42 protein-coding genes and 1 pseudogene are annotated in these 52,627 nt (G+C 49.6%); 27 read left to right on the top strand and 16 right to left on the bottom strand.

The window, feature by feature from the left end; all coding sequences use genetic code 11:
- Positions 1–692: 692 nt before the first annotated feature.
- The 14 genes from LLG96_15855 to cmoA all read right to left on the bottom strand — a co-directional run bounded on the left by LLG96_15855 (position 693) and on the right by cmoA (position 21,116).
- Entirely contained in the window at positions 693–2,081 is a 1,389-nt protein-coding gene (locus LLG96_15855; GenBank protein ID MCE5251682.1) for an ABC transporter permease subunit, read from the bottom strand.
- Between the two features lie 4 nt (positions 2,082–2,085).
- On the bottom strand, positions 2,086–3,414 hold the full coding sequence (locus LLG96_15850) for an ABC transporter permease subunit (protein MCE5251681.1): 1,329 nt from the start codon (positions 3,412–3,414) through the stop codon (positions 2,086–2,088).
- A 52-nt stretch (positions 3,415–3,466) separates the two neighbouring features.
- Positions 3,467–4,864 carry an ABC transporter permease gene (locus tag LLG96_15845; GenBank protein ID MCE5251680.1) on the bottom strand — a complete coding sequence of 466 codons (1,398 nt, stop codon included), beginning with the start codon at positions 4,862–4,864 and terminating at the stop codon, positions 3,467–3,469.
- A 2-nt stretch (positions 4,865–4,866) separates the two neighbouring features.
- On the bottom strand, positions 4,867–6,462 hold the full coding sequence (locus LLG96_15840) for an ABC transporter permease subunit (GenBank protein MCE5251679.1): 1,596 nt from the start codon (positions 6,460–6,462) through the stop codon (positions 4,867–4,869).
- A gap of 59 nt (positions 6,463–6,521) precedes the next feature.
- Entirely contained in the window at positions 6,522–7,238 is a 717-nt protein-coding gene (locus LLG96_15835; protein ID MCE5251678.1) for an ABC transporter ATP-binding protein, read from the bottom strand.
- A gap of 126 nt (positions 7,239–7,364) precedes the next feature.
- Positions 7,365–8,825, bottom strand: a complete 1,461-nt coding sequence (locus tag LLG96_15830) for an ABC transporter permease subunit (protein MCE5251677.1) — start codon at positions 8,823–8,825, stop codon at positions 7,365–7,367.
- A 76-nt stretch (positions 8,826–8,901) separates the two neighbouring features.
- A complete protein-coding gene (locus LLG96_15825) occupies positions 8,902–10,332 on the bottom strand; it encodes an ABC transporter permease (GenBank protein ID MCE5251676.1) in 1,431 nt (476 codons plus the stop codon).
- A 35-nt stretch (positions 10,333–10,367) separates the two neighbouring features.
- Positions 10,368–11,633, bottom strand: coding sequence for an ABC transporter permease (locus LLG96_15820; GenBank protein ID MCE5251675.1), 1,266 nt, complete (start codon positions 11,631–11,633; stop codon positions 10,368–10,370).
- Between the two features lie 192 nt (positions 11,634–11,825).
- Positions 11,826–13,322 carry an NEW3 domain-containing protein gene (locus LLG96_15815; GenBank protein MCE5251674.1) on the bottom strand — a complete coding sequence of 499 codons (1,497 nt, stop codon included), beginning with the start codon at positions 13,320–13,322 and terminating at the stop codon, positions 11,826–11,828.
- A gap of 2 nt (positions 13,323–13,324) precedes the next feature.
- Entirely contained in the window at positions 13,325–14,872 is a 1,548-nt protein-coding gene (locus LLG96_15810) for a TolC family protein (GenBank protein MCE5251673.1), read from the bottom strand.
- A gap of 432 nt (positions 14,873–15,304) precedes the next feature.
- Positions 15,305–16,630, bottom strand: coding sequence for a hypothetical protein (locus LLG96_15805; protein ID MCE5251672.1), 1,326 nt, complete (start codon positions 16,628–16,630; stop codon positions 15,305–15,307).
- A gap of 67 nt (positions 16,631–16,697) precedes the next feature.
- A complete protein-coding gene (locus LLG96_15800; protein MCE5251671.1) occupies positions 16,698–18,989 on the bottom strand; it encodes a carbohydrate binding family 9 domain-containing protein in 2,292 nt (763 codons plus the stop codon).
- Positions 18,990–19,692: 703 nt separating this feature from the next.
- Positions 19,693–20,394, bottom strand: a complete 702-nt coding sequence (locus tag LLG96_15795) for an isoprenylcysteine carboxylmethyltransferase family protein (GenBank protein ID MCE5251670.1) — start codon at positions 20,392–20,394, stop codon at positions 19,693–19,695.
- On the bottom strand, positions 20,391–21,116 hold the full coding sequence (gene cmoA, locus LLG96_15790) for a carboxy-S-adenosyl-L-methionine synthase CmoA (protein MCE5251669.1): 726 nt from the start codon (positions 21,114–21,116) through the stop codon (positions 20,391–20,393). Before cmoA ends, LLG96_15795 begins: the two co-directional genes overlap by 4 nt.
- Positions 21,117–21,774: 658 nt before the next feature.
- Between cmoA and LLG96_15785 the strand changes: the two genes are divergently transcribed.
- From LLG96_15785 to LLG96_15775, 3 genes and pseudogenes are all read left to right on the top strand, one after another.
- Positions 21,775–23,097 (top strand): histidine kinase, encoded by a 1,323-nt coding sequence (locus LLG96_15785; protein ID MCE5251668.1) that lies wholly within the window; start codon positions 21,775–21,777, stop codon positions 23,095–23,097.
- Positions 23,072–23,998: pseudogene (locus tag LLG96_15780) on the top strand (sigma-54 dependent transcriptional regulator). Before LLG96_15785 ends, LLG96_15780 begins: the two are co-directional and overlap by 26 nt.
- Before the next feature lie 183 nt (positions 23,999–24,181).
- Complete coding sequence (locus LLG96_15775; GenBank protein ID MCE5251667.1) at positions 24,182–24,442, top strand: hypothetical protein; 261 nt, start codon at positions 24,182–24,184, stop codon at positions 24,440–24,442.
- Between the two features lie 57 nt (positions 24,443–24,499).
- Here the strand turns inward: LLG96_15775 and LLG96_15770 are convergent, their stop codons facing one another.
- Together LLG96_15770 and LLG96_15765 are read right to left on the bottom strand one after the other, a co-directional pair.
- Positions 24,500–24,652, bottom strand: coding sequence for a hypothetical protein (locus tag LLG96_15770; protein MCE5251666.1), 153 nt, complete (start codon positions 24,650–24,652; stop codon positions 24,500–24,502).
- Between the two features lie 283 nt (positions 24,653–24,935).
- Positions 24,936–25,334, bottom strand: a complete 399-nt coding sequence (locus tag LLG96_15765; GenBank protein MCE5251665.1) for a hypothetical protein — start codon at positions 25,332–25,334, stop codon at positions 24,936–24,938.
- A 364-nt stretch (positions 25,335–25,698) separates the two neighbouring features.
- On the opposite strand from LLG96_15765, the gene LLG96_15760 reads away from it, so the two are divergent.
- From LLG96_15760 to LLG96_15645, 24 genes are all read left to right on the top strand, one after another.
- Positions 25,699–26,307, top strand: coding sequence for a flavodoxin family protein (locus LLG96_15760; protein ID MCE5251664.1), 609 nt, complete (start codon positions 25,699–25,701; stop codon positions 26,305–26,307).
- Between the two features lie 92 nt (positions 26,308–26,399).
- Positions 26,400–27,254 carry a HEAT repeat domain-containing protein gene (locus LLG96_15755; protein ID MCE5251663.1) on the top strand — a complete coding sequence of 285 codons (855 nt, stop codon included), beginning with the start codon at positions 26,400–26,402 and terminating at the stop codon, positions 27,252–27,254.
- 507 nt (positions 27,255–27,761) lie between these two features.
- Positions 27,762–28,835: an undecaprenyl/decaprenyl-phosphate alpha-N-acetylglucosaminyl 1-phosphate transferase gene (locus LLG96_15750; GenBank protein MCE5251662.1), complete on the top strand. Its 1,074-nt coding sequence runs from the start codon at positions 27,762–27,764 to the stop codon at positions 28,833–28,835.
- A 236-nt stretch (positions 28,836–29,071) separates the two neighbouring features.
- Positions 29,072–29,812 (top strand): AAA family ATPase, encoded by a 741-nt coding sequence (locus LLG96_15745; GenBank protein MCE5251661.1) that lies wholly within the window; start codon positions 29,072–29,074, stop codon positions 29,810–29,812.
- Position 29,813: 1 nt separating this feature from the next.
- Positions 29,814–31,139: an HD-GYP domain-containing protein gene (locus tag LLG96_15740; protein ID MCE5251660.1), complete on the top strand. Its 1,326-nt coding sequence runs from the start codon at positions 29,814–29,816 to the stop codon at positions 31,137–31,139.
- A 15-nt stretch (positions 31,140–31,154) separates the two neighbouring features.
- The gene (locus LLG96_15735) at positions 31,155–31,445 is read left to right on the top strand and encodes a PqqD family protein (GenBank protein MCE5251659.1); all 291 of its coding nucleotides are present in this window, start codon (positions 31,155–31,157) and stop codon (positions 31,443–31,445) included.
- Entirely contained in the window at positions 31,438–32,421 is a 984-nt protein-coding gene (locus LLG96_15730) for a radical SAM protein (GenBank protein MCE5251658.1), read from the top strand. Before LLG96_15735 ends, LLG96_15730 begins: the two co-directional genes overlap by 8 nt.
- Positions 32,418–33,374 carry a hypothetical protein gene (locus tag LLG96_15725; protein MCE5251657.1) on the top strand — a complete coding sequence of 319 codons (957 nt, stop codon included), beginning with the start codon at positions 32,418–32,420 and terminating at the stop codon, positions 33,372–33,374. The genes LLG96_15730 and LLG96_15725 overlap by 4 nt, the downstream gene beginning before the upstream one ends.
- Complete coding sequence (locus LLG96_15720; GenBank protein ID MCE5251656.1) at positions 33,358–34,395, top strand: nucleotidyltransferase family protein; 1,038 nt, start codon at positions 33,358–33,360, stop codon at positions 34,393–34,395. The genes LLG96_15725 and LLG96_15720 overlap by 17 nt, the downstream gene beginning before the upstream one ends.
- Positions 34,396–34,785: 390 nt before the next feature.
- Entirely contained in the window at positions 34,786–36,234 is a 1,449-nt protein-coding gene (locus LLG96_15715; protein MCE5251655.1) for a diguanylate cyclase, read from the top strand.
- 344 nt (positions 36,235–36,578) lie between these two features.
- Positions 36,579–37,538, top strand: a complete 960-nt coding sequence (ftsY, locus tag LLG96_15710; protein ID MCE5251654.1) for a signal recognition particle-docking protein FtsY — start codon at positions 36,579–36,581, stop codon at positions 37,536–37,538.
- 461 nt (positions 37,539–37,999) lie between these two features.
- Positions 38,000–38,500, top strand: coding sequence for an HNH endonuclease (locus LLG96_15705; GenBank protein ID MCE5251653.1), 501 nt, complete (start codon positions 38,000–38,002; stop codon positions 38,498–38,500).
- A complete protein-coding gene (locus LLG96_15700) occupies positions 38,497–39,333 on the top strand; it encodes a segregation/condensation protein A (GenBank protein ID MCE5251652.1) in 837 nt (278 codons plus the stop codon). The genes LLG96_15705 and LLG96_15700 overlap by 4 nt, the downstream gene beginning before the upstream one ends.
- Positions 39,299–39,940: an SMC-Scp complex subunit ScpB gene (scpB, locus tag LLG96_15695; GenBank protein ID MCE5251651.1), complete on the top strand. Its 642-nt coding sequence runs from the start codon at positions 39,299–39,301 to the stop codon at positions 39,938–39,940. The genes LLG96_15700 and scpB overlap by 35 nt, the downstream gene beginning before the upstream one ends.
- Before the next feature lie 6 nt (positions 39,941–39,946).
- A complete protein-coding gene (locus tag LLG96_15690; protein ID MCE5251650.1) occupies positions 39,947–40,699 on the top strand; it encodes an rRNA pseudouridine synthase in 753 nt (250 codons plus the stop codon).
- Positions 40,689–41,378 carry a (d)CMP kinase gene (cmk, locus tag LLG96_15685; GenBank protein MCE5251649.1) on the top strand — a complete coding sequence of 230 codons (690 nt, stop codon included), beginning with the start codon at positions 40,689–40,691 and terminating at the stop codon, positions 41,376–41,378. The genes LLG96_15690 and cmk overlap by 11 nt, the downstream gene beginning before the upstream one ends.
- A 58-nt stretch (positions 41,379–41,436) precedes the next feature.
- Positions 41,437–42,018 carry a 1-acyl-sn-glycerol-3-phosphate acyltransferase gene (locus LLG96_15680; protein MCE5251648.1) on the top strand — a complete coding sequence of 194 codons (582 nt, stop codon included), beginning with the start codon at positions 41,437–41,439 and terminating at the stop codon, positions 42,016–42,018.
- 14 nt (positions 42,019–42,032) lie between these two features.
- On the top strand, positions 42,033–44,030 hold the full coding sequence (rpsA, locus tag LLG96_15675; GenBank protein MCE5251647.1) for a 30S ribosomal protein S1: 1,998 nt from the start codon (positions 42,033–42,035) through the stop codon (positions 44,028–44,030).
- A gap of 396 nt (positions 44,031–44,426) precedes the next feature.
- Complete coding sequence (gene miaB, locus LLG96_15670) at positions 44,427–45,722, top strand: tRNA (N6-isopentenyl adenosine(37)-C2)-methylthiotransferase MiaB (GenBank protein MCE5251646.1); 1,296 nt, start codon at positions 44,427–44,429, stop codon at positions 45,720–45,722.
- Positions 45,719–46,837 carry a tetratricopeptide repeat protein gene (locus tag LLG96_15665; GenBank protein MCE5251645.1) on the top strand — a complete coding sequence of 373 codons (1,119 nt, stop codon included), beginning with the start codon at positions 45,719–45,721 and terminating at the stop codon, positions 46,835–46,837. Before miaB ends, LLG96_15665 begins: the two co-directional genes overlap by 4 nt.
- A 7-nt stretch (positions 46,838–46,844) precedes the next feature.
- Positions 46,845–49,469 carry a DNA mismatch repair protein MutS gene (gene mutS, locus LLG96_15660; GenBank protein ID MCE5251644.1) on the top strand — a complete coding sequence of 875 codons (2,625 nt, stop codon included), beginning with the start codon at positions 46,845–46,847 and terminating at the stop codon, positions 49,467–49,469.
- Positions 49,470–49,664: 195 nt separating this feature from the next.
- On the top strand, positions 49,665–51,425 hold the full coding sequence (gene mutL, locus LLG96_15655) for a DNA mismatch repair endonuclease MutL (protein MCE5251643.1): 1,761 nt from the start codon (positions 49,665–49,667) through the stop codon (positions 51,423–51,425).
- Positions 51,422–52,354, top strand: a complete 933-nt coding sequence (gene miaA / locus LLG96_15650; protein MCE5251642.1) for a tRNA (adenosine(37)-N6)-dimethylallyltransferase MiaA — start codon at positions 51,422–51,424, stop codon at positions 52,352–52,354. Before mutL ends, miaA begins: the two co-directional genes overlap by 4 nt.
- A 152-nt stretch (positions 52,355–52,506) precedes the next feature.
- The coding region (locus tag LLG96_15645) for a cytidine deaminase (GenBank protein MCE5251641.1) at positions 52,507–52,627 on the top strand (121 nt) is incomplete at its 3' end.

Here is a 52,627-nt window from a genome sequence, read left to right as displayed (position 1 = left end):
GAAATTCTTTTAACCCGATTTATTGAATAATAGAACGCGGATCGGGCGGATTAACGCGGATATATTTATTTATATATCTTTTTTGATATCGACGATTAAATTATACTAAAGACAATATTAATAATATATTATATCACTTGGTGCCTTTGTGTCCTTATGATGAAATATTTTTACGAATAATTCGGGTTTATAACCTGATATAAACTATACTATTTTTTCCCGCAATACAATAAGCAATCAGCGGAAAATATAATTTTCCGTTGAAAATATCGAGCGAAAAATCCGTTTTTCGTATTCGCTGTGTTGTGCAATCATGGGGAAACGGGTAGATTCAGACCGTGAACAATGGCTTCCCCTGTCTTCTTAAGGGGAGAGGAGAGTAAGGGACAGGGGATTCGCCATTTTTACCGAAGGAGTTTATGTTGCGATGTAACCCGGAAATATCTGAAAAATGTATCTGCAGTTCCCGGTTCTGAAGCCTCGGCCTGGCATCGGCAGTCGCCGTAACGACGTCATTCCCGAATCTTTAATCGGGAATCCAGATACAACTGCATACATTTTTCATCCTTCGTTGTGACTATTTATAGTCATGGAGGTTATTTATGAAAATATGTTTAACCACAAAGACACAAAGGCACAAAGATATATAATAAGATCGGAGTAATTGCCCGTATCAGACTTTCTTCCGTTATTCACCTGACATCGGCCCGCAGGAACGCGGTAAAAGCTCCCATTGCCAGAACGATATTCCACAAAAGGATGCCCGCCATGTCCATGAGCGCATCTCTCAGGCTTCGCACAATGTCAGGCCTGCTTTCCCGGAACATCGGGAAATCGGAATTGTCGCCCTGGTATTCCTCGGGCCGGGGTGACTGCACCAGGATATTTTTCCCGTCGACATTGATATCTGTCATAAATGACCACTGTGACGTGCTTACCAGTTTTCCTATCTTTTTCCGGATGTAATTGTCATAGAGCGCGGAATATACCTGAATATCCCGCATGAATCGCTCTTCGCTGTCGATGCCGGTTCCCGTAAGGTTTTCCGCTGCATACTGAAAGAGCGCTGTCGGCGATATCCGCGATAAATTCTGCGCGGTTGCCGCCCGTTGTTTCATGGAGTTGTCATAATTATTATAGTATTTGATATAGCTGTCCTGGCAATTTTCACAGATACGGTCAAATTCCTTTTTCGCCTCGTCTTCCGTTCTGATTTCACCCTTATGTGCCCGTTCACGTATTGTATCGATATCGATATCAAGCTGTTTTTGTATGACCGGCCCCAGTTGATTGGATGTCTGAAATTCACTCGGGACCCGGGAGATTTTTTCAGCGATGATTCCGGATGTATTCGGTATGATGATTCCCAGGAAAATCCAGAGAGCGAGCGATATCATAAGGACGAGCGAGGAATTACCGATCAGGGACGATAACATGAGGCTCAGAAAAGCGAAAATGGAAAGGTACGCCAGAGAAAGAACGATCATCAGTGCGATTCTCGCAAGATAACCGGTCGTGAACACCACGGGATTCGATAATCCTGTGATAATGAGACTTATAAGGACACCCGCCGACAGTATCGCGGTCACGGTTAAAAGGATGGTCGCATATTTGGAAACAACCAGCTTAATCCGGCCTATGGGATTGGAAAGAATGAGGCGCATCGTTCCCTGTTCACGCTCACCGGAGATTGCGTTATACCCCAGGAGAATGACATAGAGGCTGAAAATGATGGAAACGATGAATGTCCAGTCCGGTTCCGGAATATCGGGTAACATGTAGTTACTTTCATCGGACGTTTGTGCGGATAATGAATATTTTGGCGCAAGCCGGTATTGTCCGGGACGGTATGTGTCTCCGCCCTCGGACATGAACAGGAGTGGTGACGGCTGCCGTGAAAGTGTCGTGGATACGGTACTTTTTTCCTGACTGCTGCTCAGGAATACCGTCATAAGCTGATTGTATTTCCGGGAAAAATACACTCCGTTGATGGAGAAGAGCGTGACGGCGAAAACCAGAAGAACGACAAACTGTATGCTTTTCACATGTTCCATGAATTCCCGTATAATGACTGTTTTCATGCGGTTACCTCACATCTTTTCTCAGAAAAACCACATAGGCTGTGGTAAAGAACAGTATATTGAGTAGAAACAGGATAATCAGGGACCGTACGGTTCCATGGAAACTCTGTACAGCCGTTTCGGATTGGTAAGCGAAATCGAGTGTTTTGGATTTCTTGAATGTGTCGTAATCGCTGAACCTCAGTACGGAAAGCCTGACATGCTCCTGCCAGAAGCGGAAGACGCTTTCGAAAAAACGCTCATAATCCGTCATGCCGGTTCGTGCATAACGGGTCATGACCTGGTCGTACAGTACGGCCGGTGACAACACCGAAAGGTTTTCGGCAAGACGTGTCTGACCGGCCATCTCACGGGCGAATTCACGGTCGACACGGTAATACGCTTCCGTTCGTAACGCATTACCTTCGACATTCCGTGCACTCTGTTCCCTCGTCGGTCTCCCGCCTTTGGCGAACGCCTCCTGAAACGGATCGGTTTTCCGTTTGTACTCTTCTTCATATTGCTGAAATGCCGATGCTTTCCGCTGGTTCAGCTTGTCGGGGAATATCTTATACATATCCTGCGCGGCAATCACACTTATGGCAGGATAAATGATTATCAGAAACGCCCATACCTGCAGCAGTACCATGAGAGCTATGGCCGGGCGGTTTACGAGTATCGATACAAGCAGTCCCATGGTATAGAAAACCGAGAGATAGAGGACTGACACACCTGCCATCCCGATAATACGGACTATATCGGATGTACCGAGGACAACCGACGGTTGAGAAATCATCATCAGCACCGCCACTATTATCGCAGCTATAAATGATACGGTGATTATACACATCCCGCCCAGGCATTTACCGAGTAATAGCGTATCACGGGGAACAGGATTGGACAGTACCAGACTGAGCGTCCGCGAGAATTTCTCTTCCGAAATGCTTGTGTAGGCAAGAAAAATGACCATAAGGCTGAGCACAACCCGTACCACGAAGGCAAAGTCGACTGCGGTGAAACCCGACATGTACCGTTTATGCTGACTCTCCGATCCCATGTATCCGGTTGTCCGGTCGGCAATTCTGGTGATGCTCATTTCCTCTTTGTTGCCGAGTTTCCTGTCCTTTCCCTGCGCCAGTATACTGAGCACCTGCGGCGGCTTATATACGGACACGTAAAATCTGTCTATCGGTTCGGCCCGTGCGGTCAGATAGTCCTGATTACGCTGCATATAGTCGCTTATATTGATTGATGTGCTGATGGAGATCAATGCTATCGTGATCAGAAAACCGAGCTGGAACTTCGATGATTTCAGGTGCTCCTGAATCTCACGGGCGATAATTGTTCCCAACATGAAATAGTTCCTTTACCGTGTGATATCGAGTGATATCTGTTACAATCCTGCATTACCGTACATCGTACCGTACAAATACCATGAATGACAGGGAAAATGCGGCTGCCGCATATAATACTAGGACAGCGAGATACAATCCGGCCCGTGTAAGACGTTCTTCGATGGTTGCCGGTTTTTCCGTATAGAGAGGAACTTCGGAAAAATTCACCGGCTTCTTTGATGTCGAATAATCTTCGTACGGATTGTACCAGTGCGGGCTGACAGGGTCCTGCGCGTCTTTTTCCTTGAAGAAACCGAGGAACTGTTCCTGGAACACATGGAGGTCGTTCCAGTTTTTCTCGAACCGCACGAATCCTCCACCGACGACGGCCTCGCTCATATACTCGAAAAGCGACACCGGCGACAGGAAAGTAACCTTCCGCACTCGCTGAAGCTGCCGTATCCTGTCGTTGCAGTAGGAGTCCCATATCTGTTTTCTGCTGTTCATGATATTTGTCTGGTTGGCCGCTCTCAGCTCGTGCTCGGGAAGGAACGGCATGTTGCTTGATGATGCCCAGCTTCCCGGCGGGGCGTTTCTGTTGATTTCTTCGCGCGCTTTTTGAATTTTCTCCGCGATGATTTCGGCTTTCTCGATAGGGAAGAGCGTCTGAGCCCAGAAAAGAGCTGTATTGGGTACTATTGCGGCAAAGATGAGCCAGCAGGTGAGTGCTAGAAGAAGGCTTACATTTGCCGACCGCGTGACAACCGACACGAGCATGCCGAACGCTGCGATACAGGCGACAAAAATTCCGGCAGCCGCCAGGAAAACCAGTATCTCAATTATGAGAGCGCCTGACACGGCGATCGTTCCGGTTATGAATACGATCACGAGGCTCAGGCAGATTCCCGGAAAGAGAACGAGCATCGAGGCGATTATGGCGCTGATGTACTTCCCGAGCAGGAGAGTGCCTCTCGACAATGAATTTGCGAATGCCAGCGCCAGGGTCTTCGCTTCCTTTTCACCCGAAACGGCGTCGAATGTAAACAGAAAGACGACAAAACCCATGATGAGCGATACGATGAACATCCAGTTCAATTCCTGAAATTCCTGGAGATACGGATTCGCGGCGCCAGAGCTCACATCGAATCCGTACACGTTGTAGGCGCTGTATTCGAAACTGTTGGGGAGGTATTTTTCCTTCGCGTCATCGATGAACGTGTCTGTGCTGGGCTCGAAGAGATAATGCTGCCGCATGGTGGCCAGTCTGGAAATATTCTGTTCCGCGGCTTCACGGAGCTCCTTCGATACTTCACTCCGGTACCGCAGGGAGATTTCCTTGCCCGCCCGGTAATCCTTGACAAATGCGGCGCTGCCGATACAGAAAACCATGAGGGTGAGAACAAGCGCGATATGGAGCCGTAAACTGAGAACGGTACTCCGTAATTCACGGAATATAATATCGAGGAGCATGGTTACCTCACATCGTAACGGATGAACGAAATGAACGCCAGATAGAAGAGTATGACATCCCCTAAAAGCAACAAAGCAAGCCTGATGAGGGAATTATTCACGTCATACGCGAACGTGGATGATTCCCATCTGAACTGTGGTACTCCGGAAAGGTCGAGCGGCTCGTACTTCCATAAATCTGTACCGGGGATATCCACTTTTCGCAGAGGTTTGAAATCGCCGTTATGCAGCTGCGCCCATTCTCCGTATTCCCGGAGTGTTTTAAACTCACCGCCGGTCCGTATCCGCACGATCTCGTCCGCGGTCATAAACGTTTTTGGGTCCTGACGGGTGAAGTATTCGTACGATGCGAACATGTCCTTGTCCCGAAAGAACTGTATCAGCTCCTCGCGGTATTCCCGTGCTTTGTCGAGAAAATGGTAGTGTGCCGGAACATCCGTCCTGCACATCGCGGACACACTCTGACGGAACATCTCGGACGGTGAAAGAAGGGAAAGCCACTCGGCGAAAAGACGCTGCCTGTCAAGCTTGTCGAGGTAGGCTTTCTGAATTGCCCATTTTTCATCCGCATACTGTATCCGGAGTGGTTCCGAATACTGGCACAGTTTCCTGTACAGTTCCATGAGACTTCGTGTATTGCCGGACACTTCCATATAGCCATCACCATAGCTGTTCATGTTCCAGTTCATCCACCAGTCCGGTTGATCGAGGGTTTGTCGGTATTCGCGAACCTTGGTGGAAAAATTTCTGTCCAGATCGTTGAGAGCATACCGGAGGTTTTCCTGCGATTCCGTGGCGATGAAGCTCTTTGCCACATACACTGACGCGTTGGGTACGACAAACACGGCTGCCACCCATATGAACAGGCAGATGATGATACTGGTGACCGATGAATGCGTGCGGGCGGAAACGAGAAGCCCGAGTGCCGCGAAAAAGGTAAAGAAAACGATGCTCAATCCGAACATGAACACGATTCGCCCCCACTCGTGCGCCGAAAACTCCAGATGAGGATGGAAGAGGATGATGACCGCGCTGAGACCGTAACAGAAAAGGATTACCGGCATCATCGTTATCAGGATACCAATCACTTTACCCAGGAGGATTTTCCATCGGTTCACCGGGTTCGACAGCACGAGTTTCAACGTCCCTTCCTCGCGTTCCCTGCTGCATGCGTCATAGGTGAACAGGAGCGCGAGGAGCGACATGATGATGGTAATCACCGTGCTGAAATCGAGGGAAAAAAACGAGTTGAGGAGCGGATTTTCGCGGACAGAGCTCCGTCCTTCCGCCAGGAGTGTTTTTTCGCCAAGCCTCGTAGTGACCTTATTACCCACCTTGTAGCTGATACCGCGGCTGAAAATACTGAGCGGTTCGGGCGGTCTGACTATCTCCGGGCGGAGCGCCGAATAGACACGAATCTTGTTGTTTTCATCGGCCTGTTTTTTTTCGAGCTCATATGCCCGCACCTGCGATTCATAGTCGTTTATGCTCACTACCATGGTGAACGGGATGAGAAACAGGCACAGGAGAAAACCGATAGTAAACCGTGCGGAAATGAGATTCGTGTAAAATTCTTTGAGGGCTACAGACAGAATCATGGTATTGCTCCAAAAATTTTAAAAAAAGCGTGAACATTCCGAATATCCTGAAATACTCCTTATGCCACAGCTTCCTGCATGTATTCGAGGTAGATTTTCTCGAGGTCTTCTTCGAGGAACTCCTCGCGCGTACGCACCATGACAAGCCGTCCCTCCTTCATGATCCCGACACGGTCGGCGATCTCTTTGGCGCGGAAGATGTCGTGCGTGCTCATGAGAATCGATTTCCCCTGGTCGCGGAGACCGGCGAGAATCTTGATGAACTCCGCAGCCGCCTTGGGGTCGAGGCCCGATGTCGGCTCGTCGAGGAGGATGTTCGGTGCATCCTTGATGATGGCGATGGTGATGCCGAGCTTCTGGCGCATACCTTTCGAGAAGTTCTTGACCCGCATCTCGAACGCTTCTTCCTTGAGCCCGACCTTGCGCATGAACATGTGGTAGTCTTCCTTGGTCAGGTTCTTTTTCCCGCCAAGCTTGGCGAAAAAGTCGAGGTTCTGACGGGCGGTGAAGTTGCCGTAGAGCATGACGTTCTCGGAGACATAGGACACATACTTCTTTGCTTCGAGGGGGTCTTTGGTCACATCGATGCCGTTGATAAGCGCGGTGCCGCTCGTCGGCTCGATGAAGTTGAGGAACAGGTTGATGGTCGTCGTCTTTCCGGCGCCGTTCGCGCCCAAAAGACAGAAGATTTCGCTTTCCTTGACATCGAGGCTCATGTGGTCGAGCGCGAGAAGCCCGTCCTCATACCGTTTCGTCAGATCGATTGCCTGTAACATGGTAATACCTCCGTTTTTAAGGTTTCTTTAAATGTTTTTCATCATATTGTATTTGTTATTGTTTTTTCACTTCTGCCTTCTGCCTTTTGCCTGCTTTTTTCTGCCTTGTGCCTGTCTTTACCGCCTTCATCTTACATCGTATCGGATGAATTTCACGAATGCCACAGTGAAGAAGAGAATCGCATACAGTATCAGGAGCAGAAAATCGATTCGGTCAGTCTGAATAACATCGCCGGCTTTTACATACCCGAACTGGATCAGCTCCGGGACGCGAATACGTCCACCCTTGATTGAGGTAATATGAGGGCCGTCATGACGACCGTATACATTTATAACGTTCTTCCTGTATAATTCATTATCGAGTCGATTTTGAAATGCGCGGGCTGCTGTTCTGAAAGAAATCAATGCTTCAAGACCCGTTCCGGAAAGGTCGGACACGAGAAATGAGTAACAGCTGACCGGTGACAATCGCGCCAGGCACTGAGCGAATGCCGATTGACGGTTTAATTCGTTCGTGTATTTCCGGTCGATCGATGCATATGCATCCACAATTCGTTCACGATATTCGGTGACGAGTGCGGATGCTTTCGCGTCGTATTCGCGAAATGCTTCGTGATCGATCTGCGGCCCGTTATCGTTGTGATCACGGTATACCTTTTCCCAGTCGTCAATACCGAATGACCTCATCGTAGTTTCAAAGAGTTGACTGCGGCGTTCATTGAGCTCTTTTTCAATAGTGCGTCTGACAAGCTGTTTTTCAGTGTTGACAATCTGTGGCGATCTGACCGGATACATGATTTGTGCGAGCATGGGGCTGAGCTTCGGTATCCCGAAAACGATGAATATCCAGACAAACAAGCTCACAAAAACAGTCATCATGGAATGGTGTGTCAGCGTGGAAAGCATGATTCCGAGAGAAAAAATCGCAAAGATGAAGAGATACGATATAAGCATTATTGCAACGATGTTCGGCAGAAATTCGGATTGCATTATGATAGAACTGTCCGTTACAAATATGAGGATCACTCCGGCGATAAGCGCTATCGTAAACGGAATAACAAACAGGATATAGCGTCCGATCAGCTTCCCTGAGAGCATTACCCAGCGGGGTACGGGATTCGACATGATCAGCCTGAACGTGCCGGACTCTTTTTCGCCGGTGATGGCATTGAACGTAAAGATGAGTGAAAGAAGTGATAGTATCACACTCACCATAAAACGGTAATCAAACGATCCGAAAAGGCTGCCGTTCGGATTTCGGACTCCCGGTTCATCGATCATTCGTACCACACCATCGGGGGAAGCAATAACTTTCGACGGGATATCATTCTGAATGCCTCCATCGAAAATGCTGAGTGGCGAAGGGGGTCTGAACCCTTCTACATTGCTGTCGACATCTACCCAGCCATCTGTTTTATCGTGGTACAGACGAATCGATTCTCGGTAATCGATCATGCTTTGCCGGTAATTCAGTGTCCCGATATACAGACTGAAAGGAATCAGAATAAGACAGATCAGGGTCACCATATAAAACCAGTGCGCCATAATGGATTCACGGATTTCTTTCAAAAAGAGTGTGGAAAACATGGTGTCACCTGCGTGTATTTACTGTTCTTTTCACTTGTGCCTTTTGCCTTATGCCTTGTGCCTGTCTTTACTGCCTTCATCTCACATCGTACCTGATGAACTTCACATACGCTCCGACAAACAATACGATGTTGAACAACACGAGCACGCCCCAGAACGGCAGCGTCCACTTCAGGCGGCCGATGAGCGGCTCTTCGGTGAATCTGAACCGGGGACGGTCGCTGATATCGAGAAAGGTATTGCTGTCGAATGTCGGATCGTTCTTTTTTGCTTCCGCGACTTTTTTCTCCTGATAATCATAGTAGGATTTGTAATACTGGCTCTGTACATCGCTGAAATACGTCAGACTCCTGAAACCGGTGCCGGTCAGATCGGTGGCGACATAGAGGAAATCAGTGTACGGGGACAGGCAGGCGACCAGTCCCGCCAGGAGCATCTGATTTTGTGATTTTCTGTCGAGCTCCTGTCTGAGAACACTCGCCTTTTCGCCTTGAATCCGGTTTGCCTCGTCCCATGCGGCACTGTCTGCCTTACGGTATGCTTCGTGCATGTTTTTAAAAGCGGGATCGGCCGCCACGCGCTGACGGATTGCGTCGGACGGCATCGCCTTGTACTCGGTAAACCGCGCACCGTACTCCGCTTCGAATTGCTGAGCGACCTTCTTCGACAACTCGTTGCCGAGGTTGTCACGGTCTATGCCGGTGATTATCCTTGCCTCACGTTCGATCTTGTTCACCGATGGTATACGGTATATCTGCGCTACGACATATGGAGCGAGATTCGGTATGACCAGTATCAGTAAAACCCAGAGAAAGAGCGAAGTGAGAATCGATGTCGAAGAAAACCGTGAGAAGCCCGATACAAGCAGCCCGAGGAGGTAGAACAACGAAATGTACATGACCGATGCCAGGAATACAAGACAGAAGGACAGCCATGCCGATTCATCCCAGTGCACGAGTGGATGGACTGTCACGTAGATTGCGCCGATCAGGAGAGAAACCATGAGCGGAATACCGAGACTCGCCAGACCGCCGATCCACTTGCCGATAAGGATAGATGCCCGTGATATAGATCCGGCAGTGAGCATCCGCAGCGTTCCCTGTTCACGCTCCCCGGTGATCGCATCGTACGAAAACAGGATTGCCATGAGGCTCATGATTATGGTGACGATGAACAGGAAATCGATATGGGGAAACAGCACCGGGAGCGGATTGTCCTCGTACGAGTTGAGATCGGCATCGCGCTGGATTCCGATAATGAACGGACGGAACTGCTCGGGCGGTTTTTGCGGCTGGATCATCCCACCCAGGCGGTTTGTGTGGGCATAGTTATTGAGAAAATCATCCTGGATAGCCACCCTGGTGCTGTGATCGTCCATCTCCATCTGGAACTGGTGCGTCAGAATCAGCACGCACACGATGGTGAGCAGAACGGAGAGCAGCAGCCCGATACTGAATCTCAGGTTGAGGAGGTTGTTCAGAAACTCCCTGGCAATTATTCTCTTCATGGTCTCATTCTCCTTATTGGGCTGTTACTCAAACGCTATCGGACATCGTACCGCAGGAACACGACATACGCCGCGGTGAATGAAAGCAGGGCGAACAGGGTGAGCACAAGCAGATTGGCAAATCCCTCCTTTGCCAATATATCTTCCAGTGACCGGCGTTGATAGGAGAACGGAGGAAAATCTCCGACAACATTGCCATCCGAGTCGGTCGGCTTGTTCCACACCATGTCCTTGTATTGTATTACAGCGTCTTTAACCCGCTGCTCCTCGATGATACCCGTACCCGCAACATCGGTGGAAAGATAGGTGAACGCCGCTGCCGGCGATATCCGCGTAATGTTTTTCGAGAGCGCAACGAGCGTGTTGAAACGGGTCCGGTAATCTGCGATCAGCTTGTCGTTTTCGTTGTTGATGGATCTCATTGCATTATCGAAGCTGGCCGATTTGTCTCCCCGTCTTCGTGCCGTTATAGCTTCGAAAACTGCCTTGATCCAGGTACGGTTTCGGATCAGCTCGAGCTGCTGGACGGACTGGATTTTTACGAACTGCCGCGCCAGTGTATTGCCGAGGTTGGGGACGACAAAAACAGTGAGCGCCCAGAGAAAGAGCGCAAGAACGATGGCTGATGCCTGTGAGTGCGTGACGCTTGACAGAAAGAGCCCGAGCGAGTAAAAGAACGCCAGATAGACCACCGAGCTGACAAAAAACAGCAACAGCTTCACCCACTGTTCACCAGCAAAATGCACATGGGGAGAGATGAGGATTACCAGTGCGCCGGAGAGAAAAATCAGTATGAAGGGAACGATGAAACTCGCGAAGCCGCCAATCCACTTACCGATGATGAGCGTGGGCCGGCTGATGCTGTTCGACAGTACGAGCCCTAAGGTTTTAGCCTCTTTCTCCCCGTTCACCATGTTGAACGAAAACAGGAGGGCGCAGAGCGACATGATGACTTTCACGATGTACATCCAGTCGGGGCTGGTGAACAGCCTGAACACGATGTTGACCGCCTGCTGTCCGCTTCCCACCTCGATCTGACCCGCGAACCGCACCAGGTACGACCGTCCGATAGTCTCGTCGAGCCCCCGCACGAAAATCGAAAGCGGCGTCGGCGGGACGATGGCGACAGGCTCCTTCGAAGACGGCCTCAGTATTTCATAGTTTTCCATGCGGAGTTGGTAGTCGTTATACATGATGAACAGGCTCATGATCATCGTAACCACCATGAGCAGCGTCACAACTATGAATTTGAAACTGTAGAGGTTGTTAAGGATTTCCTTCAAAGCTATGTGCCTTATCATGGTATCCTGCCTTGCACGGTTGGATTAGATACCGACTCCCGGATTTCCTTAAAACAGAGAGTCATGAACATGATGGCGCTTTCCTTTTCACAGTCACAATTGCTGTTCATCATGGATTGTACTTACTGCAATCGTTTTTTTCTTTGTCTCTTTTCCCTTATGCCTTCTGCCTTGTGCCTTTTGCCTGTCTTTCTACCTTCTGCTGATCTTGATTCCGAATATCACGATTCCGAGTACAAGTCCGATGAGCAGCATGATGAGCAGCGCTGTCATGAGGATCGGGGTTTTCGCTTCCACCATGATGCGGACGGTCTTGTCCTCCGTCTGGACACGTCGGTTGTCGGCGAGCGCTTCCGTCTTGATTTTCAGCTCCTGCGCCCCCACACCGACATCGGAGGGCGGGACAAAGGTCACGTGGACGATTTCTTCCTTTTCGGGATCGAGCGACCGGACAAGGTCGGGTGTAATCAATGAGCGCCAGTTGAGCGGATTGTCGGTCGTTATCTTGATATTGTCGAGCCTGCGGGTACCGTCGTTCCGTACGGTTATGTCCATATCGAGGCTGTCGCCAACCGTGATCTCGTGATAAAGCGAGGGGACGCGGACTTCGATCCTGCCGACACCGCGTGGGATCAGTTCAAGGCGCACCTTGCCCGCCTGTATCTCATCGATGTCCTTCTGGTCGAAAATTGTACCTCGTTTGTCTTCCAGCGCGGCGTACTCGTCACGGGACAAAACGAGCGCGTAGAAGACGAGCGGCCTGTCGATGACCACATCCTCGTCGTCACGGTCGGGGAGATAGACCTTGAGCGCGAGCTTTTTCGTGTTGACTCCCTGGGTGAATTTGATCTGGGAGAGACGGGCGTTCGTGTCGGAATCGATGAATTCATTGGAGACCTGGCGGGGCAGGTTGACCGTCATGAGCGAATACACATCGTCGGTGTCGGAGAAACGCTCAAGGTTGAGGTCGAACGTCGCCTGCGAGCCGATATCCGCCTCCTGTGAGAACTGGACTGAGTTGATGTCGACGATGTTGGCGCTCGCATCCTTTTCGAGGTATATGTTCTTGTCGTCGTGCCTGCCGCCGTAATTGAGGCTCACCTTGAGGCTCTCGACATCGCGGAGGAGGCCGAAATCGACCGTGGTCGAACTGCCCAGTTCGAGAACGGGGACACGTTTTTCATACGGCGCCCCGATAATGGTGTTGTCCTGAAGATTCAGCAGGGATACAAAGATGTTGTATATCTTGTTCGACCGCATTTCGGGAGTGAAAACATCGAAGTGCTCCTGGAACTGCTGAAGATATTCCTGGTTGCCCTCCATGGTGCTCTGGAGGGAAAGCCGTATGCGCCGCTCACCCGTGTGCGTCTGATATTTGACCGCTTTTTCCACGATGACATACGACTGCTGCGCGATAACCCTGAGAATGAGCTTCTGATAATCGACTTCGCTGCTGAGAACCTCGTTTTTCGACTTGGTGAACTCATCCTCGGAGATAGCCTTGTTTTCGTAAAGCACTTTATCGTTTTCGAATTTCTGTTTGGCGATTTCGTATGCCGCCCGCGCCTTTTTCAGATCGAGAAGGAGCGATGCCTGGTCGGTCTGACCGTCAGACATGCGCGGAAAACCAAATACCATGCAGCATACCCATACCAGAATACAAACGCCGTTTCTGATCCGTGTTTTCATGCTTATTTCCCCTGTTCCTGTCTATTGATGAGATATGTACGATTGTTTTCAAAATCCCAGAGGGTCTGGCGCTTGAGGTCCGCCAGCGCGAGTTCGTATGTGATGAATGCATCGAGATAGTTGAGCTGTACTTCGGCGAGCCGTTCCTGTTCACGGGCGAGCTCCTGGCTCGTAATGTCGCCGTTCTCGAACCTCATGCGGCTGATATCGTAGCTCCGCTTGGCCACATCCTGATAATTCTCGTAGATGCTCAGGCGGCTCTTCGCTTCATTGACTTTCCGTACCGTATCCTTGACCTCGCGGACGATGGTTTCACGCGTGTTTTCCTGACTGAGCTGCCTTTCCTTCAGGGTTACCTGTGCTTTACGGACTTTCGCATCGCCGCGTCCCCAGTCGAAAACCGGGTATGAAAATGTCAGCGTGATTCCGCGGTTGGGGGGACGGTCGACAAAATTATCGAACGACGATTCGAACAGCGACCGTGTCGTGCCGCTTCCCGTCGTGCTGACTCCGGTCACATCGTAGTAGGCCGAAATGCTGCCTTTGAATTCCTGCTCACGTTCGGCGCGGTCGATCTCGATGTTCTGCAGTTTGACATCGAGCTCCGATTCATAGAGTTCGAGCCTGTTTTTCTGGGCTTCCTCGATAGCCTTGTTCAGTTCGACTTCGAATGTTTTATACTTGAGGTCGGTCACAATGGTGACAGTGTCCTCCTGATTGAGCCCTATGAGCTGCTTGAGCATGTCCGCATTCCGTTCGCGTCCGCTTTCGGCTTCGGAAAGATTGGCCCTGTTCTGGCTCATCTCGATTTCGGCAATGAGCACATCGCCTTCCGGGATTTTCCCCTTTTCACCCTTTAACTTCGCGATTCGATACGCCTCCTCGGAGTTTCTCAGTTTTTCGCTGGCTATCTCGACCTCGCGTACCGCCCGGTAGAGTGAATAGAAACTGTTCGTGACATCATAGATGATGTCGAGCTGGCGACGGGTGAACTCGCTCGAGGATTTCTCGTAGTAGTATTCGGCCTCTTTGAGATTTTCACGGAGCGTATTGGTGGTGAAAATCGGCTGATCGAAGCTGAGGCTGAGGCTGCTGTACGCCTGGTCGGTCTTCATTTTCTCGTAGTCTCTGAGGGCGAGAACAGTCTTCAGGTTTTCGCGGTACATCTGGGATGTAAGCGCGAAGTTCCCGCCCGAAGGAAGCATGTAGGTGAACTTGAGTGTTCCGCCCATCTGCAGAATACCGTTGGAATTGTAAACCGGCAACCCGTCGGTGCGCTGGATGGGTGATACGCTCTCGCTCAGGGAGGGAGCGAATATGCTGAAATCGACAAGAGGCTTGAAAACGGCCTTGTAATACTGGTAGGAATGCTGCATCGCCTCTTTACGGGCTTCATAGGATTTGACCGTAAAACTCTTTTCGAGCGCGATGGCAATCGCGTCTTCATACGTCAATACCCATGACTGCTGTGCAGCGGCAGGATGCTGATTCAACAGGAATATAAATGGAAAAAACAGTGCGTAAATTTTTAATGTGCTCAACCATTTCATACCGTATCTCCCACAAAAAAATGTATCTGTTATGACTTCATTTTCGTTTTTTTTATAAGAAATGCAACATGTATGCCAAATAAAAACCGCCTGTCGACATGCGAACACAACATATTATATTACAAGTAATTATGGCATAGCATTGTCGCAGCCGCGTTTCGTTTCTGGTAACGACAGCCGTACATTTGAGTAACGGGTTACACATTCCCTGTGAACGCAGTTACACACGATTCATTCGGAAATCCACGGTATTGGTATTCGTACTGTTGATTCAACTGAAAGGTGGGGGAGACATCGGAATGACTTGTACGGATGTCTCCCCCATAAGGAGTGATACTCATGGTTCCCGATCGTGCTCTCATCGAAATGAACTGAAAAGAAACATATACACCATGAAGTATAGAGGATGCTGACTGGAAGTAGAAAACCCTGTCATTTGGAGAGAGGTTTCACTTCCCATGTACGATAAAGGTATTCACGGAAAAACTCCTGTGCTTCGCTTCCCATCTGTTTTTCCGCTTCTTCCAGAAAACGGTCGGTTGTGGCATCGTACGTCCCGGCGAACCGGGTATGGAGATGCTTCAGCAGGCGGTTCAGCGACGCTTCTCCGAAACGGTCCCGCGCCTCGATGAACATCAGCGTGGTTTTTTCATACCGGTTACGATACCGGTCGGAAGAGGAGCTTTCGGTCTCGGCGATGCAATCGGGAGTTTGGCTGTTTGCTGCATGTTCGCTGTACTCCTGAATGAGAACGTCTCCGAACGTCTTGCCGAATCGTCTCTCGGAGAGACGGTATGCGGAAAATTCCGCCAGTCCTTCATTGATCCAGTCGTCGGGGGAGCCGGTATTCGCCAGTGTCCACCAGAAATGGGACATTTCGTGACACATGCCGTGGAAAGCCCTTGCTTCCCCAAACTCTTTCTTCATTTCTTCCCGGATATAGTTCTCGGATACCACGAATATCGGAATCCGTGCATACCCCCATCCTCCTCGGGGAGAATATATGAATCGTAATACTCCCTTTACCTGGGGAGAACCGTATATGCGGTTTAAATAATCCATTCCCGCGGCCAGGCTGTCCAAATGTGCCTTCACCCATTGTTCCGGCAGGTCATGGTAATACATTTCTATCCGGGCATCCCGTCCCCTGATCCCGATTTTTTTCAGTATCGGTGAAGCCAGCAGTGCCATGTCAAATCCCGGTTTGAAGGATTCCCATGTGGTGATGGTACGGTCTTCCGCCGTGCGCTCTTTTTTCAAAACACCGTTCGTTATGGTGAGGAATCCTTTGGGCAAATCGATTTTCATCTCGAAGGTAAAGTTCCGCATTCCCTCGAAAAGCGGATACCATACCGAATACAATGCCAGTTCGACAAGTTCCGGAGTAATCATGTTGACTCCGTTGATAATTTCCGGTATCGCCCCGTCATACCTCATGTACAACTGACCGATGTTCTTTGTGTCGATACGGTAATGAACGCCTGCAAACCTTAACAGCGACGAATCCGGGGAGGAATCCTTATGGAAAGGAATTTCCACCCCCTCGGCCAGTATCTGCCGTATGGTAAAGCCCGGCTGCAGATAGAAACGTGTTTCCGGGGGATTGTCGATCCAGACCTCCGCTTTGACCTGATGCTGTGCAGGATCGATCCGCACATTCAACCGGTACTGGAAACTCTTGCTTTCCGTAAATCCATTCGCCACCATACATGCTGACAGAACCACCATCACAAACGAGAATCTTATGAACCGTATCATTGTCTTATTTCCTTTGTATTTTGTTTTGTCCATCGCGTTTCTGATTTCGCCGGATTCTCATCTATCATCACATCTGCAGGGAGTAGCCGATTTTTGTGAACACCGCCCGGTTCGTCTGGATAACGCTGTTGTCGGGTTCGCCGCGCGAGTCCCTGAAATTGTTCGTATTGTAATTGTCGGAGTATCCGAGAAAGAACATGGTCTGCGGATTGATTTTATATGCAATCAATATCTGGCTGGCGAGTTTTCTGGTTCTCGATTCCACGTCGCTGTCGTTATAAAGACTGGTATTCCGACGGTAATCGGTGTACTGGAGATTGACACGGAGAAACATACGGCTTGTGAAATTATACATGGTCTTGAAATTGCCGACATTGGCAGTGAAAAGACGGCCCTGTGGGACATCGAGTTTTTGAACCGTATTTCCGAGATTGAAGGAGAGTCGGCGGCCGATATAGAATGTAGCCCACTGGCTGGAGTTGAGTACCGTGCCCGCGCGTGTATTATCGTAGTCGATTCCATCTCCGGCCCTGCAGTTGAAACTCAGTTGCAGCGAGCTGACCGGTCGCAGTCCACCCCATACATCGAATGAGTTCATTCTGAAATCGGTATTGTTGTATCGTTCATCATCATGTCGTCCCTCCATGCCGAACCAGGACTGGAGAGGACCGTTGTAGTTGAAATTCCCCATGACTCTTCTGAAAAGCGGATTGTTGTTCCAGTCATGCATCAGGTCATATCCGGTATATATGCTCAGCCAGTTATACCAATGTTCGGGGCCGTTTCTCCACATATACTGGCAGCCGATTTCGTTATACCGGTATCCTGTCTGTGTTATGAATCCGAGATCGCTGCGAAAACCGGGGCTGATCGCTTTCGTCAACCCATAGACCGAGTATTTATCGGTATATCGTACGAGCTCGATATTATACAGGAACCCCCCGAAATCACCTGATTTCTGATCGAATTCCGAGGATGTTTCATCGGGATACCGGGTGTTTGTACAGAAATACTGTGCGTTGAACTGATTTTTGGGTGTGAATTTAAACCTGGCGTCGAATCCCCCCAGACGGTTATGATATGCCTCGCTTTCACGGTCGGTTGCCAGAATACCCAGATAAGAGGATTTTCCCACATCGCGTTTGTACCGCAGTACCGTACCCGTACTCTGCATCGACAGGGTGGTATTGTCCGCTCCGTCTGTCCCGGAAAATACCAGGGGTGTATAGCTGTCGCGCACGGTGAAGAGGCCGAAAGTGTTTTTCCCCTCTTTGCCGGTAAGCCGAAGACCCCAGTCGGGATCGGCAAGTGTTCGCGTGTGGACGAGTCTGTCGCCTGTGTTGAAAATATCGACGTTATCGATGAAAAACGGTCGCTTCTCGGAATAGTAGAGAGGGAAGCGCGTATTGATGTCCATCTGAGCCGCGTCCGCTTCCACCTGAGAAAAGTCCGGATTCGCGGTAAAACTGATGTTGATGTTGGGTGTCACACCCCAGCGGGCTGTAATGCCGGGATCGATCCGACGGTCCGTTTCCTTCATGGGGCCGTATCCGCCGCCATCCAGTTCATCGCGTTCGGTAGCTCCACCGGTCGAAAATGTCGTTGCAATATCGATATTCCTGCCGGGCTTGACACCGGAGAAGCCTGTAAGCTTCTCGGCCTGGCACAGGTAACAGTTGTTGTTCCTGTCACGGGGAAACGCACCGATATGATGGCGTACGGTTCTGGGATAGCTGCGAACTGCGTCGAAACTCCATATCTGGTCTTCGTCGCCCGGCTGGAAATTAAGGGCCCTGAAGGGGATGGCCATTTCCACTATGTAGCCTTCATCGGTGATACGGCCTGCGGAATCCCATATCGCGTCCCACGATCCGCCGCCGCCGTCGGACGTCTCGATTTCATCCGCCTGTATGCCATATGGGTTGCAGAAAAAATCATAGGATCTCCGCTGGTCGTTGAATGTGTCGAAGAGTATTAAAACCCAGTCGTCGTCCCAGATATTGTCACGGTCGGTTATGTGTGCGCGAATTTGAGATGGATCGGGATCGTAGGCCTTGAACGCGACGAATACATGTGACTCGTTATATGCAAGCAGAACCTCCATCTTCACCGGAGCTGGTATGTTCTCGCCCGGCCTCACTTCGATATTGGCATCGATCTTTACAGCATTGGTCCAGACGGCATCGTCGAGTATACCGTCGACATGAACTGTCGAATCGACTTTCGGAACACGGTACGTGACAGCAGCCCGTACAGGCAGCGACAGAAGGGAACAGCAGAGGAAGGTCAGCAAAAACGCTGATATGCTCACATTAAAACCGCGATCATTAATAGTGCTCTTATGTGTTTGTTTCGGCATAAAGATATCCTTTCCTGATTGTACAGACAAATCGGCTAATACACATATTACACTGTATTTATTATATTTGAGGACTGAAGAGCAGAGATTCTGAATATCCGCCCGGTTGCGTTGTGTGCAATGCTACCGTCCGATGGGGAATTACCCGCCGGAGATGCACAAATACATCACAGGGCCGCCATCTATGAAAAGATATTGCATTGTTTTCATCCTGTATTCCTTTCTCATCCGTTGAGTTTGTCCGATACTTACTACTTACAAAACAGGCTTTTACTGAAAAGGTTACAAAAACACGGAATTTTGTCTCAAAATCTGACCTGTTTATAGATTTAGACGGGATAACGTGAAGAAACGTTGGAAGAAACAATCTCTTTTCGTTTGTAAGGGGAGGGGAATCACAACCGGGTATCCCGATAAAAAAAGCCGGCTGAAGTTGTTTCAGCCGGCATTTTAATCCGGATTTATCTGAAAATACATCTATGGTTTCCGGTGCTGAAGCCCCGGTCTGATGCATGGAGTCCCTGTAGTGCCGTCATTCCCGGAACTTCAATCGGGAATCCATATGCAGCCTGTATATTTTTCGTCTATCGTTGTGACAATTGTGTGCCATGAGGATTACTCATGAAGATTTTTTTACAAAGATACAAAGCGACATAATTGTTCGAAATGTAGGGGCAATCCCCCTGTGGTTGCCCATTCAGTCTTAATCCCGGAGCCGCTTCGTTTTCTTGAGGTACATGACGCCCAGGTACATGACGAGCAGGAAGACGCCCGCGGTAATCGCCGCTGGAAGAAGACGGCTGAAAAGCGCTTTATCGATCCCATGGATGTTCTGCATGAAAACAATCACCGCGCCGAGCATCCAGATGAATGTGGTGTTGTATTCCTTGAGAATGACCCGTCTCCAGTTGAACGTCATCGATCTGAACGTTTCCCCGAGCCCCTTCAGGCGGGGAATCCAGCGGTTCGATTTTCGCTCGAATTCCGTATACTCTTCGGGATACTGCACCCGCAGGTATTCTTCCTCCGCCATGACGATGGCCTGATAGAAGAATATGACAACCGGGACCGCAATGAGAGCCAGCACGGTATCGGCCATGATAAAAAGCCCTGTCATGATCAGGATATTGCCCATATAGAGCGGATTCCTGCAATGGCCGAATATACCGGTAGTCACCAGACCTTTGGCAAAAATACGTTTTTTGCTTCCGCCGCGGATGATATAGACCAGGCCGATGGTTGCCACACGGATTGCCTGCCCGGTAAGGGCGAGGGCCAGACCGAGGGAAGCTGCGGTAGAATATGAGCCGAACATCCCCGCCGCGGGGATGAAAAGAACAATAAAGAAGACCGGCGCGATCGTGTTCCTGTAATGGAAGAAAAAGTTTCCGATGGCTACCATCATTTTACCGCTACCATCCCTGAAAAGTTATACCATTTGAAAAACGTATCGACATATCTGAATCCGCTATTGAGGAGAAGCTCCCTGTTTTCGAGCAATTTATAGGGAATGAGGACATTTTCCAGCGCTTCACGTTTTTGGGAGATTTCCATCTCGCTGTAATGGTTCCTTCGTTTCATCTCGTAATAATATTTAATGAACAGCCGGTTGAACATCGAGTCCTCGCCAAGAACCTTTTCCACCAGGATGAGGCAGCCATAATCCTTGAGTTGTGCGCAGATGGATTTTATCAGTTTCTCACGGTACATCGGCCGGACAAACTGCAGGGTGAGGCACATGATAACCACCGAGGCGTTTTCTATCGTTATATCCTGGTTGAGATCGCCCAATTTGAGGATATACTCTCTTTCCATTTTCGCCTCGATAAAATTCGCCCTGCATTTGTCGAGCATGTCAGGTGAATTGTCAATGCCTACGAATTTTATCGATGGTTTGAGTATTTTGTTGAGGCTGAGCAGTGTTGTTCCTGTGGAGCATCCCAGATCATACACACATTTGCCGTTTTCGACAAAATCAGCCGCAATCTCTGTTATCATTCTCTGTATCTCATGATAAAACGGAACAGACCGTGACACCATATCGTTGAATACACTCGCTACGTTGTTATTGAAGGTAAAATCTTCTATCTTGTCCAGATTATTCTTGAACACCTCGTCCTTCGGCATATCGATATCACCTCATATTTCTGTTAAGTTATTATTATATTTAAGGATACCACGGTAAACAGAAAAAGTTGCCGTGCGGTTACACCTTATTCGGGAATACCTGTAATAATTAAATGAGTAGTTATCATTCTCATTATTGTTTATATGCAAATATTACTTTCTGAAAGTTTTTTTACAAGTATTTTTTACATACTGATCGCAAATATTTGATTCGTGCTGTGTAAAAAAACGAAATCACGATGAAATAAAAAAATTCCGATTATTCAGTTTAATAAGTTATAGAAACATTTCAATCAAAAGAATTCCTCGGAGTTCTGCTCCGGGGTAAAAGGTATTTGTTCTATCCCACCTTTCCCAACTCACCCCTTTGATTCTCCTCTCTAACCTTTAGAGAAGGGGCCAAAATAAGATCATGACAGTCTTCCTCCTCTATTGCCTGATAGAGGGGGGCTGAGGGGTGAGTTTAAGTATTTGATACCTCGCAGCTTGCTGCGGGGTAGTTCATTTCTATTATATCTTTTTGTTCCTTTGTGTCTTTGTGGTGAAATATTTTCGTGAATAATCCGTTTAAATACAGGTAATCCCTGTAAATTTCTCATAATACTTGTAAAAATTGTTCTGTTTGATTAGAATAGGAGGATGAAAGGAGCACTTTTTTATGCTTGGGTTACCGCTTCGTCGCAAAAAGGATGATTTCCGTCAGGCGTTTACCGAGTTCAGCAAGTCCCTGACACTCATCATCGATCTCGAACAGCTCAAGGACAATGTTATTTCGAAAATCCGCGAATGTATTCGTGTCGACTCGATTCAGATTTTCCTTCTCAATCCCGACCTGAACCGTTTCGAGCTTGCCGAAACGCGCGGACTCGATATCATAAAAAGGAGCAGCCTTTATTTCTCCTCCGATGAGCCGCTTGTCCGGTGGTTCACCATCAATGAAACCCACCTTCTCATATCGGAAAAACCGGCGGTTTTCTCATATTTCAATGAACATGAACAGGGGATTTTATCCGAATTGAAGGTCACTCTGATTTCCCCGCTTATGGTCATGAACCGTATCACAGGGCTTGTGTGTATTGGGTCGAAGTCGGATGACAGCGATTATTCTCCCGAGGAAATCGAATTGCTTGACACCCTTCTCGGTCAGGCATCGTTTGCCTTCGAAAATGCGTTCCTTTACCACCAGCAGAAAACCCGTCTCAAGAAAATGTACCGCGCCGACAGGCTGGCCACTGCCGGTCAGCTTGCAGCGGGCGCCGCTCACGAAATCCGTAATCCACTCACATCCATCCGCAGCACCATCCAGTACCTTCAGAAAGATTTCCGGGACGACAACAAACGCGTTCTCCTGGACAGCCTTATCGAGGAGGTCGATCGTATCAATGAAATAATCGAGGGACTCCTTTCCTTTTCCAAACCGAGCACGCCGCAGACGGAAAATGTCAATCTCGATTATCTCCTCGAACAGACATTGAGCCTTGTCGCCACGACCGCAAAGAAAAGGAATATCACGGTCGGTTATAACTTCAATGCACCGGAGAAAACGGTAAACGCCGATACCTCGCAGCTCAAACAGGTATTTCTCAATATCATCATGAATGCTTTGCAGGCCATGGATGAGGGCGGATTTCTTTCAATTTCCGTTGATCTGAAAAAGACCAACAGTTTCTCGGGTACTCCCCGGGAATCGTTTTATATCATGTTCAGAGATACGGGGGTCGGAATACCGCCGGAACATATCGAGCATATTTTCGATCCCTTTTTTACCACCAAGAAGGACGGAACCGGGCTTGGACTTTCTATTTCCTACGGTATCATTCAGCAGCATGGCGGTGAAATTGAAATCGAAAGCAGGACAATGAGCGATTATCCGAAAAATCACGGCACAACCGTCTCGATCATGCTCCCCATTTTCAAAACGGCACATAATCACCACCATACGGCAGGGAAAAAAGATGGCGCAGAAGATACTCGTGGTTGATGATGAAAAAAAGATTCGTTTCATTCTAACGCAGATTCTGACTGACGAGGGATATACGGTTCAGACCGCGGAGAGCGGGGAAGATGCACTCGATTGTCTGAAGGCTTTTGATCCCGAGCTCATCCTGATGGATCAGAATATGCCCGGAATCGATGGAATCGAAACCATGTGCCGCATAAAAGAGAGAACGCCTGACAGGACCATAATTTTCCTTACCGCGTACGGCTCCATTCCGCAGGCTGTGGAAGCGATGAAAAAGGGTGCATACGATTATCTCACCAAACCGTTTGATAATGAAGAACTGCTCATCGTGATACGCCGTGCGCTTGAGCATAACCGCCTGACATTCGAAATCTCGGCGCTCCGGAAACAGCTCCAGGACAAATACCGTTTTGAAACAATCATCGGGGTCAGCCCGCAGATACAGCAGTTGTTCGAACAGATGTACCGTGTATGCGATACCAACGCAACCGTGCTCATCCAGGGGGAGAGCGGAACGGGGAAAGAACTCGTCGCCAAAGCCCTCCATTTCAACAGCAGGCGGAAGGACAAACCTCTCATCTCCATAAATTGCGGCGCCATTCCGGTAAATCTCATTGAAAGCGAAATTTTCGGGCACGAAAAAGGGGCTTTCACCGATGCGCGCGAACGGAAAATCGGAACGTTTGAGCTGGCACACGGCGGCACCCATCTTCTCGACGAGATCTGAGAACTACCCCAGAACGCCCAGGTCAAACTGCTGCGGGTGCTCGAAGAACGCACAATCACCCGTCTTGGTGGAAGGGAATCGATTTCTGTTGACGTTCGAATTATCGCCGCAACGAATAAAAAACTTGCCGAGGAAGTCGATCATGGGAATTTCCGGCTCGACCTTCTTTACCGCCTGAACGTTTTTACGGTTACCGTTCCGCCCCTGCGCTCACGAAAGAGCGATATTCCGCTCCTCGTCGAGCATTTTATCGAGAAACACAACAGGCTCATGGGGCTTTACGTTAAAACGATTTCAATGGCCGCTGTCGATGCCCTTAATTCCTATGACTGGCCGGGGAATGTCAGAGACCTTGAAAATGCGATCCAGAGCGCGATGATCCTTGCCAGGGACGGTATCATCGATACCGGGCATCTGCCTCTCCGGGTAAGCGGTTTCCCCGAAAACGTTCAGGACACTGCCGATCGTGATGCTGGCCTTGAAGAGTATGTACGGCAACTCTGTATGAAGCTCGAAAAGGAACTTATCCTTAAAACCCTGAGACAGTATGACAATAACCGGACAGTATCGGCCGAGGCATTGAAAATCAGCAGAAAAACGCTGTTCAACAAGATGAAACAGTACGGTATCGAATAGACGGAGTGCATTTGACATATACCGTGGCGTCAACAGTACCGGTTACTGTAATGCAAATCAGGTTTGATGTTTACTCTCGAGAATCTGTACAATTCTTTCTACGGCTTTGACAAGCCGGGCTGCACAAGAAAGCAGATACAGCAGGGCAAGTAATCCTGCGACAGCAAAAACCATCGGAAGCATCATTTCAAAAAGACCCAAACCAAACATGGATTACCTCTGTTTTTTATATGGTGACTGACACTGCCATATTATAATTATGAGCTCACAAAACCTGCATCGTACCGCTGTGTTAAATTCAAATTCCGGGTAGTCATTTTAAAAATGAACGATGACGATTGAATAAATAATCCGTTATATCTCTTTGTGTCTTGTGATGAAATGTTTTTATAATAACGAAAGATGAAAATGGGGGTTCAGAATAAAATTGTGCTTTACTCCGTGTCTCCGTGGTGAAATCGTTAATGAATTTTTCTGTTAATCAGGATTCCAATCATTCATCGAGCTCGAAAGACAAAGTGCCGGAGTATTTACCCCATGACCCTTTTATTTTCAAACTGCCGCCGATAATTTCACCTTCGTAAGCTTTTTTGTTTGCTGTTTCTATGCGCAATACGCCGTTTTCAAAGGAAATATCCTTGACAGGCTCATATCGTACCCATTTTCCGGGAAAACTGACATAGAGCGTGAACTCTTCATTGGGTTGTTTGAACAGGTCGAACACAAACCGTGTTCTGCCGCCGTCAGCCAGCCTCATGTCACCCCTGCAGGAGCCGATCGATTCTCCGGGTGGTTTGCCGAATGGCCTTTTGATGCACGAAGCGTTCAGTACGACTGCGAGTATACACAATATCAACATAAATGAGATTATGGACGATTTTCTATAGTTCATTGGTTTTCCTTTCCGGCTGAACTGTTTTTGTACCTGAAGAATATGATGATAAATAACACTCTCATTCGGAACGGCGCAGTTCCGGAACAGCCGCCGTTTTGTAAAAGCGGCGTTCGGAAAAAAGAGAATATTATATTCTTTATTATACTGTGACGATAATAAGGATTTATCCGTTCATTTTATTTTAAACTTTCAGTAAAAAACATAAAAATATATTTATAAGTAAATGCTTACCTATTTTATTGTGATAAATGGTGATCCGTGAAAAAATTCATAAATTTAAAACATTTTTTAAAAAAATAATTATATATTACATACGTGGACACTCTATGAATGAATCTGCACCGAAAATCCGCGAGGGGTCATGCATATTCTTGCTTTTTCCACGAGTCCCCGTTATGGCGGGAATTCGGAAAGATTACTCGATTCGGTCGTTTCAGGACTTGTCGCCGAGGGAGTGTCTGTAGGGAAATATCGTTTACATGAAATGAAGTTTGTGCCCTGTAAGGGATGCGGTGTCTGCGACCGGGAGTTTCGGTGTCCGATCGGGGATGAATTTCAGCATCTTATCGAACCGCTAATATCGTGCGACGGGATCGTTTTTGCTTCCCCGCTCTATTTTATGAATGTGCCTGCCAGAGGTAAGGCTTTTATTGACCGGTGTCAGGTATTCTGGTCTGCGAAATATCATCTTGGCATGGATTTGTTCGGCAGCCGGCGGCGCCTGGGATTGCTGGTATCGTGCGGAGGAGCATCCGCCGGTCCGGGAGGTGTCCCGCTTTTCAGGGGTATCGAGGATACGATGACGTATTTTTTCGATGCGCTCGGTCTCGAAATGATGAAAAGCTTTCTGGTTTCCCGGGTCGACAGGAACGAAATCATCACCGATAAGCCCGATGCCGTTCGGAATGCGCGGGAGATGGGCCGGAGAATGGCGATATGCCTGAAAGACCCGGCACATGAATGTACATAGGCGAGGGTGTATAAAGCATCGCCGGTGTCGGTAAGGTGATCGATAATAATAAACACGGATGAAATATTTTAAAAGGTGCAGGGTGATACATCATGATCAGAAAAATGAGCATATCTGTTGTGCTGGTACTGCTGGTGTGGGGATGTTCGAAGTCGACGGATGATTTGATTCAGGACCTTCGGAGCAGCAGTTCCCGTGTCAGACAAAAAGCCGGCGTAACTCTTATGGGGAGAAGGGGAAACAGCGAGACAGTACAGAAATTGATTCAAGTGTTGAACGACAAGGATATGCGGGTGGCGTTTATCGCAGCGCAGATTCTCGGAAGCATGTCGGATACCACCGCTGTCATGCCCCTCGGAAATATGCTCGGGAATCCCAATTCCGAGTTCAGGGCACGGGTATGCTGGTCGCTCGGCAGTATTGGGCATGAATCCGCTTTGCCGTTTCTCGTAAAGGAACTCTCCGATTCTTCTTCCGCCGTCCGTCACAGCGCAATAACTGCTATCGGCGCCCTCTATCATTATCCGCCCGCGTCCCAGTACATCTATGCAATGTTCAGGGATCCCGCGGACAGTGTACGCGCGGCCGCCGTTGCATCTCATTATAATTTCCGGAATGTCAAGGAATCGGGAGTCCGTGCTGCCGATCTTGCAACACCGTTGACCGACAGAAACGATCTCGTCCGGTATGTCACTGTGCAGGCGCTCGGTGGAGGTTACCCCGATACGACTGTTGCCGGTGACCTTCTCATCGATGCGCTCAAAGATACAAACAAGCATGTCAGGCTGGAAGCGATTGCCAGCCTTCAGAAAATCGGATACGCAAAAGCGGTCCCATATCTCAAGGGTATGTATGATACCGCTACGGTTGATGAGGAATATGCCATCACTGAGGCAATAAAAGTTATATCGGATGAGACCTATCCGCCCGTTTCCGAGTCGAATTGACACATGCATTTCAGATATGTAACCCATTTTCTTCGAGCTCTTTATGGGCTGGAGTTTTACAGATTCTTTTGCATTTATCAACATATGCTTTTTTCTCAGCTTTAAACTTATCCATAAATAAGGATTCACACCCATTTTTAAGTTGATCCCTTTCGGCTCTTCCGCGCCGATGAGTCAGAGCGACAGCGCGATATGTGCAGTGCGGCAGGTCGGGTCACCTTCCTCTCTTACGGAGACAGGGAAAGTGTTTCATGCCGCATATTCCCTTGCCTCATTAATGAGGGAAAGGGTTCGTGGGTCGGTGGACGGTGGAATGAAAATCCCATATCTGTTCCTTATTACGGATATATTCTAATTAAAAAATGAGCGACCCTTATGAATCTTATCAGTACTCGGTGTAAAGCGGATATTTTCCGGTTCAGGTATCTTTTTACGGCTCTGCTGGGCTTGTTTTCCATTTATATTATAGTTCTTCAAAAGTCTTTGATCACTTTCCGCATCAGGGGAATGCTCCTGATAGTTCTTTCTTTCTGCATTTCGTACCTTTTAACACCGGTTGTTTGTGAAATCGCCTGGCGTTTCGGCATAGTAGACCGGCCGAATGAGCGCAAAGTCCATAAAGACGATACTCCGCTTCTCGGGGGAGTCGCGATTTATCTCGCTTTTTCCACCGGCGCTATTGCCATGATGTGGTATTCTTATGAGCTTAAAGGGGTGGTGTACGCCGCCACTCTCATTTTTCTCCTGGGGCTGATTGACGATATCGTCGGTCTGTCGAGTATCGTGCGGCTTATTGTGCAGTTATTCGCCGTAATCATTCTTTTTTTCCATGGGCTTGAAATCGATTTTGCCCCCGATTTGACACGGTTTCATATCCTCGATAAAATTTTGACCCTGTTGTGGGTTATCGGCCTTACCAATGCCGTCAATTTTCTCGATGGAATCGATGGCCTCTGCGCGGGTTTCGGCGCTATTGCCGCATTTTTCTTCGGACTTCTTGCGTTTTTGACAAAACAGTATTTCCTCATGTTTCTGGCATTCTCGCTTACAGGAAGCTGTATGGGTTTTCTTCCATGGAATTTACGCCCGCGAAGATCGGCAAAGATATTTATGGGGGACGCCGGAAGCGTTTTCATCGGCTTTACCCTGGCTTCGTTTGCAATCATGGGTGACTGGGCCGAAAACAGGTTTGTTGCGCTCGCCGTTCCCGTCCTTATTCTGAGTCTGCCGATTTTTGACATTTCCATGACCACCTATTTCCGGATCAGGGAAGGAAGTGTCAAAACAGTCAGGCAATGGCTCGATTATGCGGCAAAAGACCATTTTCATCATCGGCTTCACGATTTGAGAATCAACAAGAGCAGCGCAGTTTATATCATGTATGCCGTTAACATCATCCTCGGTTTTTCCGCCATCATAGTAAGAACCGGGGGAACGCTGGAAGCGTATCTTGCGCTGATTCAGGCATTTGTCGTTCTTGGCGCGTTTACGGCTTTTATGATACTGATTAAAAAAATGTTCAATGAATCGTGTTTTTTTGCTGACGATGAGACCGGGAATAGAACTGAAAAGAAACAGTGAGCTCGCATCATTCATCTACGGTGACCGTATGTGTGTATCGGAGGGGAAAAATCCTGTATAAATATAATTTGTTAAAAGACTTGACAGTAACTCAATGATTTTGATATATTAATAATAATTATGGCTCTCGAACATCATGATAATGAAATATTTTTCCAAAAAGGATACTGGTTTTGTTTTTATCATATTGGGGCTTGAATGAAAAGCCTTTCGAAAATACTCCGGACCCCAAATTCATGTATTATTCAGTGAAGCATAAGGAAGCGCTTCTGAATCTCCTTTATGCTGTCAATGAAAACAAGGGAGCGGCACTTCTGACCGGAGATATCGGCTGCGGCAAGACACTCATAGCCCGAACGCTCATTTCACGGCTCAATCCTGATGAGTATGAAGTCGCACTCATCACGAATCCGCGGCTGGAAGTGGATGATTTTGTCAAGGAGATATTATATCAGTTCGGTATCGAGTCGAATACCATCTCGAAGCTGGACCTTCTTCATGCATTTAACGATTTTTTATTCAACAGCGCCCGGGAAGGCAAAAACAACGTTCTTATCATCGATGAAGCCCAGCTCATCATAAACAAGCTGATTCTTGAGGAAATCCGGCTTCTCCTCAATTTTCAGCTTGATAACCGGTTTCTTCTGACTATAATTCTTATCGGTCAGCCGGAGCTTAAAAGAACGGTGAAAACGATGCCGCAGCTCGATCAGCGGATCGGTATTCGGTATCATATCGACCATCTTTCGCTCGATGATACCGGTAATTTTATCAACCACCGTCTCCGTGTGGCGGGAAGGAGCGACCCGGTTTTTACCGATGCCGCTGTACGGAGTATATACGAGTATTCAAAAGGAATCCCCCGAAAGATCAATAATATCTGTGATCTCTGTCTTGTCATGGGAGTCGCGCGGAATCTCAATACGGTGGATCGTGATGTTGTACAGGAACTGACAGTAGCGGAGAGAGACATCTGACATGGTAAGGCTTACTGATCTGGTCGGTTCGAAAAACGGACAAGCAAAAGAGAATATTCCCAGGGGAACTTCCGACACTCCGAAAAAAGATGAGTACAGCGGCGGTGAGGGGTTTTTAAAAGCTTCCGATCTCTCGAATATTTATGAAATACCTTCACAGTCGCCTGAAATCGACGATGTATCGGAAATATACCGCGAGTATCCTCAGGAAAACGGGAAATCCCATTTCCGGAATAGTGATGCGGAAAGAAAATCGGAATTCCATGAAAAGCCGGATTCCGAATCTGTTCCGGAAACGACCGATACGGTTGTATCGCCTGATGCCGTTCAGGACAGCCATCCAAGACATTCTCCGGAAAAAGTATCGCGTGAACCCGGAGTTTACACTCAAGAAACGGGGATTACAACGGTGTCATCAGTTGACGAAAAAATGCAGTTTGAACTTGCGGATGCAATCCATATTGAGCTTCTTGACATACTCGATGATATCTACCAGGAAGGTAAAGAGGATATTGTTCCAGGCGTGGAACGTTTGATCGATCCCGTTATGCGGCTTATCGAGGTATGCAGGAATACCAATGCGATTCTCCGGAAGGCTGTCCGCCTGAAAAAAGGCCGTGAAACGTTCACCACACACAGCCTGAATGTGGCCATCCTGTCAATAAAAATCGGTATCAGCCGCGGATACTCCCCGGAACGGTTATTCTCGCTCGGTTTATGCGCCCTTCTCGGGGATATCGGGATGACGAAGGTCGATCCGGCAATACTTACCAAAAAGGGGAAACTCGAACCCGAGGAATTCCAGGAAATCAAGAACCATATACTGTATTCCAGCAACATCGCTGAAAAAGTCACCGACAGGTTTCCCTTTCTTGCCCCGATCATATACCAGATTCATGAGCGTGAAAACGGAAGCGGATATCCCGAAGGCCTCAGGGGCGGGAATATCCATGAATTCGCCAAAATCATCGGTTTATGTGATGTCTATATCGCCATGACCTCACCGAAAGCTCATCGCGAGGATTTTTCCGGATATGAGACTCTGCAACAGATACTTTCACGCCGCGGTATCGATTTCCATCCGTCAATTATCAAATCGCTGATCGATGTGATCAGCGTCTTCCCGATTGAAAGCCTTGTGAAACTCAACAATGGTGAAATTGGCAGGGTCATAGACATTTCCTCGGTTCATCCGACCAGACCCAAATTGAACATCCTCGTGAGCAGTGACGGCGAACGTCTTAAAACCGGCAAAATTGTCGATCTTGAAAAAGAACCCCTTCTCTATATCGAAGACCCCGATATCGAAGAGGGCGTCATAATCTGAGGAATTTTTCCTGCCATGCCCGACCGGTTTCAAGGTATTCCACACATTTCAAAACATATTACGACCAGGTTCATCGATGATGAGGCATTCCTGATGAACCTGGAAAATCTCAAGACATACTATTTCAACGAAACCGCCTCGCGTATCTGGTCTCTCGCATGTCAGGGGAAAACCGTTGATGAGATTGTCCGTTTCCTTACAGCCCACTATGATGTTTCTCATGAGGCTTGTCTGGAAGAAGTATCGAAAATAACGGAAGCGTGGGTTTCAGAACATCTCGTTGATTTCGTCGAAGATAATGCCTGATACATACCGAGCTCCCGATATCTATGTTCTCATGAATGCGCGTTCCGTTCCGTACGGGATCAATCTTGAGCTGACCGCCCGTTGTAATCTCGGCTGTTATCATTGTTACCATGTTGAATCATCCGGTCCCGAGCTTGATACCGCGGAGATTAAACGGCTTTTCGATGACCTTGCCCGTCTCGGAACAATGGAGATGACGATAACCGGGGGCGAGCCTTTTCTCCGTGAGGACATCGGGGAAATTATCGTTTACGCCGTTGAAACCGCCGGTTTTTCAATCAAAATCTTTTCGAACCTGACACTGCTGAAACCATCGCTGGCGGATGTGCTTGCCTCGGTTCCGCTTAATTCCGTTGAAACGACTCTGCTCGGCCCGGACGCGGAGACACATGATATGCTGGCTCGGGTTCCGGGGGCATTCACTGCTGTCATGAACTCGATTGCCGTTTTGAAAGAACGGGGTATCCGCGTTTCGGCAAAAACTGTACTTATGAAGCACAATTACAAAAAAATCAATGCGATGTATGAATTGGCCGGCAGATTGGGAATCCCTTTCCGTCATGATGATTCCCTTTTTGTCGAATCCGGCCGGGGGAGAGGTCCCCTCGCGTTCCAGATATCCGACAGCGAGATACACCGTAACCGCAGAAGAATGGGTATCAGCGGTTCATATAAACCCACGCTGTGCAATGCCGGCCGCTCGATCATGAGCATCGGTCCCGACGGTTCCGTATACCCGTGCGGGGCCTTTCCTGAGAAAGCGGGAAATATCCGTGAAACGCCGGTTGAAACGATCTGGCGAAGCTCGCCGCTCATGAAAAAACTCCGTACACTGCACTCCGGAGATTACGGCGTGTGCACGGATTGCCGCTATCTCATGCGATGCCAGGGTTGTCTGGCGATGGGAATCGGTCTGGCTTCGGGCCGGATAAATCCATGCAGGCTGGCGCGCAGGCATTTCAGGCATCTTACATGACAATTCGTTTGTTAAAAAAGCTCGTTTACGAAATAGGCGGCAGGCCGGAGCTTGTTGTCTATGGCGACAGCACGGCTGTTTTTAATGCGACCGGGCTCAGATCGATGGTCAACACCGGCGCTGAGCCGCACCGTGATGCAATCCGCATCGTGTTTCTCGGCGGAACGCGTGCTTCGGGAATCCCGTTCGAGGTTCCTGAAAACGCGTCAACGGTGTATGACAGCAATGGCGTTCTTTTGCGGGAAAACGGGGTTTTCCTGTATGGTTCATGGTATGGGATAGCCCGCTCGATTACCGACCGTAAACACCGTCAGGCGATTATTGTAATGCCCGCAGCGGGACGTTTCAACAAAGATTATATTTCACGGTTTATTTTCAGGCCGATTCTCGATGAGCTTCTGTGTCTGAACGGGTATGTTCCTCTCCATGCGGCGGGGATAGTGTTACGATGGGGGGGATGCATTATCGCCGGTTCGGCGGGGTCGGGGAAGTCCAGCCTTGTTATGGAACTGGTGAACGGAGGGTCCGGTTTTATCGCCGATGACCGTGTTCTTGTCAGGAAAACCGGCGCATCGGGTAATATATGCATGATGTATGCCTTTCCGGAATTCATACGGTTTTCACGGTCTCCGCGGGGTGTGAAACGTTTACTGAAGCCCCCTGTGCCGGCGATTAACGAGGCGCCGGTGAAAGTAATATTGTTACTCGATGGTAAACAAAACGTGAAATCCGTCTCAATAACCACTGTCGGAAAAGCGGAAGCGGCGGCGCGTCTCATGCATCATGTTTCCCCCAACCTCCAGATTTCAGATATCCGCAGCGCTTTCGACATGATCGGCGACCTGTGCGGCACCGCAGTGACATTTCGTATAAGCGGCTGGGGCGACCCCGGGGAAATGATCCGCAGGGTTTCGGGCTTGCTCGGGGGATTCAGTGATGATATGCAGTCCTGAACAGCTTCTCCTGTTTTTTTCGTCGTTGGCGGATATAAGCGATTCGGTGCGTTCGCGGGCTGATGCGGTTCTTCGGGGCGCGGTGGACTGGAATTATCTTTCCTGCGCGGCGGTGAATCTCGATGTAAGTCCCGGCCTGCTTGAGCTCCTTGCCGGAAAAGAAGATACGGTCGATAGACGGATTCTGGAAAGGCTTGTCAGCTCATCGGCGCGTTGTGCGGGCGAAACCGCATCCATGCGGGAGCTCTGGTGTGAGGTCTCTTCGTTGTTGACGAAGGGCGGATTCGACCAGATACCGCTTAAAGGATGCGATCCGCGTATTGCCCATGGCGCGCGGCGGAAAAGCAATCCCATGGTGGATGTTGACATACTGATCAGGCGCGCGGATACAGAGTATGTCGGCGAGTACCTTGAAAACAATGGTTACCTGTATCTGGGCGCCCGGAGCGGATCACACATGAATTTTTGCACCGATGAAACGAATCCCCGTTTCATAGAAATTCACTGGGACCTGGTGAATCGCAATAATCCGCTCCACAGGAGGTTGTTTTCACCCCTGCTCGATGCATTGTGGGAGCGGAGTATCACCATGAACGGGCAGCGGCTCCTGTGCGGCGAGGACATGATCTCGTATCTGGCCTGTCATGCGGTCAAGGAATATTTCCACAATCCGAAATGGCTCAGCGATATCGCATGGATTATCGAAAACCGTTTATATCTCTCCGACCCCGGACTTATGAAATTCGTAACCGGCGAATGGGGAATATCGAAGGCTCTGGGAATCATAGCGGAAGCGCTTGATTATCATCTCCGGACCACGTATCTCGAACAGGTGCTGGCATGCGGCGCTGTAAAACCCGATATGATGGGACGGTATGTGGCAAAGAGACTTCTGCGGTATGATCGCCTCAGATCGCTGAGGCCGGTGATTTTTTTTGCGGTTGCGAGTCCGCCGTTTGGAATGATGAGAGTGCTGGCCGGGTCTGTGCAGCGTGTTGTTCAGAAATCTTTCCCCCGATGACCGGTCGATTCACCGGGCAGGGAACAATAATTGACTGTTTATATGGCATGTTGTGATGAAGCGCACGTTGCGGGAAAAGCGCAGGACTTATCTTAATATGCAGGAATGCGCTGATTTGGTACTGCGGTTCATCCCGGTACGGGAGAAAAAGATATTTTAAAATATATCCGGGGAGACAACCGGTCGGGTTCATTTGAACAAATGAGGATATTGAAATTTTTTTATAATTGTATGTATAATATTTACAATAATATAAACAGGAGCACATTGAAAATTTATTATAAAAGTAAATTTTTAGATTGTTGCACAAACGACTTTTTTGTAACTTAGCTATAGTGAATTTACCTTGAACAGAATAAATCTGCTGTCAGGTTATTTCAGGAATCATGTATGAAAAATAAAAAACCCAAAATCCTTATAATCGATAATGAGTACGAAATCTGTAACCTTTTTAAAGATTTCTTTGATTTTATGGGTTACGATTCCGCATATGAAACCGATGGGAAAAAAGCTCTTGATGAGCTGGAATCACTGACGTATGACGTATTATTTGTTGATCTGAAACTTGATAATCTGAGCGGAATCGAAATACTCAAAAAGTCAAAGGATATTCATCCTTTGTCTGAAGTAATTGTTGTGACCGGTTACGGCAGCGACGAGACGGTGTTAAGTACACTGAACTCTGGCGCGTTGTCGTATATCCAGAAACCGATCTCGTTTTCCGAGATAAAGATTCAGACCGAGATAGCTCTTTCAAAATGTCTGTTTAATGAGAAAACAAACGAGATTGCGAATCTTCTGGCAAAAAAACAACAACCGGTACTTTTCGATCACTTTAAAAACATCATTAATTTCGATAAATTTTCAACATTCCTCAATCTGAGTATTGATATCGAAACCCTTGCCGATTCGATATTGACCGGTATATCGGAAATCATTGTCAGCAAATATTATTCATTTCTGTTTCTCGATGAAGTCAACCGCGAAATCGTGATTTTCTCACGCGATCCGATCAAACGTTCGGTCCTATCGGTCATCGATAAGGATATAGCGGCGTTTTTCGAGGGATTGCTCAACAAAAAACTGGAAACATCATACAACATACGGGCATCTTTGTCATCATCGATACAAGAGGATGGTAAAGAAAGTATTTCGCCCATGCTGACGAGCCTGTTTGTCCCTCTTCTTGTCGAGAACACCATTCAGGGTGTTCTGGGACTCTCGAATATCGATGAACCTTTGCCGGACGATGCTCTGGACCTGCTTCGCCTCGTTTCGGTGCGGGCATCGAATGTTCTCAACAATGCGACGCTCCATCGGGATACCAAACTGCTTGCTCTGACGGACGGGCTTACGGGGCTGTTGAATCACCGCGCGTTCCATGAACGTCTGATAAGTGAATTCGAGCGATACCGCCGTTATGGATCCTTCATCTCACTCATAATCGCCGATTTCGATTATCTCAAGGATATCAATGATACGTATGGCCATCCGGTTGGTGATGAGATACTTAGAAAAATCGGCGATATTCTCCGGGAAACTTCCCGTGAGTCGGATGTCCTTGCTCGGTATGGCGGAGATGAATTTGTCATACTCCTGCCTCAGACAAATCTGAAAAACGCATGTAATATGGCTGAGCGTATCAGAAAAAAGGTATATACCAATACATTTTCCATACAGGGCCAGAACCTGAAAAGCACCCTGACCATGGGGGTGTCCGCAGTACCTCAAGAAGATATCGACTCACCTGAAGATCTCTTTGAATCTGCCGACCGCGCGCTCTACGAAGCAAAACGATCCGGGAAAAACCGGGTGTTTGTAGCAGGTCAGATGAATTAGATTCCCTTCCGCAGATGGTGTGGTTTCATGTGTGTTTTTTTTGTGACTGCGGTCGGTAATTCTGCCCCGTGTTCCGGAAAACACCGATCCGTTTGTTCCGCACAAAAGATATCATGATTCCCGAAAGAAAGGCTTTACTCAGGTGCGCTCAAATAGTTCGGTCGCATGAAAATGATCGATTTCGCCACCGACTTGACTCGTTGCGGTGCAACACAGCGAATCGGGGATCGATATTAATTCTTTAAAAATCGTACTTCGTAAATAGCTTCCAACCAATAAAACGAATTTAAAATACACCCCGTTGCGTTCGCTGATGCACGGTATGATATAAGGAGCAGCTTCCGATGGCATTTGATTTTTTTAAAAAAATAACTGAATCGCTCAGTAAGACAAGAACCCAGCTCATGGGTTCACTCGCCGGAATATTTTCATTCGGTAATAAAATAACCGATGCTGTATTGAACGAGGTGGAGGATGTTCTTTACACCGCCGATATCGGTGTCCACGCTACCGAGCTTCTTGTCGGAGAACTCCGAAACCGGGCGGTAGAGATTAACTCCGGTAAAATCGATCCTTTTATGGTGTTGAAGGAGACCATGCTTTCGCTTATTGCCCGTTTCGGGCAGGGCACAAAGCTGTTATCCGGTGATGCGCGCCCGCATGTTATCCTCGTCGTGGGAGTAAACGGTGTTGGCAAAACCACGACCATCGGTAAACTCGCCATGCGTTTCCGGAACGAAGGCCGCTCGGTTCTGCTTGCCGCCTGTGATACCTTCAGGGCAGCGGCGGTGGAGCAGCTTGAAATCTGGGCTGAACGTGCCGGAGCGGAATTCATCAAGGCTCACGAGGGCGCAGACCCGGCTTCCGTGGCCTTCGATTCCATCATGAGGGCAAAAGCGCGTTCGACCGATGTGGTTATCATCGATACCGCGGGAAGGCTGCATACATCGCGGAATCTCATGGAGGAATTGAAAAAAATACGGCGGGTGCTGGGAAAAGCCGATGCGACGGCGCCTCATGAAACGCTGCTTGTTCTCGATGCGACAAACGGCCAGAATGCGCTCACCCAGGCTGAGGTGTTTCAGCGTGACCTGAGCATCACGGGGATCGTTCTGACCAAGCTCGACGGCACCGCAAAGGGAGGCATCGTCATTTCCATTATCGATAAGCTTGGTGTCCCGATAAAGCTTATCGGTATCGGCGAAAGTATCGGGGACCTCCGCGATTTCGATCCCGGCGCGTTCATCGACGCCCTGTTTATGATTGATGAAAAAAATGGCAGAATGAAGAGCGTTTCACCGTGAATAATCCGAGTATCCGGATAAATGGGGAATTGCCGCGATTCACTTCTCGGGTGACCCCCCGAAATCCACGATGAATTGTATTGTAATACTTTGATTATAAATAGAATATATGATTATTTCCGGTGAATTTTAACCCCATTGAAAAGCCCCACGGTCACAACCGGTTTTCGGGAAAAGAATCGGTGCTGTCCGGGCGAGCCGAAGGCTCGTGAGTTCACATTCCCGAAAAACGGGCAGTGAATGGGGAAAAAGGCTTTTCACGGGGTGCCCTTTCCCTGGTTACTTCCTTTGGGTACGCAAAGGAAGTAACATATTAAAAAAGTGTTCTTCAAAAAATGTGATATTGCCATGATTCACTTCTTACTTGACTGAACAGTAAAAAATATGTAAATATACTATTTAATACTTAATACCGGATGATATGCCATTCTCGGCAGGCTCCATGTGCCGGGAGGAATGATATGCTTGACAGTCAGGTTCTTCTTTTGAATAACGATTATGAGCCGCTTACCATCTGTACGGCCAGAAGAGCCATTATTATGGTCTGGGCGGGAAAAGCCGAGGTCATCGAATCGAACGGCAATTATGTCCATTCTGTGAGCACGACGTTCAGTATACCCACCATAATACGGCTGCTTATGTATATTCAGGCGAAACATGTGTGGAATATACAGCTTTCAAAACAGAATATTCTCAAGCGCGACCATAAAACATGTCAGTATTGCGGTACGACCGAGGGATACATGACTGTCGATCATGTTATTCCCCGGAGCCAGGGCGGAAATGATACCTGGGAGAATCTCGTCTGCGCCTGTTCTTCATGCAATAACAAAAAAGGCGACCGGACACTCGAACAGGCGGGGATGAAGCTTATAAAACCCCCCCATAAACCGAATTTCAGGACTTTCCTGTTCAGCAGAGGCACGCTGGTCAATACCTGGCAGCCGTATTTGAAAATATGACAGAATACTTGCCGATTATGCAGGATAACGACAATAAGCTTGACATCCATGATAGCGACTTTCGAAAAACCACCGCTGCATCGCCCGAACCGGCCCGTGATTTTCGTATAAACATATCCGTTTTCGAGGGGCCGATAGATCTCCTTCTCTATCTCATACGAAAGAATGAACTCGATATTCATGAGATATCTCTTGCCCGGATAGCGAAAGAGTATCTCGATTACGTGGAGATTATCAAGCTTATTGACCTTGAGATGGCCGGGGATTTTATCGTTATCGCCTCGACGCTCATGAAAATCAAGGCCCGGAGCCTTTTCTCACGGGAGGGAAATGATGAGGAGGCAACCGAAGGCGATGAAGTCAAAAACGAGCTGATCCGTTACCTTCTCGAATATCAGAAGCTTGGCGGTGTTGCGGAGAAACTCGCCGAGAAAGAAGCTTCCCGCCTGGGGATATTCCCTCGCGGAGGCGAAAAGCAGCGGATCGGCGATTCCATCCCGCAGGGTGAACAGGCCCCTGAATACATGCTGTTCGACCTTTTGACCGCTTTGCGCGATATTCTGGCGGCCGCTCCCAAAACCGAGACCCATGAAGTGGAGCTTCTCAATATAACGTCGGAAATGAAACAGCAGGAGATCATGGAGATAATAAAATCCCATGGCAAGGTCGATTTCATCGATCTGGTGAATGGGCAGCCGAGACTCATTATTGTCCTGATCTTTATCGCCATGCTTGAGCTGATAAAGAAGAGACTGATCAGGATACGACAATCGAAACAGTTTGGACGGATAGTTCTGTATGAGCGCTCAGATAACACAGACCAGGATAATTGAGGCTGTTCTGTTTGCTTCGGATGCACCGGTCGAGCCCGAAAAGCTCAGCTTGATTGCCGGGGGGCTTTCGGATCACGAAATTCTCGATATAATCGACAGCCTCAACCGCGAGTATGAAGAACAGCTCCGGCCATTCCGGATAGTCGAGGTTGCCGGCGGTTTTCAGTATGAAACTCTTGCACAGTACGGCCCGTTTGTGGAGAAACTTTTCCATTCCCGGACAAGGCCCAAACTGTCGAGAGCTTCGCTTGAAACCCTCGCAATCGTCGCCTACAAGCAGCCCATCTCCCGTGCTGAAATCGATGCGCTCAGGGGAGTCGACTCCGATACGCCCATCCGGACGCTCATCAACCGCGATCTCATAGAGATTGCCGGCAGGAGCGATTCGGTGGGAAAACCGCTTCTCTATGGAACGACAAGGGAATTTCTCCGGTATTTCGGTTTGAACGACATAAAAGACCTTCCCGGCGCCGATGAGCTTGCTTCAATGTTCGACGGGAGTGAAATCGAACCGGTTTCACCCGATCAGCTTCGGCTCGATGAAACGATAACCGGTGCTCCGTCCGAAGCGGACAGTGCAGGCGGTTCGGAAAAGCAAACCCCATAATGCTGAATGAGTTCTGTGCGGCTCAATCGTTACATGTCAGTAAGCGGCGCTGCGGCAAGGCGTAAAGGCGAAATACTCATCCGGGACGGGCGTGTTACGGTTAATGGGGCGGTCGTGACGGACCCGGCTTTCAGTGTAAGTACCGGCGATGCGGTGATGCTCGATGGAAAACCGCTGATACTGGAGGCGCGGCGACGGTATTATGTTCTGAACAAACCGACGGGGGTCATCGTGTCGAGAGGCGACACGCACGGAAGAGCGACTGTTTTCGACCTGTTCGCTGAGTCGATGGATGGAATCTTTCCCGTGGGCCGGCTCGATGAGGATACATCGGGTGTTCTGCTGCTCACCGATGACGGTGACCTGGCATACCGCCTGACACATCCTTCGTACGGGGTGGAAAAGGTATACCGCGCAGAGGTCGAGGGGGAAGTTTCCGCCGGGGATATCCGCAGGACAGGGGAGGGTATCGTTCTCGATGACGGTCCCGCGTCGCCGGCGCGTATGATAGTTCTCTCGATCGGGAGCGGAGTTTCCCTCGTCGAGATAGTTCTCCATGAGGGCCGTAAACGCCAGGTACGCAGGATGATGGAAAGGCTGGGGCATCCGGTGCGCGTTCTCGAACGGATTTCGTTCGGCGGTATCACCGCGAAGCATCTTCCCCTTGGATCGTTCAGGCCGCTGACAGGGGAGGAGATCGAGCACCTGCACAACGAATCGTGTATGAAACGGAGCAGAAAACGGAATGATACGCCGTAAGCCTATTATCGCCATCGATGGTCCTGTGGGAGCGGGAAAGAGCACGACTGCCCGGAAGGTGGCCGGAAAGCTCGGATTCCTGTATGTCGACACCGGCGCCATGTACCGGTCGGTGACGCTCGATGTGCTCAACAATGGAGTCGATCCGGCCGATGAGACCGGTGTCTGCCGTGTTGCCGTCAGCTCAAAGGTGGAGCTTAAAATCGGCGAGAACGGTCAGCGGACTTTTCTCAACGGCGCGGATGTGACCGACAGGATACGCGACCGTGATGTGACGAATGCCGTGTCGGCGGTCAGCGCCATGAGGTGTGTTCGCGCGCGGATGACCGAAATACAGCGTGAGCTTGGTTGTGACGGCGGCATCGTGATGGAGGGGCGCGATATCGGCACTGTGGTATTTCCCCTTGCGGAAATCAAGATATATCTCGATGCGTCGATGGAAGTAAGGGCAAAACGGCGGTATGACGAGCTTGTACCCAAAGACCCCGCGATTTTATTTGAGGAGCTGCTCGCGGAAATCAGGGAGCGTGACCGTGCAAACATGATGCGGGAGATAGCACCGCTTCGGAAAGCCGATGACGCCATAGTGATCGATACGACGAATATGACCTTTGATGAACAGGTCGATGCGATCGTATCAATTGTGAGGGAACGGTCTGATGTTGACAAGAATAAATAATGAGCCGATGCGGTTGTTGTATCGTTTTTCGCGGTATTGCATCTATCTGGTGCTGAGAATGTTATATCGTATTCGCGCAGAAGGGGTAGAAAACGTCCCGTCCGACGGTGGTGTCATGGTGGCGTCGAACCACGCCTCTATGCTCGATCCGCCGTGCGTTGGTGTCTGTATTCCCCGCGAGATCACGTATTTTGCAAAAAAAGAGCTCTTTTCGATCCCCGGTTTCGGCCAGTTTATCGCGGCTGTGAACTCGCTTCCGGTGGATCGCAGAGGATTCAGCCGGAGCGCACTGAAAGAGATCATCGACCGTCTGAAAGCAGGATGGGCTGTTCTCATTTTCCCCGAGGGAACCCGTACGCGAACAGGCGATTTTCTCGAACCGAAAAGCGGGGCCGGAATGATTGCGGTTACAGCGGATACACTGATTGTACCATGCTGGGTTGAGGGTTCATACAGGGCAAAACCGTTCTTTTCACGGATCACCGTGCACTTCCTCCCGCCGTTCAAACCATCGGAAATTGTGGCTGAAACGAAAAAAGATCATTATTTACTTGTGTCAAAACGAATAATGTATGATATTACAAATCTATATAAAACGCATATGGCCGTGCGTAATGAGGCCAAATCCAAAGAACAATAAGGAGGATGCGCTACGTGTCAGAAGAAACCTTAAACAATGAAACCCCTTCGGTCAACACTGTCGAAGCGGAAACAACCACCCAAAGCGTTGATGACCCTAAACCCAAAGGGAACATTCGTGATACGCTGACAAAAAAAGCAGCACGGTTTTACGATGAAGGTGAATACACGGAAGACGAATTCACCAAGATGCTCAATATGTATGACGATACCATGAAATCGATCGAGCAGGGCGGTATCGTTTCGGGAACGGTGCTCATGGTCACCGAAAACCAGGTGATCGTCGACATCGGTTTCAAGAGCGAGGGAAGTATCAGCCTTCAGGAATTCGGTGACGCTTCGGAAATCACTATCGGCGACAAAGTGGAAGTCTTTCTCGAAGACGTTGAAAACCAGGACGGTCAGCTTGTTCTTTCCAAGCAGAAGGCCGACTTCATGAAGGTCTGGGATCAGATCAAAGAGATTTACGACAGCAATCGGCAGATTGATGGCCGTCTGGTACGGCGTATCAAGGGAGGTATCGTTGTCGACCTTCTCGGTGTCGAAGCCTTCCTGCCCGGTTCTCAGATAGATATCCGTCAGGTCAAGAATTTTGACCAGTACATCGGGGAATCCTACAGGTTAAAGATTATCAAGCTGAACAAAGCCCGCCGCAATATCGTCGTATCGCGTCGTGTTGTGCTCGAGGAAGAACGCTCACGTATGCGCGATTCGGTCCTTGCCGAGCTCGAAATCGGCCAGACCCGCGAAGGCGCGGTGAAAAATATAACCGATTTCGGCGCATTCATCGATCTTGGCGGTGTGGATGGTCTCCTCCATATCACCGATATGTCGTGGGGGCGCATCAATCATCCTTCCGAGCTTGTATCTATCGGTGACAGGATCAATGTCAAGGTGCTCAATTTCGAGGAAGGGAAAACGAGGATTTCGCTCGGCCTGAAACAGCTCACGCCATATCCATGGGATGGTGTCGAAGAGAAATATCCCGAGGGATCGGTTGTCGATGGCAAGGTGGTTTCCACCACTGATTATGGCGCGTTTGTCGAGCTCGAACACGGTATCGAGGGGCTCGTTCATATCAGCGAAATGAGCTGGACCCAGCATGTCAAGCACCCGTCGAAGCTTCTTTCTGTCGGCGACAAGATAAAGTGCAAGGTTCTGAGTGTCGACAAGAATGGAGAGAAAATCTCCCTCGGTATCAAGCAGCTTGAACCCGATCCGTGGGGCACGATCGACGAACGTCATCCTATCGGAAACCATGTCAAGGGCAAGGTTCGCAATCTGACCAATTTCGGCGCATTTGTGGAGATCGAGGAAGGTATCGACGGCCTCGTGCATATCTCCGACATGAGCTGGACCAAACGGATCAAGCATCCTTCCGAAGTCATGAAGAAAGGTGAGGTCGTCGAGGTCGTCATTCTCGACATAGACAAGTCGAACAGGCGTATCTCCCTCGGACATAAGCAGATATTCGATGATCCATGGTCTACGCTCGAGGAGAAATTCGCAGTCGGCATGATTACCATGGGCACGATTATCCGCATTCTCGACCGCGGTGTGGTCGTTGCGCTTGACAACAATATCGAGGGTTTCGTTCCGGCGTTTCAGCTCGGCCAGGATGTCAAGAAACCAGCCGAGGCGTTCAATGTGAACGATGAACTGCCCCTGAAAGTCATTGAATTCGACAAAGATCAGCGCAAGGTCGTTCTCAGCGTCCGTGAATACTTCAGGGATCGCGATAAGAAAGAATTCGATGAATTCAAGGAAAAATACAAGCCCAAACCGGTGACTATCGGTGATACGTTCGGGGATATCCTCGAACCGGTCACTGTTCCGTCCGATGCAGTTACGGCTGAAGTTGCCGAAACTCCCACCGTAAAAGCAGAAGCTGTTCCGGAAGCCGAGGCCGTTCCTGCGGAGGCCAAAGACTCAGTCGTCGCCGCGGAAACTGAAAAAACCCCGGAACCGGAAGCCGCCGAAGCTCAGACGGCTGACGAAGCGGATAAGGAATAATACTATCTACAGGGCTTTAACCGCTCGAGGTATACATCAAGGCGGTCCGCTTTCCGGGCCGCCTTTTCCTTTATTCACATACATGTATTCTCGTAAAGAGGTAAAAAAGTTATCATAGAGTATGTTTCAATGCCATTTAAAAGATATCCGTGTAAATGTCCGGTCTATTGTATTTTGTGAATGACCCGCATAACTATGGATGATTACAACGAAATATAAAAATGTGTTTTTTAAATTTGATCTTTTCTTCGTGTTCTCTGTGTCTCGTTGTGATAGTAGTTATGTATATTTTCATAGAAATCCGCTTTAAAATTCTTAGTACACCGCGCTTCTTTCTGTCGATCACTATCGCACATTGACAAGAAGGATTATTCACGCTATCATACATGAGGAATGATGAAACCGGTTACTGTATACATAGAGACATATGGCTGCCAGATGAACAAGCTTGACAGCGAGTATGTGGCGGCAGTCCTTGCGGGTAGTGGTTACACCCTTGTGTCCGGCTATGCAGGCGCCGATGTCATTCTCCTCAATACGTGCGGTGTCCGTGATAATGCGGAACAGCGCATTCATGGCCGCGTGGGGGAGCTGTCATCGCTGAGGAGGGGGAAACCGGAGCTTTTATTCGGTATTATCGGCTGTATGGCGCAGCGACTCGGAGAAAAGCTCCTTTCGGATGTCGTGAGAATCGTTGCGGGTCCGGATTCATACAGGAAGCTTCCGGACATGATCGAACAGGCGCTGTCAGGCCAGGTTTTCGATACGATACTTGACCGCGAAGAGACCTATGAGGGGATCGAGCCCGTCCGGTGCAGCGGAACGTCGGCGTGGGTGGCGGTTATGCGCGGCTGCGACAACTTCTGTTCGTACTGTGTCGTCCCCTATACCAGAGGGCGCGAGCGGAGCATCCCCGTGAAGAGAATTATCGGCGAGACGGCGCGACTCCGTGACAGCGGATTCCGCGAGATAACGCTCCTCGGGCAGAATGTCAATTCGTACCGTGACGGCGATGTCGATTTTGCGGGGCTTCTCGATCGTGTGGCCGATACAGGGATCGGCTGGATACGGTTCCTGACATCCCATCCGAAGGATTTGACGGAAGATATTCTCGGAGTCATGGCGCGCCGCAGTAACATATGCAATCACCTTCATCTTCCGGTACAGTCGGGGTCGGACCGGATTCTTACGGCGATGAACAGAAAATATACCATTTCCGAATACAAGGGACTGATAAACCGTGCACGCGAAATGGTCGGCGGGATCAACATTTCGACCGATCTGATTTTCGGGTTCCCCGGGGAGACCGAGGATGATTTCCGTGCGACCATCGGCCTTATGGAAACGGTCAGGTTCGATTTCGCCTTCATGTACCGTTACTCCGAGCGTGAAGGGACAAAAGCGAGCCTCCTTCCGGACAAGGTTCCCGAAGAAATCCGGATCGAGCGCCTCAAGGAGGCTATCGCCCTCCAGAATTCCATCATGCGCGGCAGAAACAGGGAACATATCGGCTCTGTGTTCGTTGTACTGGTAAAAGGGACAAGCAAGGACAATCACGGCTGGTACGGTTTCACCGAAACAAATATTCCCGTTGTTTTTTACGCCCGTGACGAAACGGTGAACATCGGCTCGTTCGTCAATGTCCGTATAGATGAAACCACGGGAGCCACACTTATGGGTACATGTGTATGAAGGTATTTCCTCTTTATGTCGCGGCTGTTATATTACTTTTTCCATGCAGGACAGGTACTGTTTCCGCGGAAGAAAATCCAGGCGCGCTTCCCCATGACATCATGACGCTCATCAGCGAGGGGAAGTACGATGATGCGCGGATACAGCTCGAGAATTTCCGCCGGAAATACCCCGAAAATCCGTCGGCCATCCTGTACCTTGCACGGCTCGAAAAAGATATGAACAAAGCGAATGCCCTGTTCAAGGAGGTCGAGCTCCTCGCCGATTCGAGTCTTGCTGCCGCGGCTCTGTTCGAGAGGGCGGAGCTGAATTTTGCCTCCGGCGATATTGCGGCGGCGGGGGAGTTGTATGAGTCGATTGTTTCCGGATACCCCCGGAGCAGGCAGTATGCGGAGGCTCTTTACCGGCTGGGATTGATCCGTCTCGTTTCCGGCGCACCCGATGAAGCGAGGATTCATTTCGAGCTCTGCATCGAACAGAATCCCGTTCAATCGCTCGGGGTTCTGGCTGCCGCCGGTATCATGGAATGCCATGTCGCCCTGAAAGAATGGAAGACAGCCATCGAGTCCGCCCTCGATGTGCTCGAACATGATAACGACAGCGCCGTAACGCCGCGCACTCTCGAGGTGATTGCGCTTTCCTGGCATAATCTCGGCAACGAGGAAAATGCCGGGCATTACACGGAGCGGCTTCTCAAAAATTTTCCCGAGAGTTATCAGGCTCATAGTATTCGCGCCCGCGGAAGCAGTATTACCGGTGATCCGGCCATGTTGTTCATGGACGATGACGACCAGCCTGATTCTCTCGTCGTTTCTGCGGATTACGGGGAAATCACGGCGGATGACAGCGTAAGTGTCGATATATCCGTCGATCCTGTGGATGCGGAATTCTCCGTGCAGGCTTCGGCTTTCATGGATAAAAATAACGCTATGAAACTGTTCGGACGTCTGAAAGATGCGAATTTCGATACGCATCTTTCCATGAAAACGGTCGCGGATACCCATTTTTACCTTGTGCAGGTCGGGTACTTCAACACCCGTGACCAGGCGGAGAAAACTGCCGATCAGGTTACGGAGTTTACCGGTATCAAAGCCCATGTGGTCAAGCTGAAATAGGTGCCTCATGTCAGATATAACCCCCGTCATGCAGCAGTACCTCGAAATAAAAAAAGCGCATGATGATGCCATTCTCTTTTTCAGGATGGGTGATTTCTACGAGATGTTCTTCGATGACGCCCGGCTCGCTGCCCGTGAGCTCGGCATCACGCTTACCTCGCGCGAAAAGAACAAAAAAGACCCCGTGCCCATGGCGGGTATTCCCTATCATGCGGTGAACGGCTACATGTCGAAGCTTCTGCGCGCCGGATACAAGGTTGCCATCTGCGAACAGACATCGCTCCCGGGAAAATCGAAAGGCCCGGTGAAACGTGAGGTCGTTCAGGTCGTTTCCCCGGGAACGGCGATGAACGAGGAAATTCTCGAATCGCGCGGAAACAACTATATAGTGTCCCTCGTATTAGAGACAGGGAACACCGGGATAGCGATAGCGGACCTCTCCACAGGGGAATTCAGGGCTGGCGAAATCCCCGGAAACGGTGCATGGCTCGATGAGCTCGAACGTATCGGGCCCGCTGAAATTCTGCTTTCGGAAAACGAGTCGCCCGAAACGGAAACCGCGATCAAATCCCGTCTTGACGGCGTCATGATCACCTACCGTGATGGCTGGACATTCGAGCGGAATTATGCCGAGGACAACATCCGCAATCATCTGAGAGTTGCCGGGCTCAAGGGTTTCGGAATAGAGGACAGCGGCCTTGCGATAGCCGCGGCGGGAGGGATGCTTTCATACCTCGTCGATACCCAGAAGGCTTCGCTCGGCCATATGACCACCATCAAACGCTTTCGTCCCGATGAGACCATGTTCCTCGATGCGCGGACGAGGAGAAACCTCGAACTGACTTCCGCCATCAGCGACGATGTCACCGCGAAGGGCACCCTCTTCGGCGTTATCGATGAAACGTTGACTCCGATGGGCAGCCGTCTGCTCAAGACATGGATAACGAGCCCTCTCCTCGATCCCGATGAAATAAACCGGCGCCTCGATGGTGTCGCGGAGCTGGCAGACGATTCTTCCGCGCGGTCTGAGATTGGTGGTATTCTTTCGACTGTTCATGACGTGGAAAGGCTCATCGGCCGTGTCTGTCTGGAACGTGCCAACCCCCGCGACCTGCTTTCCCTTGCCGAGTCGCTCGAATGTTCGGAACGTTTCCGTGAAGCGCTCGACCGGTTTGGCGCGGGTATCCTGAAGTCGAAAACCTATGATCTCACCGACCTTCGTGAAGTCGCCGCACTGATAACGAATTCCCTTGTCGATGAGCCGCCCATGCTCCTGACCGACGGGGGAATTTTCCGCGACGGTTACAACGCCGAGCTCGATGACCTCCGCAATATCACGCATTCGGGCCGGAAATGGATCGCCGAGCTTCAGGAAAAGGAGCGCCGCCGGACCGGTATATCGAATATGAAAATCAGATATAACAATGTGTTTGGCTATTTCATCGAGGTCTCCAAAGGGAACCTCGACCGCGTACCCGAGGATTACCACCGCAAGCAGACACTGGTTAACGCCGAACGGTTTATCACCCCGGAGCTCAAGGAGTACGAATCGAAAGTGCTCAGCGCCGGTGAACGTATAAGCGAGCTCGAACGCGAGCTTTTTGTCGAGCTGCGGAAAACCGTTGCACTCCGTGTAAAGGAGATTCAGGCATTTTCACAGGCGGTGGCTGTTGTCGATGTCCTTCATGCATTTGCGGAGGTTGCCGCGGAGAGGAAGTATGTCCGCCCCGTTGTCGACACGAGCACGGTCATCGAGATCACGGAGGGCCGTCATCCCGTGGTCGAGACGATTCTCCCCGCCGGGAAATTCGTGTCGAACGACACCCTCATCGACACCGGGAAAGACCAGATTCTTATCATCACGGGACCCAATATGGCAGGAAAATCGACCTATCTGCGGCAGGTCGGACTTATCGTTCTTATGGCGCAGGCGGGATCGTTCGTTCCGGCGGAATCGGCGCATATAGGCGTTGTAGACCGGATTTTCACCCGTGTCGGAGCGTCGGACAACCTCGCCGGCGGGGAGTCGACTTTTCTGGTGGAAATGAACGAAACGGCGAACATCCTCAACAACTGCACGCCGCGAAGCCTCATCCTGTTCGACGAGGTGGGGAGGGGGACTTCAACGTTCGATGGTCTCAGTATCGCCTGGGCAATCGTGGAATATCTCCACCAGGTGAAGCGGTCTGCCGCCCGGACGCTTTTTGCGACCCATTTCCACGAGCTTACCGAGATTGCGCTTATCCTCGAACGGGTTAAAAATTACAATATTTCCGTTACGGAATGGAACGACGAGGTGATTTTCCTGCGGAAAATAGTCGAGGGCGGATCGGATCAGAGCCTCGGCATACAGGTCGCACGGCTGGCGGGACTCCCTTCACAGGTGATTGCCCGCGCAAAGGAGATTCTCGCCAACCTTGAAGCGAACGAGTTCACGGTCAACAACGAGCCGAAAATAGCGGCCGCTCCCCCGGAACAGAAAGGCGCATATCAGCTGAGCCTCTTTGAGCTTCCCGAGCATCCGGTGGTTCAGGAACTCCGTGATCTCGATATCGACAACCTTACCCCGATGCGGGCGCTCCTGCTCCTCGAACAGTTGAAACGAAAAGTGACGTTGAAAGAACGCAAATGAATGAAAACGCGATCATTGATAATATTTAAAAAAAGTATTGTCCGGATAAAATCGTAATAAGTATGTAGGGACAGGGTGTGACCTGTCCTGATAAGTCATATCCGCGAAAATCCGCCTGATTCGTGAAAATCCGTGTTCGATTGATTTTTCTATATCGATCAGGTTCAGTGTATACAGATAAGTCAGGATGAAAACGTGGCGAAAATTAAGGTACTCCCCGATATCGTTGCCAACAAAATTGCCGCCGGCGAGGTCGTCGAACGTCCCGCATCGGTGGTAAAAGAGCTCATCGAAAACGCCGTGGACGCCCATGCCACGTCCATTACTATAGAAATCGAGGACGGCGGCAGACGGCTTATCAGGGTTTCGGACGACGGCGAAGGCATGGGCCGTGACGATGCTCTTCTTGCCCTCGAACGTCACGCCACCTCAAAAATCGAAACCGTGCAGGATATCGAACGTATCATGACCCTCGGTTTCCGCGGTGAAGCGCTTCCTTCCATCGTATCGGTTTCGAGAGCGGTTATCAACACACGGCGGAAAGAGGACATGTTCGGCACCCGGGTTGTCGTCGAAGGAGGCATTCTCAGGAATGTCACCGACATAGGCCGTGACATGGGAACGGATGTCGAGGTTGGAAATCTCTTCTACAATCTTCCCGCACGCCGCAAATTTCTGAAAAGCGAGCAGACCGAGCTCCGGTATATCAGGGGGATCGTGTATGATGCCGCAATCGCATCTCCGGGGTTGAACCTTAAACTGATTGCGGGAGGGAAAGAGGTATTCGCCTACCGGGGTGCCGCCGATCACGGCGAGATGCTCAGGCAGATTTACGGTGATGCGATGGCCGTTCTCATGATCCCGTTCGAATCGCACGAGAACGGTGTGGATATAGAGGGTTTCGCCGGAAAACCGGAGACAGCGCGGACAGCCGGATTCAATCAGGCTGTTATAGTCAATGACCGCCCCGTCCATTCCAAGACCATTTCTCGGGCTGTGCTGGACGGTTATGGTCCGACAATCGCGCGCGGCATGTTTCCGGCGTTCATTCTGTACCTTAAAGTCGATCCCACACGGGTGGATGTGAACATTCATCCTGCAAAGCGCGAGATACGGATATTCCGCGAGTTCACCATTCTTGATACCATTCGCGATACGATAGCCAGAACGCTCCATACCATGGCAGCCGCGCCCGAGATGAGCGTTTCGCCGGTTACGATATACAGTCCTCCGCAGGATCGGTGGCAGAGGGAAGCTCCGAGGTTTCAATCCGCGCCCGGCGGTCCCGGAAGCCGGACTTCTCAGACGGGAATCGTTTTTTCCGAAAGCGACCGTGCGGTTGGTGATGAAACCGCGCCGTTTCCTCTTGTGCGGGATACTATTGCCCCTTATGAGGGCCCCGTGTTCTGGCAGCTCAAGGACAGGTATATCATCACCACAATCAAGGAGGGGGCGATCATTATCGATCAGCATGTCGCCCATGAACGGATACTCTACGAGGAGGTTCTTGACCACCTTACCGGGAAGCCGCCCTCCTCGCAGCAGTTGCTTTTCCCTCTCACCATCGATTTTCCGGCGGCCGATTTCGATATTCTCGTTCCCATGATACCGATTCTCAACCGGATCGGGTTCAGCGTCCGCGAATTCGGCGAGCGTTCGGTTATTGTCGATGCAATTCCCGCGGGAATAGCGCGGTTTGAGGAGGGCGGCCTGTTGTTCGAATTCATCGACGAGATGCGCACTCACGGAAAAATCACATCGGGATACACCGAAAAACTTGCCGCAGCCGTAGCGTGCCGTTCCGCCATAAAAGCCGGTAAACCGCTCAACCAGACTGAAATGCAGTATCTCGTTGACCGCCTCTTTGCGACCAGATCCCCCTTCGCCTGTCCTCATGGCAGGCCGACCATCGTGAAGCTCACACTCGAAGAGCTCGACCGGAGATTCGGACGGTGACCGCCGGAATTCTCGTTATCGTCGGCCCGACCGCTTCCGGGAAGAAAAAACTCGCTCTCCGGGCGGCGGAGCTGTTCAACGGCGAGATTGTCAGCGCCGATTCCCGTAAAGTATACCGTTACCTCGATATCGGGACAGCAAAGCCCACACCCGAAGACCGTGCGGCGGCGCCTCACCATCTCATCGACGTGGTGAATCCCGATGAACCGTTCAGCGCGGGTGAATGGGTACGTCTGGCGTCGGAAGCGGTTACCGGTATCATCTCCCGCGGCAGGCTGCCGATAATTTCGGGAGGAACGGGATTTTATATCCGTGCCTTCCGGGATGGATTGACTGTAGATATAGCCGCAGACACGGAAATCCGTAAAAACCTCGAAAACGAATGCACCGGAAAAGGATTGCATGCCCTCTATCAGACTCTCGCCGGTATAGACCCGGAACGGGCCTCCGAGCTTCACGAGCATGACAGGGTGCGTGTTCTGCGCGCTCTCGAGGTTTATTACACCACCGGGCGTACATTTACGGAGATCAGGAAAAATTCCCGGATAACCGGGGGTGATTACACCTGTTACACCATCGGTGCGGACATCGAGCGTAAAGAGCTTTATCGCCGTATCGATATCCGTGTCGATGCCATGGTTTCGGCTGGCCTTGTGGATGAGCTCAGACGTGTCCTCGACATGGGTTATTCACGGAGCCTGACCGCGTTCGATACTGTCGGGTACAAGGAGTGGTTTCCCTTTCTGGACGGCGTCGAATCCTTTGAGTCCTGTCTGGAAGCGGTGAAACGCGACACACGGCGCTATGCCAAACGTCAGCTCACCTGGTTCCGCTCACAGCCGGAAATATGGTGGACAGGCGTTCTCGATGACGAAAAACTGAGCCTGGCGCTCGAACAGGCAGGCCGGTGGATTGAATCGATACAGTAGACGACGCAAGAATAACAGTGGTAATCCTTTCCCTTTGCCTCTCTGTCTCTTTGTCCCTCTGTTCCTTTTTACCCATTGACACCTGTTCAATGTATTATTATATTTTTCATTGTGTTAAAATGACTGAAAAAATCGTAAACCATGAGTTAAATATGCGCCCGCGACCGGATAAAGATCATTACTATCTCAATATCGCACGGGAAGTTGCCCGTCGCTCGACATGCCTCAGACGGTGGTTCGGGGCGGTGATATTCAAGAACGACCAGATCATTT

It is taken from the genome of bacterium (genome assembly GCA_021372535.1).
Lineage (GTDB): Bacteria > Latescibacterota > Latescibacteria > Latescibacterales > Latescibacteraceae > JAFGMP01.
The sequence above is the reverse complement of the archived record's forward strand: the minus strand, read 5'-3'. Positions and strand labels throughout refer to the sequence as shown.

Bases quoted from the DNA above. Each gene is read 5' to 3' on its own strand.
- LLG96_15855 (MCE5251682.1), bottom strand. From the start codon at position 2,081: ATGAAAACAGTCATTATACGGGAATTCATGGAACATGTGAAAAGCATA.
- LLG96_15850 (MCE5251681.1), bottom strand. From the start codon at position 3,414: ATGTTGGGAACAATTATCGCCCGTGAGATTCAGGAGCACCTGAAATCA.
- LLG96_15845 (MCE5251680.1), bottom strand. From the start codon at position 4,864: ATGCTCCTCGATATTATATTCCGTGAATTACGGAGTACCGTTCTCAGT.
- LLG96_15840 (MCE5251679.1), bottom strand. From the start codon at position 6,462: ATGATTCTGTCTGTAGCCCTCAAAGAATTTTACACGAATCTCATTTCC.
- LLG96_15835 (MCE5251678.1), bottom strand. From the start codon at position 7,238: ATGTTACAGGCAATCGATCTGACGAAACGGTATGAGGACGGGCTTCTC.
- LLG96_15830 (MCE5251677.1), bottom strand. From the start codon at position 8,825: ATGTTTTCCACACTCTTTTTGAAAGAAATCCGTGAATCCATTATGGCG.
- LLG96_15825 (MCE5251676.1), bottom strand. From the start codon at position 10,332: ATGAAGAGAATAATTGCCAGGGAGTTTCTGAACAACCTCCTCAACCTG.
- LLG96_15820 (MCE5251675.1), bottom strand. From the start codon at position 11,633: ATGATAAGGCACATAGCTTTGAAGGAAATCCTTAACAACCTCTACAGT.
- LLG96_15815 (MCE5251674.1), bottom strand. From the start codon at position 13,322: ATGAAAACACGGATCAGAAACGGCGTTTGTATTCTGGTATGGGTATGC.
- LLG96_15810 (MCE5251673.1), bottom strand. From the start codon at position 14,872: ATGAAATGGTTGAGCACATTAAAAATTTACGCACTGTTTTTTCCATTT.
- LLG96_15805 (MCE5251672.1), bottom strand. From the start codon at position 16,630: ATGATACGGTTCATAAGATTCTCGTTTGTGATGGTGGTTCTGTCAGCA.
- LLG96_15800 (MCE5251671.1), bottom strand. From the start codon at position 18,989: ATGCCGAAACAAACACATAAGAGCACTATTAATGATCGCGGTTTTAAT.
- LLG96_15795 (MCE5251670.1), bottom strand. From the start codon at position 20,394: ATGATGGTAGCCATCGGAAACTTTTTCTTCCATTACAGGAACACGATC.
- cmoA (MCE5251669.1), bottom strand. From the start codon at position 21,116: ATGCCGAAGGACGAGGTGTTCAAGAATAATCTGGACAAGATAGAAGAT.
- LLG96_15785 (MCE5251668.1), top strand. From the start codon at position 21,775: ATGCTTGGGTTACCGCTTCGTCGCAAAAAGGATGATTTCCGTCAGGCG.
- LLG96_15775 (MCE5251667.1), top strand. From the start codon at position 24,182: ATGATCCTTGCCAGGGACGGTATCATCGATACCGGGCATCTGCCTCTC.
- LLG96_15770 (MCE5251666.1), bottom strand. From the start codon at position 24,652: ATGTTTGGTTTGGGTCTTTTTGAAATGATGCTTCCGATGGTTTTTGCT.
- LLG96_15765 (MCE5251665.1), bottom strand. From the start codon at position 25,334: ATGAACTATAGAAAATCGTCCATAATCTCATTTATGTTGATATTGTGT.
- LLG96_15760 (MCE5251664.1), top strand. From the start codon at position 25,699: ATGCATATTCTTGCTTTTTCCACGAGTCCCCGTTATGGCGGGAATTCG.
- LLG96_15755 (MCE5251663.1), top strand. From the start codon at position 26,400: ATGATCAGAAAAATGAGCATATCTGTTGTGCTGGTACTGCTGGTGTGG.
- LLG96_15750 (MCE5251662.1), top strand. From the start codon at position 27,762: ATGCTCCTGATAGTTCTTTCTTTCTGCATTTCGTACCTTTTAACACCG.
- LLG96_15745 (MCE5251661.1), top strand. From the start codon at position 29,072: ATGTATTATTCAGTGAAGCATAAGGAAGCGCTTCTGAATCTCCTTTAT.
- LLG96_15740 (MCE5251660.1), top strand. From the start codon at position 29,814: ATGGTAAGGCTTACTGATCTGGTCGGTTCGAAAAACGGACAAGCAAAA.
- LLG96_15735 (MCE5251659.1), top strand. From the start codon at position 31,155: ATGCCCGACCGGTTTCAAGGTATTCCACACATTTCAAAACATATTACG.
- LLG96_15730 (MCE5251658.1), top strand. From the start codon at position 31,438: ATGCCTGATACATACCGAGCTCCCGATATCTATGTTCTCATGAATGCG.
- LLG96_15725 (MCE5251657.1), top strand. From the start codon at position 32,418: ATGACAATTCGTTTGTTAAAAAAGCTCGTTTACGAAATAGGCGGCAGG.
- LLG96_15720 (MCE5251656.1), top strand. From the start codon at position 33,358: ATGATATGCAGTCCTGAACAGCTTCTCCTGTTTTTTTCGTCGTTGGCG.
- LLG96_15715 (MCE5251655.1), top strand. From the start codon at position 34,786: ATGAAAAATAAAAAACCCAAAATCCTTATAATCGATAATGAGTACGAA.
- ftsY (MCE5251654.1), top strand. From the start codon at position 36,579: ATGGCATTTGATTTTTTTAAAAAAATAACTGAATCGCTCAGTAAGACA.
- LLG96_15705 (MCE5251653.1), top strand. From the start codon at position 38,000: ATGCTTGACAGTCAGGTTCTTCTTTTGAATAACGATTATGAGCCGCTT.
- LLG96_15700 (MCE5251652.1), top strand. From the start codon at position 38,497: ATGACAGAATACTTGCCGATTATGCAGGATAACGACAATAAGCTTGAC.
- scpB (MCE5251651.1), top strand. From the start codon at position 39,299: ATGAGCGCTCAGATAACACAGACCAGGATAATTGAGGCTGTTCTGTTT.
- LLG96_15690 (MCE5251650.1), top strand. From the start codon at position 39,947: ATGAGTTCTGTGCGGCTCAATCGTTACATGTCAGTAAGCGGCGCTGCG.
- LLG96_15680 (MCE5251648.1), top strand. From the start codon at position 41,437: ATGTTATATCGTATTCGCGCAGAAGGGGTAGAAAACGTCCCGTCCGAC.
- miaB (MCE5251646.1), top strand. From the start codon at position 44,427: ATGAAACCGGTTACTGTATACATAGAGACATATGGCTGCCAGATGAAC.
- LLG96_15665 (MCE5251645.1), top strand. From the start codon at position 45,719: ATGAAGGTATTTCCTCTTTATGTCGCGGCTGTTATATTACTTTTTCCA.
- mutS (MCE5251644.1), top strand. From the start codon at position 46,845: ATGTCAGATATAACCCCCGTCATGCAGCAGTACCTCGAAATAAAAAAA.